The 55,974-nt window shown below is 69.2% G+C and carries 57 protein-coding genes and 2 pseudogenes (2 of these 59 running past the window's edge); 15 read left to right on the forward strand and 44 right to left on the reverse strand.

Going from position 1 to position 55,974, the window contains the following annotated elements; translation table 11 throughout:
• The 9 genes from ACFOSH_RS26905 to ACFOSH_RS26945 all read right to left on the reverse strand — a co-directional run.
• Positions 1–496, reverse strand: partial view of a YdcF family protein gene (locus ACFOSH_RS26905; RefSeq protein ID WP_378241847.1) — the 5' portion only. Its footprint begins 158 nt before the window's first position; 496 of the gene's 654 nt are visible here — the first part of the coding sequence; its start codon is at positions 494–496; its stop codon lies beyond the left edge, outside the window.
• A gap of 32 nt (positions 497–528) precedes the next feature.
• Positions 529–1,134, reverse strand: coding sequence for a response regulator transcription factor (locus ACFOSH_RS26910; RefSeq protein WP_378241848.1), 606 nt, complete (start codon positions 1,132–1,134; stop codon positions 529–531).
• Complete coding sequence (locus ACFOSH_RS26915; protein ID WP_378241849.1) at positions 1,131–2,327, reverse strand: sensor histidine kinase; 1,197 nt, start codon at positions 2,325–2,327, stop codon at positions 1,131–1,133. The genes ACFOSH_RS26910 and ACFOSH_RS26915 overlap by 4 nt, the downstream gene beginning before the upstream one ends.
• Positions 2,328–2,342: 15 nt before the next feature.
• Positions 2,343–3,071, reverse strand: a complete 729-nt coding sequence (locus ACFOSH_RS26920) for an ABC transporter permease (RefSeq protein ID WP_378241850.1) — start codon at positions 3,069–3,071, stop codon at positions 2,343–2,345.
• Positions 3,068–4,000 (reverse strand): ABC transporter ATP-binding protein, encoded by a 933-nt coding sequence (locus tag ACFOSH_RS26925; RefSeq protein ID WP_378241851.1) that lies wholly within the window; start codon positions 3,998–4,000, stop codon positions 3,068–3,070. Before ACFOSH_RS26925 ends, ACFOSH_RS26920 begins: the two co-directional genes overlap by 4 nt.
• Positions 4,001–4,478: 478 nt before the next feature.
• On the reverse strand, positions 4,479–5,867 hold the full coding sequence (locus tag ACFOSH_RS26930) for a glycine--tRNA ligase (protein ID WP_378241852.1): 1,389 nt from the start codon (positions 5,865–5,867) through the stop codon (positions 4,479–4,481).
• Positions 5,868–6,101: 234 nt separating this feature from the next.
• On the reverse strand, positions 6,102–6,776 hold the full coding sequence (locus ACFOSH_RS26935) for a class F sortase (RefSeq protein ID WP_378241853.1): 675 nt from the start codon (positions 6,774–6,776) through the stop codon (positions 6,102–6,104).
• A gap of 108 nt (positions 6,777–6,884) precedes the next feature.
• Positions 6,885–7,514, reverse strand: coding sequence for a class F sortase (locus ACFOSH_RS26940; RefSeq protein WP_378241854.1), 630 nt, complete (start codon positions 7,512–7,514; stop codon positions 6,885–6,887).
• Positions 7,515–7,521: 7 nt separating this feature from the next.
• Entirely contained in the window at positions 7,522–8,592 is a 1,071-nt protein-coding gene (locus ACFOSH_RS26945; protein ID WP_378241855.1) for a hypothetical protein, read from the reverse strand.
• A gap of 224 nt (positions 8,593–8,816) precedes the next feature.
• Here ACFOSH_RS26945 and ACFOSH_RS26950 point away from each other — a divergent pair, with 224 nt between their 5' ends.
• Together ACFOSH_RS26950 and ACFOSH_RS26955 are read left to right on the forward strand one after the other, a co-directional pair.
• Complete coding sequence (locus ACFOSH_RS26950; protein ID WP_378241856.1) at positions 8,817–9,200, forward strand: ArsR/SmtB family transcription factor; 384 nt, start codon at positions 8,817–8,819, stop codon at positions 9,198–9,200.
• A 2-nt stretch (positions 9,201–9,202) separates the two neighbouring features.
• On the forward strand, positions 9,203–9,616 hold the full coding sequence (locus tag ACFOSH_RS26955) for a Fur family transcriptional regulator (RefSeq protein WP_101606092.1): 414 nt from the start codon (positions 9,203–9,205) through the stop codon (positions 9,614–9,616).
• Positions 9,617–9,653: 37 nt separating this feature from the next.
• Here ACFOSH_RS26955 and ACFOSH_RS26960 read toward each other — a convergent pair whose 3' ends face one another.
• The 21 genes from ACFOSH_RS26960 to ACFOSH_RS27060 form a co-directional block, all read right to left on the reverse strand.
• A complete protein-coding gene (locus ACFOSH_RS26960) occupies positions 9,654–10,373 on the reverse strand; it encodes a TIGR03943 family putative permease subunit (RefSeq protein WP_378241857.1) in 720 nt (239 codons plus the stop codon).
• The gene (locus ACFOSH_RS26965; protein WP_378241858.1) at positions 10,370–11,386 is read right to left on the reverse strand and encodes a permease; all 1,017 of its coding nucleotides are present in this window, start codon (positions 11,384–11,386) and stop codon (positions 10,370–10,372) included. Before ACFOSH_RS26965 ends, ACFOSH_RS26960 begins: the two co-directional genes overlap by 4 nt.
• Positions 11,387–11,423: 37 nt before the next feature.
• Positions 11,424–11,846 carry a hypothetical protein gene (locus ACFOSH_RS26970; protein WP_378241859.1) on the reverse strand — a complete coding sequence of 141 codons (423 nt, stop codon included), beginning with the start codon at positions 11,844–11,846 and terminating at the stop codon, positions 11,424–11,426.
• Positions 11,843–12,664 carry an isoprenyl transferase gene (locus ACFOSH_RS26975; RefSeq protein WP_378241860.1) on the reverse strand — a complete coding sequence of 274 codons (822 nt, stop codon included), beginning with the start codon at positions 12,662–12,664 and terminating at the stop codon, positions 11,843–11,845. The genes ACFOSH_RS26970 and ACFOSH_RS26975 overlap by 4 nt, the downstream gene beginning before the upstream one ends.
• Positions 12,665–12,703: 39 nt before the next feature.
• On the reverse strand, positions 12,704–13,465 hold the full coding sequence (gene recO, locus ACFOSH_RS26980; protein WP_378241861.1) for a DNA repair protein RecO: 762 nt from the start codon (positions 13,463–13,465) through the stop codon (positions 12,704–12,706).
• Between the two features lie 49 nt (positions 13,466–13,514).
• On the reverse strand, positions 13,515–13,949 hold the full coding sequence (locus tag ACFOSH_RS26985; protein ID WP_378241862.1) for a CD225/dispanin family protein: 435 nt from the start codon (positions 13,947–13,949) through the stop codon (positions 13,515–13,517).
• A 34-nt stretch (positions 13,950–13,983) separates the two neighbouring features.
• A complete protein-coding gene (locus ACFOSH_RS26990; protein ID WP_378241863.1) occupies positions 13,984–14,490 on the reverse strand; it encodes a CD225/dispanin family protein in 507 nt (168 codons plus the stop codon).
• Between the two features lie 54 nt (positions 14,491–14,544).
• Positions 14,545–15,819 (reverse strand): RDD family protein, encoded by a 1,275-nt coding sequence (locus tag ACFOSH_RS26995; protein WP_378241864.1) that lies wholly within the window; start codon positions 15,817–15,819, stop codon positions 14,545–14,547.
• A 148-nt stretch (positions 15,820–15,967) separates the two neighbouring features.
• Complete coding sequence (locus ACFOSH_RS27000; RefSeq protein WP_378241865.1) at positions 15,968–16,420, reverse strand: DUF2752 domain-containing protein; 453 nt, start codon at positions 16,418–16,420, stop codon at positions 15,968–15,970.
• Positions 16,417–16,767 carry a CD225/dispanin family protein gene (locus ACFOSH_RS27005; RefSeq protein WP_378241866.1) on the reverse strand — a complete coding sequence of 117 codons (351 nt, stop codon included), beginning with the start codon at positions 16,765–16,767 and terminating at the stop codon, positions 16,417–16,419. The genes ACFOSH_RS27000 and ACFOSH_RS27005 overlap by 4 nt, the downstream gene beginning before the upstream one ends.
• 25 nt (positions 16,768–16,792) lie before the next feature.
• Positions 16,793–17,134, reverse strand: coding sequence for a CD225/dispanin family protein (locus ACFOSH_RS27010; protein WP_378241867.1), 342 nt, complete (start codon positions 17,132–17,134; stop codon positions 16,793–16,795).
• 156 nt (positions 17,135–17,290) lie between these two features.
• On the reverse strand, positions 17,291–18,190 hold the full coding sequence (gene era / locus ACFOSH_RS27015) for a GTPase Era (protein ID WP_378241868.1): 900 nt from the start codon (positions 18,188–18,190) through the stop codon (positions 17,291–17,293).
• The gene (locus tag ACFOSH_RS27020; RefSeq protein WP_378241869.1) at positions 18,190–18,516 is read right to left on the reverse strand and encodes a cytidine deaminase; all 327 of its coding nucleotides are present in this window, start codon (positions 18,514–18,516) and stop codon (positions 18,190–18,192) included. Before ACFOSH_RS27020 ends, era begins: the two co-directional genes overlap by 1 nt.
• A complete protein-coding gene (locus ACFOSH_RS27025) occupies positions 18,509–19,861 on the reverse strand; it encodes a hemolysin family protein (RefSeq protein WP_378241870.1) in 1,353 nt (450 codons plus the stop codon). Before ACFOSH_RS27025 ends, ACFOSH_RS27020 begins: the two co-directional genes overlap by 8 nt.
• Before the next feature lie 2 nt (positions 19,862–19,863).
• Complete coding sequence (gene ybeY, locus ACFOSH_RS27030) at positions 19,864–20,418, reverse strand: rRNA maturation RNase YbeY (RefSeq protein ID WP_378241871.1); 555 nt, start codon at positions 20,416–20,418, stop codon at positions 19,864–19,866.
• 127 nt (positions 20,419–20,545) lie between these two features.
• Entirely contained in the window at positions 20,546–21,643 is a 1,098-nt protein-coding gene (locus ACFOSH_RS27035; RefSeq protein ID WP_378241872.1) for a PhoH family protein, read from the reverse strand.
• A gap of 114 nt (positions 21,644–21,757) precedes the next feature.
• Positions 21,758–22,108, reverse strand: coding sequence for a histidine triad nucleotide-binding protein (locus tag ACFOSH_RS27040; RefSeq protein WP_378241873.1), 351 nt, complete (start codon positions 22,106–22,108; stop codon positions 21,758–21,760).
• A gap of 487 nt (positions 22,109–22,595) precedes the next feature.
• On the reverse strand, positions 22,596–23,348 hold the full coding sequence (locus tag ACFOSH_RS27045; protein ID WP_378241874.1) for a 16S rRNA (uracil(1498)-N(3))-methyltransferase: 753 nt from the start codon (positions 23,346–23,348) through the stop codon (positions 22,596–22,598).
• A gap of 3 nt (positions 23,349–23,351) precedes the next feature.
• Positions 23,352–24,518: a molecular chaperone DnaJ gene (gene dnaJ, locus ACFOSH_RS27050; protein WP_378241875.1), complete on the reverse strand. Its 1,167-nt coding sequence runs from the start codon at positions 24,516–24,518 to the stop codon at positions 23,352–23,354.
• A gap of 42 nt (positions 24,519–24,560) precedes the next feature.
• On the reverse strand, positions 24,561–25,586 hold the full coding sequence (hrcA, locus tag ACFOSH_RS27055; protein ID WP_026466623.1) for a heat-inducible transcriptional repressor HrcA: 1,026 nt from the start codon (positions 25,584–25,586) through the stop codon (positions 24,561–24,563).
• Positions 25,587–25,723: 137 nt separating this feature from the next.
• Positions 25,724–27,220: a CoA-acylating methylmalonate-semialdehyde dehydrogenase gene (locus ACFOSH_RS27060; RefSeq protein ID WP_378241876.1), complete on the reverse strand. Its 1,497-nt coding sequence runs from the start codon at positions 27,218–27,220 to the stop codon at positions 25,724–25,726.
• 139 nt (positions 27,221–27,359) lie between these two features.
• Here ACFOSH_RS27060 and ACFOSH_RS27065 point away from each other — a divergent pair, with 139 nt between their 5' ends.
• Both ACFOSH_RS27065 and ACFOSH_RS27070 read left to right on the forward strand, forming a co-directional pair.
• Positions 27,360–28,982 (forward strand): PucR family transcriptional regulator, encoded by a 1,623-nt coding sequence (locus tag ACFOSH_RS27065; protein WP_378241877.1) that lies wholly within the window; start codon positions 27,360–27,362, stop codon positions 28,980–28,982.
• Between the two features lie 59 nt (positions 28,983–29,041).
• Entirely contained in the window at positions 29,042–29,407 is a 366-nt protein-coding gene (locus tag ACFOSH_RS27070; protein WP_378241878.1) for an SSI family serine proteinase inhibitor, read from the forward strand.
• Positions 29,408–29,473: 66 nt separating this feature from the next.
• Here the strand turns inward: ACFOSH_RS27070 and ACFOSH_RS27075 are convergent, their stop codons facing one another.
• From ACFOSH_RS27075 to ACFOSH_RS27085, 3 genes are all read right to left on the reverse strand, one after another.
• Positions 29,474–31,027, reverse strand: a complete 1,554-nt coding sequence (locus ACFOSH_RS27075; RefSeq protein WP_378241879.1) for a DUF4153 domain-containing protein — start codon at positions 31,025–31,027, stop codon at positions 29,474–29,476.
• A gap of 70 nt (positions 31,028–31,097) precedes the next feature.
• Positions 31,098–32,135: a HAMP domain-containing sensor histidine kinase gene (locus ACFOSH_RS27080; RefSeq protein WP_378241880.1), complete on the reverse strand. Its 1,038-nt coding sequence runs from the start codon at positions 32,133–32,135 to the stop codon at positions 31,098–31,100.
• Positions 32,132–32,815, reverse strand: a complete 684-nt coding sequence (locus ACFOSH_RS27085; protein ID WP_378241922.1) for a response regulator transcription factor — start codon at positions 32,813–32,815, stop codon at positions 32,132–32,134. The genes ACFOSH_RS27080 and ACFOSH_RS27085 overlap by 4 nt, the downstream gene beginning before the upstream one ends.
• Before the next feature lie 241 nt (positions 32,816–33,056).
• On the opposite strand from ACFOSH_RS27085, the gene ACFOSH_RS27090 reads away from it, so the two are divergent.
• The 4 genes from ACFOSH_RS27090 to ACFOSH_RS27105 are packed head-to-tail and all read left to right on the forward strand — an operon-like array spanning position 33,057 to position 37,821.
• Positions 33,057–34,643, forward strand: a complete 1,587-nt coding sequence (locus tag ACFOSH_RS27090) for an NCS1 family nucleobase:cation symporter-1 (RefSeq protein ID WP_378241881.1) — start codon at positions 33,057–33,059, stop codon at positions 34,641–34,643.
• A complete protein-coding gene (locus ACFOSH_RS27095) occupies positions 34,594–35,436 on the forward strand; it encodes a nitrilase-related carbon-nitrogen hydrolase (RefSeq protein ID WP_378241882.1) in 843 nt (280 codons plus the stop codon). The genes ACFOSH_RS27090 and ACFOSH_RS27095 overlap by 50 nt, the downstream gene beginning before the upstream one ends.
• A complete protein-coding gene (gene hydA / locus ACFOSH_RS27100; RefSeq protein ID WP_378241883.1) occupies positions 35,436–36,821 on the forward strand; it encodes a dihydropyrimidinase in 1,386 nt (461 codons plus the stop codon). Before ACFOSH_RS27095 ends, hydA begins: the two co-directional genes overlap by 1 nt.
• Positions 36,822–36,831: 10 nt before the next feature.
• Positions 36,832–37,821 (forward strand): TIGR03842 family LLM class F420-dependent oxidoreductase, encoded by a 990-nt coding sequence (locus tag ACFOSH_RS27105; RefSeq protein WP_378241884.1) that lies wholly within the window; start codon positions 36,832–36,834, stop codon positions 37,819–37,821.
• A gap of 249 nt (positions 37,822–38,070) precedes the next feature.
• Here ACFOSH_RS27105 and ACFOSH_RS27110 read toward each other — a convergent pair whose 3' ends face one another.
• Positions 38,071–39,564: an FAD-dependent monooxygenase gene (locus tag ACFOSH_RS27110; RefSeq protein WP_378241885.1), complete on the reverse strand. Its 1,494-nt coding sequence runs from the start codon at positions 39,562–39,564 to the stop codon at positions 38,071–38,073.
• 174 nt (positions 39,565–39,738) lie between these two features.
• Between ACFOSH_RS27110 and ACFOSH_RS27115 the strand changes: the two genes are divergently transcribed.
• On the forward strand, positions 39,739–41,208 hold the full coding sequence (locus ACFOSH_RS27115) for an alpha/beta hydrolase (protein ID WP_378241886.1): 1,470 nt from the start codon (positions 39,739–39,741) through the stop codon (positions 41,206–41,208).
• On the opposite strand, the gene ACFOSH_RS27120 is transcribed toward ACFOSH_RS27115, so the two are convergent.
• From ACFOSH_RS27120 to ACFOSH_RS27140, 5 genes are read right to left on the reverse strand one after another with little or no spacing between them, the layout of a single operon-like run.
• Entirely contained in the window at positions 41,184–42,413 is a 1,230-nt protein-coding gene (locus ACFOSH_RS27120) for a styrene monooxygenase/indole monooxygenase family protein (protein WP_378241887.1), read from the reverse strand. The two genes, ACFOSH_RS27115 and ACFOSH_RS27120, sit on opposite strands and share 25 nt — an antisense overlap.
• A gap of 46 nt (positions 42,414–42,459) precedes the next feature.
• Complete coding sequence (locus tag ACFOSH_RS27125) at positions 42,460–43,695, reverse strand: serine hydrolase domain-containing protein (RefSeq protein WP_378241888.1); 1,236 nt, start codon at positions 43,693–43,695, stop codon at positions 42,460–42,462.
• Positions 43,696–43,705: 10 nt separating this feature from the next.
• Positions 43,706–44,506, reverse strand: a complete 801-nt coding sequence (locus ACFOSH_RS27130) for a siderophore-interacting protein (protein WP_378241889.1) — start codon at positions 44,504–44,506, stop codon at positions 43,706–43,708.
• 29 nt (positions 44,507–44,535) lie between these two features.
• The gene (locus ACFOSH_RS27135; RefSeq protein ID WP_378241890.1) at positions 44,536–44,820 is read right to left on the reverse strand and encodes a hypothetical protein; all 285 of its coding nucleotides are present in this window, start codon (positions 44,818–44,820) and stop codon (positions 44,536–44,538) included.
• A 23-nt stretch (positions 44,821–44,843) separates the two neighbouring features.
• On the reverse strand, positions 44,844–45,260 hold the full coding sequence (locus ACFOSH_RS27140) for an SgcJ/EcaC family oxidoreductase (RefSeq protein ID WP_378241891.1): 417 nt from the start codon (positions 45,258–45,260) through the stop codon (positions 44,844–44,846).
• Positions 45,261–45,373: 113 nt separating this feature from the next.
• Here ACFOSH_RS27140 and ACFOSH_RS27145 point away from each other — a divergent pair, with 113 nt between their 5' ends.
• The gene (locus ACFOSH_RS27145) at positions 45,374–46,045 is read left to right on the forward strand and encodes a TetR/AcrR family transcriptional regulator (RefSeq protein WP_378241892.1); all 672 of its coding nucleotides are present in this window, start codon (positions 45,374–45,376) and stop codon (positions 46,043–46,045) included.
• Positions 46,046–46,276: 231 nt separating this feature from the next.
• Here the strand turns inward: ACFOSH_RS27145 and ACFOSH_RS27150 are convergent, their stop codons facing one another.
• Genes ACFOSH_RS27150 through ACFOSH_RS27170 form a run of 5 tightly spaced genes read right to left on the reverse strand, consistent with a single transcriptional unit; the run spans position 46,277 to position 51,189 of the window.
• On the reverse strand, positions 46,277–47,299 hold the full coding sequence (locus ACFOSH_RS27150) for a GNAT family N-acetyltransferase (protein ID WP_378241893.1): 1,023 nt from the start codon (positions 47,297–47,299) through the stop codon (positions 46,277–46,279).
• The gene (locus ACFOSH_RS27155; protein ID WP_378241894.1) at positions 47,293–48,336 is read right to left on the reverse strand and encodes a GNAT family N-acetyltransferase; all 1,044 of its coding nucleotides are present in this window, start codon (positions 48,334–48,336) and stop codon (positions 47,293–47,295) included. Before ACFOSH_RS27155 ends, ACFOSH_RS27150 begins: the two co-directional genes overlap by 7 nt.
• Positions 48,333–49,436 carry a hypothetical protein gene (locus ACFOSH_RS27160; RefSeq protein WP_378241895.1) on the reverse strand — a complete coding sequence of 368 codons (1,104 nt, stop codon included), beginning with the start codon at positions 49,434–49,436 and terminating at the stop codon, positions 48,333–48,335. The genes ACFOSH_RS27155 and ACFOSH_RS27160 overlap by 4 nt, the downstream gene beginning before the upstream one ends.
• Positions 49,430–50,467 (reverse strand): GNAT family N-acetyltransferase, encoded by a 1,038-nt coding sequence (locus ACFOSH_RS27165; protein WP_378241896.1) that lies wholly within the window; start codon positions 50,465–50,467, stop codon positions 49,430–49,432. The genes ACFOSH_RS27160 and ACFOSH_RS27165 overlap by 7 nt, the downstream gene beginning before the upstream one ends.
• Positions 50,464–51,189 carry a hypothetical protein gene (locus tag ACFOSH_RS27170; protein ID WP_378241897.1) on the reverse strand — a complete coding sequence of 242 codons (726 nt, stop codon included), beginning with the start codon at positions 51,187–51,189 and terminating at the stop codon, positions 50,464–50,466. The genes ACFOSH_RS27165 and ACFOSH_RS27170 overlap by 4 nt, the downstream gene beginning before the upstream one ends.
• 324 nt (positions 51,190–51,513) lie before the next feature.
• Between ACFOSH_RS27170 and ACFOSH_RS27175 the strand changes: the two are divergent.
• The 5 genes and pseudogenes from ACFOSH_RS27175 to ACFOSH_RS27195 all read left to right on the forward strand — a co-directional run.
• A pseudogene (locus ACFOSH_RS27175) lies at positions 51,514–52,467 on the forward strand (glycosyltransferase family 2 protein); the annotation flags it as partial.
• A 384-nt stretch (positions 52,468–52,851) separates the two neighbouring features.
• Positions 52,852–53,427: pseudogene (locus ACFOSH_RS27180) on the forward strand (ATP-grasp domain-containing protein); the annotation flags it as partial.
• A 54-nt stretch (positions 53,428–53,481) separates the two neighbouring features.
• A complete protein-coding gene (locus tag ACFOSH_RS27185) occupies positions 53,482–53,748 on the forward strand; it encodes a hypothetical protein (RefSeq protein ID WP_378241923.1) in 267 nt (88 codons plus the stop codon).
• The gene (locus ACFOSH_RS27190; protein WP_378241898.1) at positions 53,745–55,025 is read left to right on the forward strand and encodes a hypothetical protein; all 1,281 of its coding nucleotides are present in this window, start codon (positions 53,745–53,747) and stop codon (positions 55,023–55,025) included. The genes ACFOSH_RS27185 and ACFOSH_RS27190 overlap by 4 nt, the downstream gene beginning before the upstream one ends.
• A 21-nt stretch (positions 55,026–55,046) precedes the next feature.
• Positions 55,047–55,974: the 5' portion of a carbamoyltransferase family protein gene (locus ACFOSH_RS27195; protein ID WP_378241899.1), read on the forward strand. The gene runs 875 nt beyond the window's last position; the window shows 928 of its 1,803 coding nt (coding positions 1–928); its start codon is at positions 55,047–55,049; its stop codon lies off the right edge, out of view.

The following is a 55,974-nucleotide window of genomic DNA, read 5'->3' on the forward strand; positions in this document are numbered from 1 at the left end:
GGTCGTCGGCCATCACCCGCGCGCGGAACGAATGCCACGGGTCGCTGACCAGCACCGCGGTCTTCCAGCCCCGCTTCTGCACCTGCTCGGCGACAGCGCGCAAGCTGCGCAGGGTGTCGCTGCCTTCGCCGACCGGCAGTGTCGCCGACTCGGGCACGCCGCGTTTGCGCAGCCACTGCGCCCCGGCCTGCGCCTCGGTGTAGTTGTCGTCGGCCCGTTTGCCGCCCGCGGTGACGATGACCTTCGCGACGCCCTGTTCGTACAGCGTCTTCGCCTTGGCCAGCCGCGACTGGAAGACCTCCGACGGCCTGCCGTTGTACTGGGCCGCGCCGAGCACCACGATCACGTCGGCCTGATCGCGCACGTCTTCCCGCGCGACCTGCCAGACCCGGAACGCCGTCCCGCCGATCACCGCGACGACGATCAGCAGGAACCCCGCGAGGATCCGGCGCACCCGATTCGCGCGGGTGGGCTTGGTCCGTTCGGCGGTACTCACGGGGGTGATTCTCGCAGAGCGGCGAGACGATCTCAGAGCCAGCCGTGCTCTTCCGCGAGCCGTACCGCCTCGGCCCGGGTCCTCGCCCCGGTCTTGCCGATCGCGGCCGAAAGATGGTTGCGCACGGTGCCTTCGGAAAGGTGCAGCGCAGCGGCGATACCGGCCACCGTGCTGCCGTCCTTGGCCGCCTTGAGGACGTCGTGCTCGCGTCCGGTGAGCGGGCTCGCGCCGGTGGCGAGCGATTCGGCGGCGAGCGCGGGATCGACCACCCGCAGTCCACTGTGGACCCTGCGGACGGCGTCGACGAGCTGCTCCGGCGGGGCGTCCTTGACCACGAACCCCGCCGCGCCCGCCGCCATCGCCCGCGAGAGGTAGCCGGGTCTGCCGAAGGTGGTGCAGATGATGATCCGGCACGACGGCAGCGCGCCGTGCAGCTCGGCGGCGGCTTCGAGACCGTCCTTGCCCGGCATCTGGACGTCGAGCAGCGCGACGTCCGGGGCGGTTTCCTTCGCCCGTTGGAGCACTTCGTCGCCCGAGCCGACCTGGGCGACCACCTCGATGTCGGTTTCGAGGCCGAGTACGGTGGCCAGCGCCCCACGCACCATGGCCTGGTCGTCGGCGAGCAGGACCCGGATCACGCGCAGCCTCCAGCGGGTTCGGTGAGCGGCGCACGCGCGCCGCTCCGCACGGCGGACTCCGGTACCTCCGCGCGGACGAGCCATCCTCCCCCAGGAGGCGCGGTGGCGGTCAAGGTTCCGCCGACAGCGTCCAGTCGTTCTTTCAGCCCGCGCAGCCCGTTCCCCGCCGCGACCTCGCCGCCTTCGCCGTCGTCCTCGATCTCCAGCCAGGTCTTGCCGAGCCGGACCCTGACCCGCTTGGCCCCGGAATGCCGGAGCACGTTGGTGACCGCCTCCCGCAGCACGTAACCGAAGGTCCGCTGCAGGGCGGGTTCGACGTTGTCCACCGCGTGCGGCAGGTCCGCGTCGATCTCGGCCGCCCGCAGCGCCGCCCGCGCCCCGGCGACCTCCGCCGAAAGCGACACCTCGCGATACTCGGAGACCGTGGCGCGGATGTCCGAGAGCGCGCTGCGGGTCAGGCTCTCGACCTCGCTGATCTCCTGCAACGCGCGGGGATCGTCCTTGCCGCTCTCCAGGATCCGGCGGGCGAGCCCGGCCTTGACCGTGATGGTGGTGAGGCTGTGGCCGAGGATGTCGTGCAGGTCCCGCGCCAGCCGCTCCCGCTCGCCCGCCACCGCGAGCGTCGCGATCTCCTGGTTCGCCGCTTCCAGCCTCCGCACCGCGCGGACAAGGTTCGCCATGAAGAACATCGCCGCCGTGATCGAAGTGGCCGCCACCAGGTCGCCGAAGTCGTCCTTCCCGATGACCAGGTGGACGGCCAGAACCAGCAGCAGGGCCCCGCCGTCCAGGATCACCGCCCACGCCGGCGGCAAGGTGAACGACAGCACCGCCGTGGCGTAGATCAGGATGTACGGGTTGTTGTCGTGCAGGAAGACCAGGGCGAGGCCGACGAGCAGCATCAGCACCGAGAAGACGTAGGTCGTCTTCCGCCTGGACGGCCGGAAGGTGAGCGGGAACAGCACATAGCATGAGCCGTAGACGATCAGGAGAGCGGCGATCACCAGCTCTTTCCCGGTCGCCCCGTCGGTGGCCAGATCGACCGCCGCGGGGACGAGGGTCGGCAGGACGAAGGCGATCCCGAGGATCGCCCACCGTCCCGGCCGGGGGCCCCTGCCGGTCCGCGGTGGCATGTCCGACCACCAGTTCGCCCGGCTGTTCAAGCCCGTCTTCACCCTGCCCGGGTAGTCGTTCACCGGTTCACCCTTTTCTCAGACCCGCGCACTGTCTTTACGGTAACGCCTGCCCACCAGCGCCCCGAGGACCACGGTCCACGCCGCCAGCACACCGAGCGCGGCCGGGAGGCTCACCGTCAGATGGTCGGTGACGACCGGGCGGACCAGCTGGATCAGCCAGTACGTGGGCGTCACCTGGGCGATGTCGGCCATCCACGACGGCATCCCGTCGATCGGGATCCACAGGCCACCGAGGAAGCCCATGCCCATCGTGACGATCATGTTCATCGGCTGCATCGACTCCGGGGTGCCGAACTGGCCCAGCAGCAGGCCCAGAAGCACCAGCGGGATCGCGCCGAGCCAGATGCCGAACACCAGCCGCAGCCAGCCCGAGGCGTCGAGGTGGACGTCTTGGAAGAGGACGCCGATGAGCGGCACGAGCAGCAGCGACGGGAGGGCGACGAGCATCGCCGAGAGCGCCTTGCCGCCGAGGTAACCGGAGCCGGTCAGCGGGGTCAGCCGCAGCTGGCGCTGCCAGCCCGTGGACCGCTCGATGGCCAGTTTCGCGCCGCTCGTCATCGCGGCGGAGAAGGTGCCGAAGGCCATCATGTTGACCATGATCACCCCGGAGATGTTCACGCTGGCCGAGCTGAAAACGTTGCTCTGCAACAGGAACATCAGTACCGGGAAGGCGACGGCGAAGAGGACGAACCGCGTCGAACGGAAGGTGCGGACGATCTCGGTCTTGAGATAGGTCGGGTTCATCGGACGGCTTCCTCGGTGTCTTCGGTGCTGTCAGTGGTCAGGGACAGGAAGGCGCCTTCGAGGCCGACGGCGCTGATCTCGATGTCGTGCGCTTCGGGGACTTCGGTCATCAGAGCCCGCAGCGTGGTGTCGGAATCGGAACTGGAGATGGCGACGCGGCCGCCGCGGAGTTCGAAACCGGTGATCGCGGGCAGCCCCGCGATCACCGGCTCCGCCGCCGCGGGCACCGCCGCGCGGATCGTGCGTCCCCCTGCCAGCGCACGCACCTGCGCGACCGAACCGTCCGCGACGATCCGCCCCGACCGCATCAGCACGACACGGTCGGCGAACTCTTCGGCCTCTTCGAGATAGTGGGTCGCGAACAGGACCGTGCGACCGGAGTTCGTGTACTCGTACATCGACTTCCAGAACTCGCGGCGTGTGCCGACGTCCATCGCGGCGGTCGGCTCGTCGAGGATCAGCAGATCGGGGTCGCTCACCAGCGCGACCGCGAACCGCACACGCTGCTTCTGCCCGCCGGAAAGCCTGGTGGAGCGCCGGTTCGCGATGTCCTCGATCCCGGCGCGGCGCAGCGCCTCGCGCACCGGCATCGGCTTGCGGTGCAGCGCGGCGACCATGCCGACGGTCTCGGCGACCGTGAGATCCTCGACGAGCGCGCCGCCCTGCAGCATCGCGCCGATCATCCCGTCGCCGACGGCGTCGCCCGGCTTCCGGCCGAAGACGGCCACGGTGCCGCTGTCGGGCAAGGTGAGACCCAGGATCATGTCGACCGCGGTGGATTTGCCCGCGCCGTTGGGGCCGAGGAGGGCGACCACCTCGCCCGGCGCGATCGTGAGGTCCACGCCGTCGACGGCATGGACGTCGCCATAGTGCTTACGCAGACCGGAAAGTCGTACCGCCGCCCCCGCGGTGATGTCTTGTTCTCGCATGCCCAAAGCATGTCGCGCCGGGGCGTTCCGGCCTTGGGCCGCGCGTCACGACCTGAGGGTGACAGTTGTCAGGGGTGCGAGCCCGGGTGTGAAGCCCCATCCTTTCGCCTGGCGCAAGGAAGGGGCCTTCAAGTACTTACCGGTAGGCAGAAGTGCTCCAGCGGGTGGCTGCGACGACCCGACACTCTCCTGAATCGCCACCTTCACTCAGGTCAGGCGTAGGTAGGCAATACAGGCCGGTTCTCTTGAGGGGTAAGGCAAACGTGGCGTGAAGGGAACCTTCCCCGCATGCGTGCGACGAAAGTCCCCTTCATCCCGACCGACAAGACGCCTTCGCCTTTCGGCCCGATAACCGGCCTAGCCACTCACGAGACCCCGGAAGCGCGAGCCGCCACTGGGTCACCAACGCCATGAAAGGTCCTTTCCTTGCGAATTTCGCAAGGAAAGGACCTTTCATGGCATCAGCCGAGCGGGGTGGTCAGGCGCCGATCAGGCGGCCCGCCAGGTAAGACTCCAGCTTGTCGATCGCGACCCGCTCCTGCGCCATGCTGTCGCGCTCCCGCACGGTCACCGCGTGGTCGTTGAGGGAGTCGAAGTCGACGGTGACGCAGTACGGCGTCCCGATCTCGTCCTGGCGCCGGTAGCGGCGGCCGATCGCGCCGGCGTCGTCGAAGTCGACGTTCCAGTGCTTGCGCAGCGTCGCCGCGACGTCGCGTGCCTTCGGCGTGAGGTCGGCGTTGCGGGACAGCGGGAGGACGGCGACCTTGAACGGCGCGAGCCGGTAGTCCAGCTTGAGCACCGCGCGGGTGTCGGTGCTGCCCTTGGCGTTCGGCACCTCTTCCTCGTGGTAGGCGTCGACGAGGAACGCCATCATCGACCGGCCGACACCGGCCGCGGGCTCGATGACGAACGGGCGGAACCGCTGCTTCGTGGCCTGGTCGAAGAACGACAGGTCGACGCCGGAGTGGTTCGAGTGCGTCGTGAGGTCGTAGTCGGTGCGGTTCGCGATGCCCTCGAGCTCGCCCCACTCCTGGCCCGCGTTGAACGCGAAGCGGTACTCGATGTCGACGGTGCGCTTCGAGTAATGGGAGAGCTTTTCCTTCGGGTGCTCGTAGAGGCGGAGGTTGTCCGCCTTGATGCCGAGGTCCTTGTACCACTCGGTACGCGCGTCGATCCAGTACTGGTGCCAGGTCTCGTCCTCGCCCGGCTCGACGAAGAACTCCATCTCCATCTGCTCGAACTCGCGCGTGCGGAAGATGAAGTTGCCCGGCGTGATCTCGTTCCGGAACGACTTGCCGATCTGGCCGATGCCGAACGGCGGCTTCTTGCGCGCCGCGGTCTGCACGTTGAGGAAGTTGATGAAGATGCCCTGCGCGGTCTCCGGGCGGAGGTAGTGCACGCCTTCCTCGGACTCGACCGGGCCGAGGTAGGTCTTCAGCATCATGTTGAAGTCACGCGGCGCGGTGTACTGCCCGCGGTTGCCACAGTTCGGGCACGGGACCTCGGACAGGTCGTCCTCCGACACCTCCTTGCCCGAGCGGGCGGAGAAGTCCTCGGCCAGCTGGTCGGCGCGGAACCGCTTGTGACAGGAGAGGCATTCGATCAGCGGGTCGGTGAAGACGTCGAGGTGACCCGACGCGTTCCAGACCTGGCGCGGCAGGATCACCGAGGAGTCGAGGCCGACGACGTCGTCCCGGCTCTGCACCACGGTCTTCCACCACTGGCGCTTGATGTTGTCCTTGAGTTCGACACCGAGGGGCCCGTAGTCCCACGCCGACTTGGTACCGCCGTAGATCTCTCCACACGGGAAAACGAAGCCTCGACGCTTGCACAGGCTGACGACGGTCTCAATGGTGTTGGCGGGCACTCCACGCTCCGAAGCATGCGGGGACGGGTATCGGACTAGAACGACAAGCCTAACCGCAGGGTCGTCCATCGCGGCTGCCGGGACCGCGCTGCCAGGGCGCCGGCCATCGAGAACAACTCCCGTTGTCGTGAAAGGTCGCCCTGCCATCGCGATCCCGGAGCCTGAAGGCCGAAAGAGCCGCGACTTCAAAAGATCAAAAGACCTGGGTCGCGGTGGCTTCGGTGGTGGCCGTGGTCAGGGCCGGCTGACCAACGAGGCGGTGACGATGCGGTTGTCTTCGTAGCCGTCGGTCCCGCCGACGTACTCGCCACCACAGGTGACCAGCACCAGCCGGTGCGGCCCGTCCGGCCCGAACAGCTTTTCCGACTGCTCGGCCAGCTTCGTCTTGTGCACGGTGACGATCTCGCTGATCTTGTAGACCCACTTGCCGCCGTCGGTGTCGACGAGAGCGACCTCCTGGCCGGTCTTGAGCCGCCACAGTTCGTCGAACGGGCCCTTCTTCCCCTTCCAGTTCACGTGCCCGGAAAGCAGGGACGCGCCCTGGTCGGCGCCCAGTTTCGCGCCCCACCAGGTGGCTTCGTCGAGGCCCTCGGGGATGGGGAGGGTCCCGTCGGCGGTCAGTTCCTTGCGGATCAGTTTCGCCGTGCCACCACCGGGAAGTTTGACCGTGCCGGGGGCCTGGCCCGTCTCGACAGGGGCTTCCGCGGACGTCTGCCCCGCGGACGTGTTCGCCTGGTCCTGAGCGGCCGCGACGACCGGATCACTCTTTCCGGTGAAAACCAGGACGGCGACCACGGCCGCCACCACGAAGATCGCGGCGGAGGCGAGGATCCACCCCAGGCTGGAGCGCTTCTTCGGCTGCTCCTCGCCCGCCGCGGCGGTGTCGTCCACGTCAAACTGTCCCACCATCGGGTATTACTCCTTGCTCGCGTCAAGCCGCCGGAGCGGCCGGTGTCGCTAGACACGCGACGCGAGCCCAAGTGGGTTGCACCGACTTCTCGCGTTTCGGGCGGGTAGTCAGGCGGGCGGGCCGGAGACGGGAGTGGCGACGACGACGCGGTTGTCCCGGTAGCCGTCGGTCCCGCCGAGGTAGTCGCCACCGCAGGTGACGAGCACCAGCCGGTGCGGCCCGCTCTGCGCGAACAGCTTCGCCGCCTGCGCGGGCAGATCGTTCTTGTGCACGGTGACGACCTCGCGCACGCGGTAGACCCAGATCCCGCCCGCCGCGTCGCTGACGCCCACCTCTTGGCCTTCCCGCATCCGCCACAGCTCGTCGAACGGGCCTTTGACGCCGCCCCAGTTGACGTGCCCGGAGATCAGCGCCGTACCCGCTTCGGCACCGAGCCGCGCACCCCACCAGGCCGCGTCGCCGAGCCCGCGTGGGATCGGGAGGGTGCCGTCGGAGTTGACCTCGGAGCGGACGAGCTTCGCCGATCCGCCTTCGGGCAGGCGGATGGTGCCGGGTCGCTGACCGCGCTTCGCGGTGTCGGCGGGCAGCACCAGGGGGGCGCCGTCATCCCCCGGCATGACCGCGGGTTCCGCCACCGGGACAACGGGTTCCGGCGGGATCCAGGTCAGCACGATCACGCCCGCGGAGATGGCGAGCGCGGAGACGACGGCGGCGAGTCCCGCCGGCCAGGTCCGCACGAGGCCGCTACTTCTCCCGCACCGGAACGGGCTTGCGACGACGGAACAGCAGCATGGCCGCGACGCCGATCACGATGCCGCCGCCCAGCAGCCCGAGCCCGACGACGGTCCGCGTCGAGTCCTCGACCTGCGGCGGGATGCCGCCCGCGGGGACCGTTCCGGGCACCGCCGGCTGCTCGGGTGCCGCACCCGGTCCGGTGCCACCGGCGGGCTTCGCCACGAAGTTCTTCGGGATCGCGCAGCTCACGCCGCCGAGCACGATCGTCGTGCGGGCCTCGCGCAGATCCTTGCCCGCCTCGTCGCGGACGTGCGTGACGATGTCCAGCTTCCAGCCCGCCACCGCGGTCACGTCGCCGTTGCGCCAGCCGTTCTGCCGGATGAGCTGGTCGAAAGCGGTCACCCGGGACACGGTCAGGTCGGAGGTGGTCTTGTCCTTGCTGGGGCTCTCGTTGGCGACGAGCGACGGCGGGCCGAGCTTGAGGCCCTTGACGTCGACACCCGAAGCGCCGGACGGCTTCAGCGCGCCGTTCTCGTCCCGCACCCAGATCTTGCCGACGCTCGTCGACGACGTCGCCTTGCTCGGCGAACTGCAGTCGACGGTGCTCTTCGCGCCTTCGAGTACCAGCACGGTGTTGTCGGCGGGCTTCGCGCCGCCGCGCCCGTTGTCGATCAGGGCGTAGTTGCTCTCCGCGACCGCTGTCGGGACGGTGGTCTGCTGCAGCGCGGCGAGCACGTTGTGGTCGCGGCTGGCGATCCCGGCCGGGTACGGGCTGTCGGCACCGTAGCGGCCGAGGTTGATGTCCCATTTCTTGCCGAAGGTATTCCGCTCGCCGTCGTCACGGGGCACGACGATGCGATCCGGGGAGAGTTTCGATTGGCCGGGCGTCAGCGGTGAACGCTGGGTCTCGGTGATCAGCGATCCCGGGTTCCCGATGCGCACCGACGCGACGTTCGCGAACGACACGGGGCCGGTCTTCTCATCGACGGCCTGCGTCGTCTGCGCCGAGGCCAGCCCCGGGGCAGACGCCAAAGCGAAGGCCGCCGTCGCGGCGGCCAGCTTCGTCACGAAACGAGTCATGTCTCCCCACTGCCCTCTCCAGCCCTCGCGACAACCTTGCACCGTTGACGACCACATGCGAAGTGGAATGGTCATTTCTTCGCGAAGTCACCCGAATGGAGCAGTAACGTGGCCGCCAAGTGGTCGCCCGGTCGGCGAACAGACCCACCCGGGCGGGAACACTAAGATGGACTCGACTGTTACTGGCAATGACTTCGGAAATCATGATGGACATGGAGGCGGCGATGGCTACGGTGACCCCGGACTCTGCCGCCCCTGGCGTCACGGAAGACGCCGGACCGCACTCGACGGCCCGCCCCCTCGCCGAACCTGCCGCGTCGGCCTCGGCCGCCGCCCTCGCGGACGCCGGAGACCTGCTCAGGGCCCTCGCCGCGCCCGTGCGCATCGCCATCGTCCTGCAGCTGCGTAACGCGGACAGGTGCGTACACGAATTGGTGGACACACTCGATGTCGCGCAGCCGCTGATCAGCCAGCACCTGCGGGTGCTCAAGACGGCGGGTGTCGTACAGGGTGAGCGACGCGGCCGCGAGGTGGTGTACCGGCTGGTCGACGATCACCTTGCGCATATCGTGGTGGACGCCGTAGCCCACGTTCAGGAGGGGAAGTGAGCATGAGTCCGACGACGGCCAACAGTTCCGCGCCGGTGCCGGGCCGCCGGTCGACGAAACAGCGGGCCGCCGTGGTCGAGCTGCTCAAGGCGATCGACGACTTCCGTTCCGCCCAGGAACTGCACGACGAGCTGCGCAAACGCGGCGACGGCATCGGGCTCACCACGGTGTACCGGACGCTGCAGTCGCTCTCGGAGGCCGGCGAGATCGACGTTCTGCGCACCGACACCGGCGAGGCCATCTACCGGCGTTGCTCCTCGCACCACCACCATCACCTGGTGTGCCGCCTCTGCGGGAGCACCGTCGAGGTGGAAGGGCCCGCCGTCGAGCGCTGGGCCGAGAAGATCGCTTCGGAGCACGGGTTCTCCGACATCAGCCACACCGTGGAGATCGTCGGGACCTGCTCGAACCACTGACGCCTGGCGCGTGCCCCGTGCCGGAGACATCCAGGCCTCAGTACTCGTAAGGGTCCTTCGGCGCCGGCACCTGCCGTACCGAAGTGAGCGTCAAGTCCGGCATGTAGCTGTTCGCCCGCACCGCCGTACCCGGCACGACGGTCCCGGTCACCTCCAGCCACGTGTCGTCGCCGAAGCCCGACACGCCCTCGCCCACCAGCCGCACGGTGATCGGGTAGGCGTCGGCCGCGCAGCAGCCGATGACCATCCTGGCCAGCATCGTGTTGCCCTCGTTGTGCACGACGAACCCGGACAGCCGCACCGTGCGCCCGTTCAGGGTCCCGCTCTTGTCCCAGCCCGCCCGGCTGACGAAGTCGTTGACCTCCAGCGGCACCACGTCACCGGCCGGCAGCGGCGGAAAGGCGGCCGCGTTGCTCGCGGAGGCGCTTTGCGGCGCTCTGGCCTCGGTCCGGTTCACCGAGTCGGCGCCCAGCGCGGGCGGCGCGACCAGGAAGACGGCCAGCACCGGCACCATCAGCAGCCAGGCCGAACGCGTGTTGTGGTCGTGCGCGTGAACCTCCAAAGCGGCGGTGGCCCGCGCGGCCAGCAGGTCGCGAAGGATCGCGATCGCGCCCAGGGCGACCATGATCGCGCCGCCCGCGATGATCCACGGCTGCTGCGCGGGTTTGACGTAGCGCAGGTAGTCGCCGTTGATCGTGATCTTGAGCAGCGCGCCGCCGAGCAGGATCAGCAGGATGTTCTGGGTCTCGCGTTTCACGCGCCACCTCCCAGGATCAGCACGCCCGACACGACGGCGCAGGACAGCGCGACGACGAACGTCACCGGCGCGAACCGCAGCGCGAACGACTTGCCGAAGGTGCCGGTCTGCAGGGCGAACAGCTTCACGTCGATCGCGGGCCCGACCACGAGGAACGCCAGTTTCGGCAGCAGCGGCATCGCGGTCAGCGACGCGGCGACGAAGGCGTCGGCCTCACTGCACAGGGCCAGCACGACGGCGAGCACGGCCATCACCAGCACCCCGAGCACGATCTGCTCCCCCAGCACGCCGAACCACCTGGCGGGCACCAGCACGTTCATCGCGGCGGCGATCATCGCGCCGAGCACGAGGAACCCGCCTGCCTCGACCAGGTCCGCCCGCGCGGTCTCGGCGAAGGTCTTCCAGCGCGAACCGTGCTGGACGTCCGGCATGCGCCGCAGCGCCCGCTCCGCGATCCAGTCGAGCTTGCCCCACTTCGCCCACAGCCAGCCCATGACCATCGCCGTGGCGAGCGAACCGGCGAACCGGGCGAACACCATCTCCGGGTTCCCGGGGAACGCCACCGCCGTGGCGACCAGCACCACCGGGTTCACCGCGGGCGCGGCCAGCAGGAACGTCAGCGCGGCCGCGGGCGCGACACCCTGGCCGATCAGCCGCCGCGCGACGGGCACCGAAGCGCATTCACACCCCGGCAGGGCGACCCCGGCCAGCCCCGCGACACCGACCGCCGCGCCGGCCCGGCGAGGGAGCACCTTCTCCAGCACCCGCGCGGGCACGAACGCCGCGATCGCGCCGCTGATCAGCACTCCGAGCACCAAGAACGGCAGCGCCTGTACGCAGACGGCGACGAACACCGTCGAGCCGGTCCGCAGCGCGGGCACGTCGAACACCTGCTGAAGCCAGCTCTGCCCGAGGATCGCGATCAGCAGGATCGCGCAGAGCACCTCGATCGAGGTGATCTTGAACCGCCGGACCGGCTTCTTCTCCGGGGCGCTCTTGGAAATGGTTTCCATGCGCGAAATGATGCCAGGTGACCCAGAGTCCCGGCGGTCAGTCCCCGGTGGCGCTGCCCAGCAAGTCGGAGCGCAGCTGCGAAGCGGTCGACACGACCAGCATGAGCAGCGTCCCGAGCGGCGAGGCGTCCATGCCCTCGGCCGGGAACGCGTACCTCAGCGTGATGTCGATGCCCTTCTCCGAACGCACGACACCGAGCGTCCCGAACAGGCCCTGCCCGGCGCGTTCCGCCGCCGAGGCCGCGATCGCCGGGTCGTCCGGCAGATCCCAGGCGACGACGCAGGTCAGGCTCAGCACGGTCAGCCCTTCGGCCAGCCGGGTCGCCTGGATGACGCATGGGACGTCCGCGTGCGAGAAGGTCAGTGCGCCGTCGTCGTCGACGTGGACTTCGAGATAGCGCTCAAGGGCTTCTCGCGCCGCGGTGAGCAAAGCCGCCGTGTCCGCCGCTTCGGTCGTCATGAGGTTCCTTCCGAAGCCTGGTCGATGGCCCCGCCGAACCGGCGGTCCCGTTTCGCGAACTCGAGACACGCCCGCCACAGGTGGGTGCGGTCGAAGTCCGGGAAGAGCGTGTCCTGGTAGACCATCTCGGCGTAGGCCGACTGCCAGAGCAGGAAGTTCGACGTCCGCTGCTCCCCCGACGGCCGCAGGAACAGGTCCACGTCGGGCATGTCGGGCTGGTACAGGTACTTCCCGATGGTCTTCTCGGTGACCTTGTCCGGGTTCAGCTTCCCGTCGGCGACGTCCTTGGCGATCCTGCTCATCGCGTCGGCCAGTTCGGCACGGCCGCCGTAGTTGACGCACATGGTCATGTTCAGCGCCGTGTTGTCCTTGGTCTTCTCCTCGGCGACCTGCAGTTCCTTGATGACGCTCGCCCACAGCTTCGGGCGGCGGCCCGCCCAGCGGATGCGGACGCCGATCGAGCCGAGGTAGTCGACCTGGCGGCGGATGGTGTCGCGGTTGAAGCCCATCAGGAAGCGGACCTCTTCCGGGCTCCGCTTCCAGTTCTCGGTGGAGAACGCGTACACCGACAGCCATTTGACGCCCAGCTCCACGGCACCGCTGGCGACGTCGATCATCACGGCTTCACCGCGTTTGTGGCCCTCGATCCGCGGCAGTCCTCGCTGGTTGGCCCAGCGGCCGTTGCCGTCCATGACCAGCGCGACATGCTTCGGGAGGAGTTCCTTGGGGATCTCCGGCGGCCGGGCACCGGACTCATGCGGCTCCGGCGCGCGAAGTTCGAATTGTGACGCCTTGTTCTCGCGTCCCCTGCGCAGCACCTTCGAGCCTCCTGATCGAGTGAACCTGTGCCTGCGACCCTACTGCGCTCCGGTGGCGCTCTCCCGCGCACGCCTCTCCACCAGCGGCAGCGAGCGCAACTGACGCTCCAGATGCCACTGCAGATGCGCCGCGACCAGGCCGGACGCGTCCCGTCGCGGCACGGGCAGCGACGCTTCGGCCACCGGCCACTCGCCGTGCAGGAGCGCCGCGAGCAGGGTCAGGACCTCATGCGAAGGATGGACACAGCCGGGAACCCGGCAATCCGGGCACATCGAGCCGCCGGCCGACACGCTGAACGCCTTGTGCGGTCCCGGCAGGCCGCAGCGGGCGCATTCGGTGATCGCGGGCGCCCACCCCGCGTAGGCCATGGCCCGCAGGAAGAAGGCGTCGAGGATGAGGGAACTGTCCCGTTCGCCGCCCGCGAGCGCCCGAAGGGCTCCGACGACGAGCATGTAGAGCTTGAGCACCGGCTCGCCCTCTTCGGCGGACAACCGGTCCGCCGTCTCGGCGATGGCGCTGGCGGCGGTGTAGCGCTGATAGTCGGCCACCAGCGGTAACGCGAAGGCGTCGACCGTCTCGACCTGGGTGATCACGTCGAGGGAGCGGCCGGTGTAGAACTGGACGTCGACGTGGCCGAACGGCTCCAACCGCGCGCCGAAGCGCGATGACGTCCGACGCACGCCTTTCGCGACCGCACGGACCTTGCCGTGCCGCCGCGTGAGCAGGGTGATGATCCGATCGGCCTCACCCAGCTTGTGCGTCCGCAACACCACTCCGGTGTCGCGATAGAGGTTCACCACCCCGACATCGTCCCACCAGGGACCGACATCGGGGTGGCGCGCCCCGGAATCAGCAGTAGCGGCCGTAGCAGCTGGGCACGGACGCGGCCGCGACGATCGAGATCACGATCATCACGATGGCGAAGAGACAGCCGAGACCACCGATGATCGAAGCGATCATGCACATGGTCCTCGTCGACCTCGACGCGTCCGCGGCGGCGGCGTAGTTGCCCTGCATCTTGTAGGTGTTGACCTCGTTGGACTTCATGATCGCGAAGATCGCGATGATCCAGCAGAGGAAGATGCAGCCGATCGCCCAGCCCTTGTAGTCCTTGATGGCGTTGATGTCGCCGCCACCACCGGGCATGCCGCCCGGCGCACCGTAGGGAGACGGCGCGCCGTAGGGGGCAGGCTGGCCATAGGGAGCGGGCATGCCACCGGAAGGCGGCCCGTAGCCGGGCTGCTGCTGTCCGTAGGGCTGCTGCTGGCCATAGGGGTTGGTCATGGTGAATGGTCCTCGTTGTTCTTTAGGGTGAGAGCTAGAACGCCGTCGCGGCGGCCAGGATGATCCAGAGAATGGAGAACAGGCAGCCGACGCCGCCGATGATCGAGGCGATCAGGCACATGGTCTTCGTCGACTTCGACGCGTCCATGGCGGCGGCGTAGTTGCCCTGCATCTTGTAGGTGTTGACCTCGTTGGACTTCATGATCGCGAAGATCGCGATGATCCAGCAGAGGAAGATGCAGCCGATCGCCCAGCCCTTGTAGTCGGGGATCGAGTTGATGTCGCCGCCACCGGGCATGCCGCCCGGAGCGCCGTAGGGCGCGGGCTGACCATAGGGAGAAGGCTGGCCATAAGGCGCCGGCTGACCGTACGGCATGGGGGTCGCACCCGAAGGCTGACCGTACGGTGCGGGCGTCGCACCGGAGGGCTGGCCGTACGGCGAGGGCGTGGCACCGGACGGAGGTCCGTATCCGGGCTGAGGCTGCTGGCCATAGGGCGGCTGCTGGCCGTATCCGGGCTGCTGGCCGTACGGGTTCGTCATCGGGTTCCCCACTGTCGTCGCGCTTCCCGGCGGGTGGATCCCGCCGGTCTTTCCTTACTGCTGCGGCGTTCCAGGCCCGTTCGGCCCGTCCGCACCACCGGGCGACTGCTGCCTCAGCTGCTCCGGCGTGATCTTCTGCGTCGGCTCGGCTTCGGCGAACCCGGACGGTGCCTGCTGAGGCGGCTGACCAGGGCGGAGCACCTGGGTCGGCTCCGGCTCGCCGAAGCCCGGTCCGGGCTGGGACTCCGGGGACGGCGCCGCGGTTCCCTGCGGCTGTTGCCCGAACGGCTGCGACGGCTGACCGAACGGTGAGGGCTGCTGCGGCTGCTGACCGAACTGACCCGGCTGCTGCTGGGGCTGCTGCGCGCCGAACGGCTGCTGCGGCTGCTGCTGACCGAACGGCGAGGGCTGCGCGGGGAACGACGGCGAAGGCGAGGGCGGCGCCGGGAATCCCGGGGACTGGCCGAACGGCGCCGAAGCGGGCGCGGCGTCGGCTTCGCCCGGGACGACGACGGTGCTGAGGATCTTGTCGGCGAACGTCTGCTTCTTCGGGTCCCACAGCGGCCAGAGGTAACCGAGGCCGCAGACCCAGCCGTCCAGGTTGTGGCACAGGTCCCGGACGAAGGCCATCAGCGGGCCGATCGGCCGGCCGTCGCTCTCGCGGACGAGCTTGATCTTCATGATCTTCTTGCCGAGCGACTGGCCGGTGGTGCCCATCTGGATCCACCGGTTGTAGATGGTCCAGCCGAGTCCTGCGAGGTACCCGAGACCGGCGATGATCATGCCGACCGTGTAGGACCCCGTCGCGGAGATGATGGAGCCGATGATCGGGAGCACGACGATCGGACCGAAGTCGATCAGGGTTCCGGCCGCGCGCAGACCCCAGTGGGCGTAGTCGGTCTGCGGGCCGAACTGGGTGGCCTGGCCGAACGGCGCCTGCCGGCCCGGCTGCCCGAACGGCGAAGGCTGGCCCGGCTGCTGGCCGAACGGCGACGCCTGCTGGGGATGCTGCCCGAACGGTGACTGTTGCTGTTGCTGCGCGCCGAACGGCTGCTGCGGTTGCTGGGGTTGCTGCCCGAAGGGCGACTGCTGCTGCGGCTGCTGCCCGAACGGCGATGACGGCTGCTCACCGGCGGCCTGCTGGCCGAAGGGCGAGGGCTGATCACCCGGTGAAGGCTGCTGCCCGAACGGCGAGGGCTGCTCTCCCGATGGCGGCTGTCCGAACGGCTGCTGCGGCTGCGGTGACTGCTGCTGCCCGCCCCCCGGCGGGGGCCCGGATCCGGGTGACGGCTGCTGTCCCGGCGGCTGCTGGCCGTAGGGAGTGGTCATCGAAATCCCCTCGCTGGTTCCTCTGCCCCTGGCGCACGGGGCCTCGTGCGGCGAACCGGGCTGAATGTACGGCATGGGTGCACGCCGAGCAGACCGGTGCGCGGGAGCGTACTCGGTGCCACCGACGATCCGGGGCTCGGCCCGGCACTCAGACGTACAGCGAGGTGAACGGGGCGAAGGGCAGGTTACGGATGGCGAACCACACGACGAACACGACGCCGAACGCGAGCGGTGTCCAGCGCCAGTGCAGCCAGCTGTCCACCGAACGGCCGCGGAGCCTGCCGACAGCCCAGGCGACGGTGCTCCAGACGAGCAGCAGAAGGACCACAAAGGACACCGCGTTGTAGTGCAGCGCGGCGGGGATGTCCCCGTGCAGCGCGCTGTAGACCATGCGCATGCCACCGCAGCCGGGGCACGCGATGCCCAGCAGGGCTTTGGTGGGGCAGACCGGAAGCGGCCCGCCCGGGGTGGTGGGATCGCCCAGCCAGAGGACGACGCAGCCCGCCGCGGCGCCGGCGGCGACGGCGAGGGGCGGTCCCAGCGCGCGGGTCCGTGCTTTGAACCCGCGCGCCGGGAATCCCGTGTAGACGGACGTCGTCACGGCGTGAAGCTTCCCGCCGACGCGCCGATGATGACCATCACGACGATGAAGATGATGTACAGCAGGAAAAGACCGCCGGTGGCGATCGCTCCCCACATGGACCACTTCTTCGCGTCGTCGGCGGCCTTCTGCGCTTCGGCGTGGAAACCCTGCGCCCACAACGTCTGCACCTGGCTCGACTTCACGATCGCCACGATACCCAGCGGCAAGCAGCACAACACCGTGCAGAGAATGGCCCACACCAGGTTGTTGTCCGGCGGCGGACCGTAGTTCGGCATGCCGCCGTAGTACGGCTGCTGCGGCGGTGGCCCGCCCGGAGGCGGGTAGTTCGGGTACTGGTCGGTCATGAGGTCTCCCCCTCGATCACCGCTGTCAGCGGTAGTTGTTCACGTCCACAGAAGCCGCGAAGACGCCCAGGACGACGACGAGGACGACGTACAGGATGGCGAGCACGACACCGACGATCGCGGCGATGATCGACCACTTCTTGGCGGCGTCGGCCGCTTCCTGCGCGGCGGCGGGCTGGCCCTGCGCCCAGAGGGTGTTCACCTGGTTCGACTTGACGATCGCGACGATGCCGAAGGGCAGGCAGCACAGGATCGTGGTGAGGATCGCCCACACCAGGTTGTTGTTGGGCGGCGGGCCGGGGTTGTTGAAGCCGCCACCGCCCTGAGGGTCGCCGGAGTAGTTGGGCAGGCCCTGGTTGTCGGTCATTTACCGCTTTCCCTTCACGAATGAGATGTGGAAATCGCCCCGCGCGCCGCCGCCCGATCAGCGATCACCGGAGTCGAGGAATGAGACTCTAAGGTCACCCGTCCGGTTCCACACCATCAACCGGTCTCCGCGACCGAATCGAGACATTCCGTTAAGTCAGAAGCCCAGCCGTCGCAACTGACGGGGGTCGCGCTGCCACTCTTTGGCTACCTTGATGTGGAGATCGAGGTAGACCTTCGTGCCGAGCAGGCCTTCGATCTGCTGCCGGGCGCGGGCGCCGACGTCCTTCAGGCGCTCACCCTTGTGCCCGAGGATGATGCCCTTCTGACTCGGTCTTTCCACATAAAGGAACGCGTGCACGTCGATCATGTCGTCCCTGCCCTCGTGGGGCAGCATTTCCTCGACGGTGACGGCGATCGAGTGCGGGAGTTCGTCCCGGACACCCTCCAGCGCGGCCTCGCGGATCAGCTCGGCGACCAGCGTCTGCTCGGGCTCGTCGGTGAGTTCACCGCCCGGATACAGCTGGGGACCTTCGGGAAGGTGACGCACCAGCAGGTCCGCGAGCGCGCCGACCTGGAAACCGTCCACAGCGGACACCGGGATGAGCTCGGCGAACTCCATGACCTCCTGCAGGGCGAGCAGCTGCTCGGCGACCTGTTCGGGTTTCACGAGATCCGTCTTGGTCACGATGCCGATCACGGGAGTGCGCTTGGCGATCTTCTTCAGTTCGGCGGCGATGAACCGGTCACCGGGACCGACCTTTTCGTTGGCGGGCACGCAAAGCCCGACAACGTCCACTTCGGACCATGTCGAGTGGACGATGTCGTTGAGCCGCTCGCCGAGCAGCGTCCTCGGCCGGTGCAGGCCCGGCGTGTCGATGATCACCAGCTGGGCGTCGTCGCGGTGGACGATGCCGCGGATGGCGTGCCGGGTGGTCTGCGGTTTGCTGGAGGTGATCGCCACCTTGCTGCCGACGAGCGCGTTGGTCAGCGTCGATTTGCCCGCGTTGGGCCGCCCGACGAAGCAGGCGAAACCGGAACGGTGCGGCTCGGTCATCAGTTCAGCACCTTGCCACTGGGGTCGGCGAGATAGATGGGCGCCTCTTCGGCGATGTCGCGCACCGCGTGCACGGACGCCTCCTTGAGCAGACCTTCGGCGCTGACCACGACGGCGGCTTCGATTCCTTCGGCTCCGCTCGAAACGGCGGCGGCGACGGCGGCCTGCAGCGCGGTGAGCTTGAACGACGGCTGGTCGACCGTGCTCGCCGCGTAGGTGCGGCCGTCGGTGTCGCGGAGCGCGGCGCCTTCCGCGGCCTGGGTGCGGGCTCGCGCGGACCTGGCCAGGGTCACCAGCTTCTCGTCCTCGGCGTCCAGCTCAGGCATGTTCGACACTCCTGTCACTTTCATCGGGCTGCGGGACCCGGGTGCGGCGCCTGCCCTGGGCTGCGTCGGTCACCGCGTCCGCGTCGGCGGGGTGGACGACCACCGTGGTGATCCGCATCCGCCCGCGCCGGTCCTTACCGCCTTCGGCGAACAGCCGAAGTCCGGCGACCTCGGCTTCGGCCCCCGGCAGCGGGACCCTACCCAGTCGCTCGGCGAGCAGCCCGCCCACGGTCTCCACGTCGTGGTCTTCGAGGTCGATCCCGAACAGTTCGCCCAGGTCGTCGATCGAGAGCCGGGACGAGACGCGGACCGCGCCGTTCTCGAGTTCCTCGACCTCGGGGCGCTCGTCGGTGTCGGACTCGTCGGTGATCTCGCCGACGATCTCCTCGAGGATGTCCTCGATGGTGAGCAGGCCCGCGGTGCCGCCGTACTCGTCGACGGCGATGGCCATGTGGTTGTGCGAGACCTGCATCTCCTTGAGCAGGTCGTCGAGCCGCTTCGAGTCCGGCACGAAGCTCGCCGGGTTCATCAGCTCCTCGACCAGCCGCCGCGAACCGCCCTCGGCCATGTAGGCGGGCATGAGGTCCTTGATGTTGACGACGCCCACGACGTCGTCGACGGAGTCGCCGATCACCGGCAGCCGGGTGAACCCGGTGCGCAGGGCCAGCGCGAGCGCCTGGCGCACGGTCTTGTCGTGCTCGATCCAGACGATCTCCGTGCGCGGCACCATGACCTCGCGCGCGACGGTGTCGCCGAGTTCGAACACCGAGTGGATCATCTCGCGTTCGGATTCCTCGACGACGCCGCGTTCCTGGGCGAGGTCGACCAGTTCACGCAGCTCGACTTCGGAGGTGAACGGGCCTTCGCGGAAGCCCTGGCCGGGGGTGATGGCGTTACCGAGGACGATCAGCAGCCTGCTGAGCGGGCCGAGGATGGACCCGAGGACGCGGACCGGGCCCGCGACGACGAGGCCGATCCGGTACGGGTGCTGGCGGCCGAGGGTGCGCGGGCCGACTCCGATGAGCACGTAGCTCACCACGACCATCACTCCCGCGGCGACGACGATGGCGAGCCACAGCGGCCGGATCCAGCCGAGGATGTCGACGGTGACCAGCACGGTGGCGGTCAGCTCGCAGGTCATCCGCAGCAGCAGGATCAGGTTGATGTGACGGCGGCGTTCGGCGATGACCAGCGCGAGCTGGCGCGCGCCGGGGCGCCCGAGCCGGACGAGACCGTCGGCCCGGGCCTTGGAGACCGTGCTGACCGCCGCGTCGGCGGCGGCGAACACCCCGGCGAGCAGGATCAACGCGATCGCGATGAGCAGCAGGGCCGTGGGACTACCCATGACTAGGCGGGGGGTTCTTCGGCGGGCGCGGTGTCCAGACCGGCGGTGCCGAGGAGCCTGTCGTCCGCGGTGCGCTGCGCGTCGCGGCGATTGTGCGCGGAGACGGCCGCCTGGAACTCGCCGAGGATCCGCTTCTGCAGACCGAACATCTCGCGTTCTTCGGCGGGTTCGGCGTGGTCGTAGCCGAGCAGGTGCAGCACGCCGTGCGTGGTGAGCAGGTGCAGCTCGTCGATCAGCCCGTGCCCGGCCGTCTTGGCCTGGTCCTTCGCGAACGCCGGGCAGAGCACGATGTCGCCGAGCAGCGCGGGTGAGGCGTCGGGCGCGTCGGGGCGGCGCGACGAGTCGAGCTCGTCCATCGGGAAGGCCATCACGTCGGTGGGACCGGGCAGGTCCATCCACCGTTCGTGCAGGTCCTCCATCACCTCGAGGGTGACGAGCAGGATGGACAGCTCGGCGAGCGGGCTGACCTCCATCTTGTCGAGCGCGAACCGCGCGGCCGACACGATCGAGGTCTCGTCGACGTTCACGCCCGATTCATTGGCGATCTCGATGCTCATTTTTCATCCCCGATGCTGCGCGCGACCGCTAATCCGTAGACAGACCTTCGGCCTGCCTCCGCATTAGCGAGGCCTTCGGCCGGAAACGCGCGCGCCTTGGTCAACTCGGGCAACGGGCGCTCAGTCCTCATCTCCGCTGCCCTTTCCAGCCACTGCCTTGGTTCTGACGGCCCTGGTCCTGGCTGTCCTGCACGGCCTGCCACTTCTCGTACGCGTCGACGATGTCGCCGACGAGCTTGTGGCGCACCACGTCCTGGCTGGTGAGCTGGGCGAAGTGGAGGTCCTCGACGCCTTCGAGGATGTCCCGGACCACCCGGAGGCCGCTCTTCTGGCCGTTGGGGAGGTCGACCTGGGTGACGTCGCCGGTGACGACGATCTTGGCGCCGAACCCGAGCCGGGTGAGGAACATCTTCATCTGTTCCGGCGTGGTGTTCTGCGCTTCGTCGAGGATGATGAAGGCGTCGTTGAGGGTGCGGCCGCGCATGTACGCGAGCGGCGCGATCTCGATGGTGCCCGCCTGCATCAGCCGCGGGATCGACTCGGGCTCGACCATGTCGTGCAGCGCGTCGTAGAGCGGGCGCAGGTACGGGTCGATTTTCTCGTTGAGCGTGCCCGGCAGGTAGCCGAGGCGCTCGCCTGCTTCGACCGCGGGCCGGGTCAGCACGATGCGGCTGACCTGCTTGGCCTGCAGCGCCTGGACGGCCTTGGCCATGGCGAGGTACGTCTTGCCGGTACCGGCGGGGCCGATGCCGAACACGATCGTGTGCTTGTCGATGGCGTCGACGTAGCGCTTCTGGTTGAGCGTCTTGGGCCGGATGGTCTTGCCGCGCCGGGAGATGATGTTCATGCTCAGCACTTCGGCCGGTGATTCGGAGTCACCGGTGGTGAGCATGCCGACGGTGCGGCGGACGGTGGCCGGGTCGACCTGCTGGCCGCGGCCGGCGAGCGTCACGAGTTCGGCGAAGACACGTTCGGCGAAGGCGACGTCGGCGGGGGCGCCGGTCAGGGTGACCTCGTTGCCGCGGACGTGGACGTCGGCGGCGAGGAGTTCTTCGGCGACGCGGAGATTTTCGTCCCTCGAGCCGAGCAGGCTGAGCGCGGCGGCGTCGGGGATGGGGAATCGGGACTGGGCCGCTTCGGTGACGGCGGCCTCGTCGGCCTTCGTCGGGGTGACGTCCGCGGGAACGTCGGGTCGGGCGGCTTCACCCGGTACGGTTCCGGCCACGTGGCCTCTGGCCTACTTCCTGCGCTTACGCTGCGATTTTCAACGACACTGACAAGGTCGATGCTACTGGTTGCGGGTGGCGGCACGCAGTCCGGTTTCTCCGGCTCGTGACCTTCAGCGGCCGAAATGCCCCAGCTGCTCGCCACCAAGCACATGCGCGTGCACGTGAAACACCGTCTGCCCAGCGTCACCGTCGGTGTTGAACACCACCCGATACCCGGACTCCGAGATCCCCTCGGCGACCGCCACCTCACGAGCCGCCAGGGCCATGTCGGCAAGGAGTTGCGGATCACCGGCGGCCAACTCGGCCAAATTCCGGTACCGCTTCTTCGGCACCACGAGCACATGGACCCGCGCCTGCGGCGCTATGTCCCGAAACGCATACGTCGTCGCGTCCTCATAAACCTTGTCGGACGGGATCTCGCCCGCGATGATCCGCTCGAACAACGTCTCCGCGTCACTCATCCCCCCACCCTATCCCCCACCCGCACCCGCACGATCAGCCCCAGATCTCGCGAGTCACGCCTTCCCCTCACCAGGCGAGGGCCGCCAGGCCCTACGCCGATACCGAAGACCAACCGCCACCGGACGCTTCACTTAGTCTCCCGGCCGCCAACCGCCGCCGACCGCACCGTGGGGGTCCGGGGGGCTCGGCCCCCCGGGTACTACGCGGAACCGCGCCGCGGCGCGGAATTTGGGGCGCAGCAATGAGCGAAGCGAACTTGCGAAGCCCCAAATGAAGACGCCGCGGCGCGGTGGGCCCTGGGGGTCGGCCCACCGCCGCCGCGGCTCCGCCGGACCGAGGGGGGAGGTGCCCGGCGGGGATTCACGCGCGCGACTGGGTTTCATCCCCAGTGGCGCGCCGAAACCGTGTGTTGCGCGTCAGTTAACGAGAGTAACGGCTGTTTGCGTGATCGCGCCATAACCGGCCGCAAATTAGTGGGGTGTTTTTTCACTTCCAGCGGTCGGTGAGAACTCCGAGTGCGCCGAGGGCGACGGCGGCGGCGGTGGAGGTGCGCAAAACGGTGGGGCCCAACCGGATGGCGGTCGCGCCGGCGTCGGTGAGGGTGGTGAGTTCCTCGTCGGTGATGCCGCCTTCGGGGCCGACGATGAGGAGGATGTCGCCTTGTGCGGGGAGTTCGATCTCGGTGAGGCGGGTGGTGATGCCGGATTCGAGGACGAGGGCGCGGGAAACGGTCTGGGCGAGTTCGGCGAGTTCGCGGGTGGTGGCGGGTTCGGTGACTTCGGGGAGGTGGGCGCGGCGGGCTTGTTTGGCGGCGGCGCGGGCGGTGGTGCGCCAGCGGGTGAGGGCTTTGTCGCCGCGGGTTCCTTCTTCCCAGCGGGCGACGCTGCGGGCGGCGCGCCAGGGGACGATCGCGTCGGCGCCTGCCTCGGTGGCGAGTTCGACGGCGAGTTCGCCGCGGTCGCCTTTGGCGAGCGCCTGGGCGACGAGGACGCGCAGTGCGGGTGGTTCCTCGGTCCAGTGTTCTTCGATGGCGAGGGTGAGTGCCGCGTCCCGGCCTGCCTGGACGGCTTCGACGACGCAGCGCGCCATGCCGCCTTCGCCGTCGGAAAGCACGAGACGTTCGCCGACGCGCAGCCGCCGGACGGTGGCGGCGTGCCGGGCTTCCTCGCCGTCGAGCGTGGTGCGCCCGGAGGCGGGCAGCGTGTCGGCGAGGAAGACCGGCAGTGTCGTCTCGGGCACGGGTTACCGGTGGTTCTTGGTGCGCAGCTTGGAGAACAGCCCGCCGGGCTTGGAACCGTTCGAAGAAAGCGAAGGTACGTCTTCGCCGCGCTGCTGGGCCAGTTCGACGAGGAGGTCGCGCTGGGCGTCGTCGAGTTTGGTCGGTACGACGACGTCGATGTGGACGTGCAGGTCGCCGCGGCCGTCGACGCGGCCGGAGGACCGCAGTCGCGGCATGCCCTTGGCGGTGAGCACGAGTTCGGTGGCGGGCTGGGTGCCCGGCTCGATGTCGAGTTCGTAGTCGCCGTCGATGAGCGTCTCGATGGGCACCGTGGCGCCGAGGGCGGCGGTGGTCATCGGGATGCGGAAGTTGCAGTGCAGGTCGTTGCCCTGCCGGACGAACACCTCGTGCGGTGCCTCGTCGATCTCGACGTACAGGTCGCCGGCCGGGCCGCCGCCGGGGCCGACCTCGCCCTGGCCGGAGAGCCGGATGCGCATGCCGTCGCCGACGCCGGGCGGGATCTTGGCGGTGACGTTGCGGCGGGAGCGGACACGGCCGTCGCCGCCGCACTGGCGGCAGGGGTCGGTGATGACCTCGCCGAAGCCGCGGCAGACCGGGCAGGGGCGGGCTGTGACGACCTGGCCGAGGAAGGACCGCTGCACGGACTGGACCTCGCCGGCGCCACCGCAGGTGTCGCAGGTCTTGGTGCCGGTGCCTTCGGCCGCGCCGGCGCCGCGGCACAGGTCGCAGACGATGGCGGTGTCGACGGTGATCTCGCGGTCGACGCCGGTGGCGCAGTCCTCCAGCGTCAGGCCGAGGCGGATGAGCGCGTCGGAGCCGGGCTGCACGCGGCTGCGCGGGCCACGGCCGCGGCCGCCGCCACCTCCGGCCGCGCCGAAGAAGGCGTCCATGATGTCGCCGAGGCCGCCGAAGCCCGAGAACGGGTCTCCGCCGCCGCCACCGCGCGCACCGCCGTCCATCGGGTCCCCGCCGAGGTCGACGACCTTGCGCTTCTGCGGGTCCGACAGCACCTCGTAGGCGGTGGTCACCTCGCCGAAGCGATGCTGGGCGTCTTCCGACGGGTTGACGTCGGGGTGCAGTTCCCGGGCCATCTTGCGGTACGCGCGCTTGATCTCCTGATCCGTCGCGTTCTTCGCAACCCCGAGAATGCCGTAATAGTCCCTCGCCACCGTCTTCGCCTTCTCCTTCTGCTTTGGCCCTCACCACCGCGTTCAGCGGCCGGAGAGGATCTGCCCCACGTAGTTCGCCACCGCACGCACCGCGGCGATGGTGTTCGGGTAGTCCATCCTGGTGGGCCCGACGACGCCCATCCCGCCCAGCAGCAGGTCGTCCATGCCGTAGCCGATGGACACCACCGAGGTGCTGCGCATCTGCTCGTCTTCATTTTCCTCACCGATGCGCACGGTGATCGCACCGGGGTTGCGGGCGGCCGCGAGAAGCTTGAGGACGATGACCTGCTCCTCGAGCGCCTCCAGCACCTGCCGCAGTGATCCGGGGAAGTCCGAGACGTTGCGGGTGAGGTTCGCCGTGCCGCCGAGCACCAGCCGCTCTTCGGGGTGCTCGACCAGCGATTCCACCAGCACCGTGCAGACGCGGGTGAGGTTGTCGCGCAGCTCGCCCGGCGACTTCTCGGGCAGCTCGGCGACCGCCGCCGCGGCCTCGGAGAGGCGACGGCCGGCCAGTGCCCCGTTGAGCACCGTGCGCAGCCTGCCGACGTTCTCCTCGGTGATGACGTCCCCGAGGTCGACCGTGCGCTGGTCGACGCGGCCGGAATCGGTGATCAGCACCAGCATCAGCCGGGCGGGGGTGAGCGGCACCACTTCCAGGTGACGGACGGCGGAGTTGGTCATCATCGGGTACTGGATGACCGCGACCTGCCTGGTCAGCTGGGCGAGCAGCCGCACGGACCGGCGCAGGACGTCGTCGACGTCGGTGCCGCTGTCGAGGAAGGCCGTGATGGCCCGGCGTTCGGCCGAGCTGAGCGGTTTGACCTCGGCGATCCGGTCGACGAAGAGCCGGTACCCCTTGTCGGTGGGGATGCGGCCGGCGCTGGTGTGGGGCTGTGTGATGTAGCCCTCTTCTTCCAGCGCGGCCATGTCGTTGCGCACGGTGGCGCTGGACACGCCGAGGTTGTGCCGGTCGACGATCGCCTTGGATCCGACGGGCTCCTGGTTGGACACGTAGTCGGCGACGATCGCGCGCAGCACTTCGAAGCGGCGCTCTTCCGCGTTGGCCACCTGCACCTCCTTCGGCTCGTCCTCACAACGAGTTTACGGAAGGCATAGTGCCCGGGGAGCCGAAGGACGCTTTCACCGCATGCGATGAGGTGAAAGCGCCCTTCGCCGCGTCCTCTGCGGGGATGGTCCCCTTCGGCTCAGCTGTTGCGCGGGAATCCGAGGTTCACCCCGCCCTGCGACGGATCCGGCCACCGCGAAGTGACGACCTTCGTCCGTGTGAAGAAGTGGAACCCCTCCGGCCCGTAGGCGTGGCTGTCCCCGAACAGCGAGTCCTTCCAGCCGCCGAACGAGTAGTAGCCGACCGGCACCGGGATCGGCACGTTCACGCCGACCATCCCGACCTCGACCTCGTTCTGGAACCGCCGCGCGGCCCGCCCGTCGTTGGTGAAGATCGCGGTGCCGTTGCCGTAGGCGTTGGCGTTGATCAGCTCCAGCGCGGCGTCGTAACCCTCGGCCCGCGCGACAGCCAGCACCGGTCCGAAGATCTCGTCGGTGTAGATCGACATCTCCGGGTCGACGTGGTCGAACAGGGTCGGGCCGAGCCAGAACCCGCCGTCCTCGCCGTCGACCTCGATGCCGCGGCCGTCGACGACGAGCCGGGCACCCGCTTCGACCCCCGCTTCCACATAGGACTCGACGCGTTCGTGGTGGGCGGCGGTGACGAGCGGCCCCATCTCCGAAGTGGGCCGCCTGCCGTCGCCGACGCGCAGCCGCGTGATCCGCTCGGCGATCTTCGCGACCAGTTCGTCGCCGACCGGGTCGACCGCGACGACGACCGAAACCGCCATGCACCGCTCCCCCGCCGAGCCGAAGCCCGCCGAGACGGCCGCGTCGGCGGCGAGGTCGAGGTCGGCGTCCGGGAGGACGACCATGTGGTTCTTCGCGCCGCCGAGCGCCTGCACGCGTTTCCCGTGCCTGGTCCCGGTTTCGTAGACGTACTTCGCGATCGGCGTCGACCCGACGAACGAGATCGCCTTGACGTCGCGGTGTTCCAGCAGCCCGTCGACGGCGGCCTTGTCGCCGTGCAAGACGTTGAGGACGCCGTCGGGCAGGCCCGCCTCCGCGAACAGTTCCGCGATGAACATCGCCGCGGACGGGTCCTTCTCGCTCGGCTTGAGCACGACGGTGTTGCCGCAGGCGAGCGCGTTCGGCACGAACCACAGCGGGACCATCGCCGGGAAGTTGAACGGCGAGATCACGCCGACCACGCCCAGCGGCTGCGAGATCGAGTAGACGTCGACACCGGTGGAGGCGTTCTCGCTGAACCCGCCCTTGAGCAGCTGCGCGGCACCGCAGGCGAACTCGACGTTCTCGATGGCCCGCGCGACTTCGCCCGCCGCGTCGGATTCGACCTTGCCGTGCTCGCTGGTGACGATCTTCGCCAGCTCGTGACGTCGCGCCGAAAGCAGCTCACGGAAGGCGAACAGCACCCGCGTCCGCCCGGCCAGTGACGTCCCGCGCCAGCCCGGCAGCGCCCGGGACGCGGCCGCGACGGCGGCGTCGACGTCGTCCTGCGCCGCGAAGGGGACCTTCGCCCGCACTTGACCGGTGGCCGGATCGAACACGTCACCGGATCGTTCGCTCACGCCTTCGCACGGTTTGCCGTCTATCCAGTGGTTGATCCGGTCGGTCACGGTTCCGCCTTCCCGCTCGGGTGCCTGCTCCCGGTCGAGTCTGGGTGCGCGCGCCACACCGACGCCATCGGCAACGTGTACGGACTCCCGGTCCCGGCCGTACAGTCTGTCTCCTGCGTTCCGACCAGGTGGGAGGCCGATGTACCCGACCGTCGCCGAGGTGCTCGCGCTGCCGGTGCTGCGTCAGGGCAGGCCCCATGTGGTGGCGGGGGCGGCGGGGCTGGACGCGCCGGTCCGCTGGGCGCACGTCGCCGAGGTCGCGGACATCGCCCCGCTGCTGCGCGGCGGGGAACTCGTGCTCACCACCGGGGTCGCGCTGCCCGACGACGGCGCCGCGCTCGCCCGGTACGTCGCCGACCTGGCGGGGGTCGGAGTGGCCGGGGTCGTCGTCGAACTGGTCCGTCACTGGAGCGAGAAGCTGCCGCCCTCGCTGGTCGAGGCCGCGGACCGGCACGGCGTCCCGCTGATCACCCTCTCGCGGGAGACGCGTTTCGTGTCGGTCACCGAGGCGGTGAACGGGCTGATCGTCGACGCCCAGGTCGCCGAACTCCGCGCGGCGGAACGGGTCCACGAGACCTTCACCGCGCTGACGGTCGCCGGCGCCGAACCGGGCGACATCCTGCGCGAGGTCGCGAGGCTCACCGAACATCCCGTCGTGCTGGAGACGCTGTCGCACGAGGTCCTCGCCTACGACTCGGCGGGGGCCGACCCCGGCGAACTGCTGCCCGGCTGGCCGTCGCGGTCGCGGCCGGTGCAGGTCGGCGAGCGCACCGGCTTCCATCCGGGCGCGGGCTGGCTGATCACCGTGGTCGGCGCGCGCGGGCACGACTGGGGACGGCTGGTCGTCGTCTGCGGGGATCCGCCGCCGCACCGGCACGTCGTGGTCGCCGAACGCGCCGCGTCCGCGCTCGCGGTCCACCGGCTGGTCGCCAAGGACACCGACAGCCTCGAACGCCAGGCGCACCGCGCGATCCTGACCGAACTGCTGGCGAATCCGGTGCCGCCCGCCGAACTGGCCGCGCGGGCCTCCGCGCTGGGTGTCCCGCTGACCGGGCGGCTGCTGGTCGGGGTCGCCGTGCGGCCCCGGATCACCGCGACCGCCAAGACCGCGCAGTCGACTCCGGTGCTGCTGAGGGAACTCGCCGAGGCGACCGCGCTCGCCGCCCGGCGCGCCAAGGTGTCCGCGCTGGTGGCCACCGACGACACGCAGGTGCGCGCGCTGATCGCGCTCTCGCCGGAGGCGGGGGTCGACGCGGTCCTGCGGCGGCTGGCGACCGACGTCCACGAGGCCCGCTCCGGCGCGCCCGCCGTGGTCGCGGTCGGGACCACGGGCAGCGGGCCCGCCGAGGCGCGCCGCACCCTCGTCGAAGCCGCCCAGGTCGCCGCCGCGGCGCTCGCGGAGAACGCCGACAGGGTGGTCCACCGCCTCGACGACGTCCGGTTGCGCGGGCTGCTGCACCTGCTGGCGGGCGACGAACGGCTCACCGCGTTCGCCGCGCGGGAGCTCGGCCCGCTGCTGAGCCGCGACGCCGCACAGGGCAGCAGACTCGTTCAGGCGTTGAGGCATTACTGCGAGCACGGGGGCAACAAGTCGGCGGCGGCCGCGGCCGCGCACACCTCCCGCACCGCCTACTACCAGCAGCTGGCCCGGATAGAGCAGGTCCTAGGGGTGCGGCTGGAAGATCCGGAGTCGATGCTCTCCCTTTATGTCGCCTTGCTGGCGCACGACATCCGAGAAGCGGACGCCCACCCGACCGGGTGAGCAAATCTCACCCAGGCGTGGAACACAGTGATCGGGTCACCTCGGCCGATAGGGTAGATATGGCTTTCTTCGAACCGATCGGCGCCTGCGTACTCGCGTTGGCCTGTATGGCCCCGGCGCAACCCGCCGAATCCACGTTCCAGCTGACCAGCCACGACGCACGAGGCCGGGTCGGCACCGTCTCGCTCACCTGCGAGCCCACCGGGGGTTCCCACCCGAAACGCGGTGGCGCCTGCGCCAAACTGTCCGAAGTGGACGGAAAGTTCGACAGGCTACGCGCGGAACCGCGGGCCTGCACCTTGGAGTACAACCCGGTGGACGTGTCCGCGGTCGGCAAGTGGCGCGGTGAACCGGTCACCTACCGCACCTCGTACGCCAACCGCTGCGTCGCCGACACCGAGTCCGCGGGCGTCTTCACCTTCTGACCCGGTTCACCACCACCTTGATCGCCCTCACCCCCACGAGGGCGATCAAGGCCGTGGTGTCGCGGCTCAAGGACGGGTCAGGTAGCGACATCCCGGCCTGTCCTGCGCGGCAACGGGGGTCTGACGCGCGAGGGACCGGCTCAGGTTCCATTCGCGCCAATCATCTTCCGAGATTCCTCTCACGACCGGTCCGAGCACGCAGGACCGCAGCGGTTCCGGGAGCCTGTCCGCCGAAGGCACGACGTCGGCGGAAAACGTGGCCAGGTAACCGGTGTCGAGTGTCTTGCCGTGCGCGAGCCGGTCGATGTTGCGGTCGGCGATGAACCGCTCCGGGTCCAGGACGGCCAGCCCCAGCAGCGCCGCGACCGCGGCACCGATGGCCGCACGCGGCAGCCAGGCCGACCGCAGCGGGATCAGGGATGCCAGTACCAGCAGGAAGATCAGGCCGATCCAGAGTTCGCAGACCTCCACCAGCAGCCGCAGCGTGGTGAACCCGTACGCCTGCTGGTATGTCCACATGCGACTCAACGCCGACGCGACCAGCACCAGGCTGAGCACGCTCAGCGCCCCGAGCAGCCCGCGCTGCCAGGCACGATCGGCCATTGAGGACTTCGGCGCCCATCGCAGTGCGGCGGCGACCAGCAGCAGGGTCAGCACGGTGATCGCGGAGAGCTGCCAGAACCCGCTCCTGGCGTATTCGGCAGCCGTCAGGCCGCTCGTGACCAGGACGTATTCACTGCCGCCGAACAACACGACCAGCCGGACCACGACGAAGCTCGTGAAGAGCAGCACCAGCACGCCCAGCGGCAATGTCCATTCGAGCCGGTGCGCCAGCCGTTTGCGCGGCGCGTCGTCGTCGGCGGGCAGTGGCGGCGCGGCCAGCAGGTAACACGCGCCGGTGACGGCGAACGCGGCCACCACGAACAGGAAACCCCAGCGTACGAAGGTTCCCGGATTCAACTCGGGGATCACCGCGTCGACGACGTTCGCGAACGCGGCGTCCGCGCCACGCAACAGCGGGACGAACACGAGCAGCAGCAAGGCGCTCACCAGGACGGGCACCAGGAACTTCGGCCTGCCGCGGCCATCCGACTTCTTGCCGAGCTTCACGAGCCCGCGCCCGATCCACGGGACCGAGAGCAGCGCTTCGATCGGGACCGCGAAGACGTCGTAGATGATCGTGTTCACGGTGCGCCTCCCGACCACCGCGAGGGAGCCCGCGACACAGGCTGCCAGCACGCAGAGCACGTTCAGCCAGATCGACGCGCGGAACATGCCTACCGCGAGCAGTCCGAGCGCGGCCACCGCCCACAACGCACTGACCAGGCCGAAATGCGGTTCGGCGTCCCCGCGGGCTCGCTTGTCGGCGAAGTAGACGGACACCGTGAAGGCTAGCCCTGCCACGAACCAGCCGACTCCGGGGTCGTCCGGCATGACCACGGCGGCGAGCAGCCCTGCGGCGACAGCGGCGGGCAGTACCGAACCGGGCAACGGGACAATCGAGGACTTCGGCGGCGGAACGGGCCGGTGCAGCACCGGGACCGGCGGCGCGGGCGGCAAGGTGGCCGTCACCGACGGCGGGGACGCGTGCGCCTGCCGGTCCTCTTGTTCTTCGCTCATCAGACCCTCCAGTTCGCGAAAGCACATATCGTTGAAGATGAGGAGCCGCCGAAGGAAACGCGGCAAGTAGTCAGGGAACGGGGATCACGACGCGGATGACGCAGCCCGGCCGCCGTTCGGGCGTGACGACGGCGATGCTGCCGTCGTGGAGGTCGACCACCCAGCGGGCGATCGCGAGGCCGAGGCCGGTACCCCCGCCGCCCGCCCGCTCGCCGCGGGTGAACCGTTCGAACACGCTGTCCCGCTCCCCCGGCGGGATCCCGGGTCCTTCGTCTTCGACCTCGATGACGACGTCGGCTTCGCGGGTCTCGGCCCGCACGCGGACCTCTCCCCCGGCCGGTCCGTGCCGGACGGCGTTGTCGAGCAGGTTGACCACGACCTGGTAGAGCCGGCCGCGGTCGGCGACGGCCGTCGCGCCGGGTGGCTGGACGTCGACGGCGAACCGCACGCCACGGCCGGTCGCGGCGGCGGTCACCCCCGCTTCGGCGGCGACCTCCTCCAGCAGCAGTTCGAGGTCGAACTCCTCCAGCTGCAACGGGAACGCGCCGGCGTCGATCCGCGACAGGTCGAGCAGTTCCGACACCAGCCTGCCGAGCCGTTCGGTCTGCTGCAGCGCGGTCTTCAGTGTCGCCGGATCGGGTTTCGCGACCCCGTCGACCAGGTTCTCCAGTACCCCGTTCAGCGCGGTGATCGGGGTGCGGAGTTCGTGGGAGACGTTCGCGATCAGCTCACGGCGGCGCTGATCGGAGGCGTCGAGGTCGGCGGCCATCTGGTTGAAGGCGTGCGACAGCTCCCCGACCTCGTCGCGGGCGGTCGCCCGGACCCGGCGGGTGTAGTCGCCCTTGGCCATCGCGCGGGCGGCGGCGGTCATCTCGCGCAGCGGCCGCGTCATCCCGTGCGCCAGGATCTGCGAGGTGACCACGGCGAGCACCATGGCGGCGATCGTGGTCCGCGGCGGCAGCCAGCCGATCTGCCAGTTGAAGAAGGCGAACGCGATACCGCCCGAGGACACCAGCAGGATCGCGAGCTTGAGTTTGATGGAGCGGACCGGGTCGAGCGGTCTCGGGAGGGCGTCGACGATCCGGCCGAACAGCGGGCGGAGCTTCACGATCCCACCTCCAGGGCGTAGCCGACGCCGTGCACGGTGCGGATGAGGTCCGCGCCCAGTTTGCGGCGCAACGCCTTGATGTGACTGTCGACAGCGCGAGTGCCCGAACCGGTGCCCGCGACGTCCCAATCCCAGACTTCGCTCAGCAGGCGTTCCCTCGGCTGAACCGCCCTCGGGCGCTTCGCGAAGTGGACGAGGAGGTCGAACTCGATCGGCGTCAGCTGGGCCGGGGTGCCCGCCCGCGTGACCCGCCGCTGTTCGACGTCGATTTCGAGGTCGCCGAGCACGATCTTCGTGCCCGCTTCGCTCACGTCGGCCCTGGCCGATCGTTCGACGCGGCGCAGCAGCGCGTGCACCCTGGCCGAGAGCACCCGCATCGAGAACGGTTTGGTGAGGTAGTCGTCCGCGCCGACACCGAGGCCGATCAGCATGTCCGTCTCATCCGAACGGGCGGTCAGCATCAGCACCGGGACCGGGCGGCGGGCCTGGATCCGGCGGCAGACCTCAAGCCCGTCGAACCCCGGCAACATCACGTCGAGCACTACCAGGTCCGGCTCCCGCTCGACGTCCGTTTCGACGCCGGAAGGGCCGTCGTGTGCCAGATCCACGGTGAAACCCTCGGCCCGCAGCCGCGCGGCGATGGCTTCGGCGATGGTCACGTCGTCCTCGACGACCAGCACCCGGCGTCCTCCCAGTTCCATGGGGATGACTGTAAGCACCGGCCGTGGAGACCATCCGGGTGAGCTGTGGAGATCCTGTGGAGATGTTTCAGCCGGTTTGCCGGATTGCTACGCGCCTGTGTGTGACGCAGGTCATGCACCGTGATCCTTCGAAAGCAATCGACAGTCTGCGCTCCGACGCCATCAACAGTGAACAGTCTGCCAGTCCCACCCGCGCGGGGCGGGCGAGCACGATTCCGCAATGGAGCCGACGGCACGCGGAACGCAGCACGTGCACCCTGATGGCCGGGTAGAACTCGGCGAGGTCGAGTCCTTGAAGGACAGCCGCTTCTACAACGACGAACTCGCCCCGGTACCGGTCGAAAAGCGGACCTGGACCACCTACACCTATTTCGCGCTGTGGATGGGCATGGCGCACAACATCCCGTCCTACGCGCTCGCGGCGTCGCTGATCGCGCTCGGGATGAACTGGGTCCAGGCGCTGCTCACGATCACCATCGGCAACCTGATCGTGCTGGGCCCGATGTTGCTCAACAGCCACGCCGGGACGAAGTACGGCATCCCGTTCCCGGTGTTCGCCCGCGCCTTCTTCGGCATGCGCGGCGCGAATCTGGCGGCGTTGCTGCGGGCGTTCATCGCCTGCGGCTGGTTCGGCATCCAGACCTGGGTCGGCGGTGAGGCGATCTACATCATCGTCGGGCGGCTGGCGGGCTCCGCCTGGAAGGACTCCGCGGTCGTCCTCGGCCAGCACTGGACGCTCTGGCTCTCCTTCGGACTGTTCTGGCTGCTCCAGATGCTCATCATCTGGCGTGGCATGGAGGCGGTCCGCCGGTTCGAGAACTGGACGGCTCCGCTGGTCTCGGTCGGCTTCCTGATCCTGCTGGGCTACGTGCTGGTCAAGGCGGGCGGGCTCGGCCCGATCCTGTCCCAGCCGGGGGAACTCGGCTGGGGGCCGGACTTCTGGAAGGTGTTCGCGCCGTCCCTGATGGCGATGATCGCGTTCTGGTCGACGCTTTCGCTCAACATGCCGGACTTCACCCGCTTCGGCGGCAGCCAGGGCAAGCAGGTCCGCGGTCAGATCCTCGGCCTGCCGACCACGATGACCTTCATCGCCGTCGTGGCCATCCTGACCACGTCGGGCGGCAGCGTCCTCTACGGCGAGCAGATCTGGGATCCGGCGAAACTGGCCGACCGGTTCGACTCCCCGGTCGTCGTCGTGGTCGCGCTGATCGCGCTGGTGCTGGCGACCGTGTCGGCGAACCTCGCGGCCAACGTGGTCAGCCCGTCCTACGACTTCTCCAACGCGTTCCCGAAGAAGATCACGTTCGCCGTCGGCGGGCTGATCACCGGGATCATCGGCATCCTCATCCAGCCGTGGCGGCTCTACTCGGACCCGAACATCTACATCTTCGCGTGGCTCGGTTTCTACGGCGGCCTGCTCGGCGCCGTCGCCGGGGTGCTCGTCGCCGGCTACTGGGTGGTCAACCGCACCGAACTGAAACTGCGGGACCTTTACTCCGAACGCGGCGTCTACTGGTTCAACGGCGGCTGGAACTGGCGCGCGCTGGTCGCGACACTGGTCGGTGCCGTGCTTTCGGTCGGTGGCGCGTACGGCGGGCCGTTCCCCGCCGACGGGCTGATCCCGGTCCTGAAGCCGCTCTACGACTACAACTGGGTCGTCGGCCTGGCGGGCGCTTTCGTCGTCTACCTGCTGCTGTCCCTGCCCGAACGCAACCGCACCACCGATATCAGTGCCGTCGAATCAGAGGAGGACGCAAGTGAGCGACGTGGTCCGAGCCGGATTGATCCAGCAGCGGTGGACCGGTGACAAGGAGTCGATGATCGCAGGAGCGGTCGAAGCCATCGGCAAGGCCGCTTCGCAGGGCGCACAGGTCATCTGCCTGCAGGAACTGTTCTACGGCCCGTATTTCTGCCAGGTGCAGGACACCGACTACTACTCCTACACCGAAGGCATCCCCGACGGGCCGACGACGAAGCTGATGCAGGAGGTCGCCGAACGCCACGGCGTCGTGCTGGTCGTCCCGATGTACGAGGTCGAGCAGCCCGGCGTCTACTACAACACCGCCGCGGTGATCGACGCCGACGGCACCTATCTCGGCAAGCACCGCAAGAACCACATCCCGCAGGTGAAGGGCTTCTGGGAGAAGTTCTACTTCCGGCCCGGGAACATGGGCTACCCGGTGTTCGACACCGCCGTCGGCCGCATCGGCGTCTACATCTGTTACGAGCGGCACTTCCCGGAGGGCTGGCGCGCGCTGGGCCTCGCCGGGGCGAAGATCGTGTTCAATCCGTCGGCGACCAGTCGTGGCTTGTCGGAGTACCTGTGGCGACTGGAGCAGCCCGCGGCCGCCGTCGCGAACGAGTACTTCGTCGGCACGATCAACCGTGTCGGCGTGGAACCCTTGGGCGACAACGACTTCTACGGTCAGTCGTATTTCGCGGATCCGCGTGGCCAGCTCATCGGCGAAGCCGCGTCCGACACCGAAGAGGAGATCGTCATCCGCGATCTCGACATGGGCAAGCTCGCCGAGGTGCGGGACTTGTGGGCCTTCTACCGAGACCGCCGCCCTGACAGCTACGGACCCCTCGCGGAGGCGTGATGACCACCCTCATCAGCGGCGGGCAGGTGCTGTCCACGATGGGCGCGTCCGCCGCGGACGTCCTCGTCGACGGCGAGATCATCGTGGCCGTCGGCGCTCCGGGAACCCTGGGACCGGCCGACGAGACCATCGACGCCACCGGGAAGTACGTGCTGCCCGGCGGGATCGACGCGCACACCCATATGGAGATGCCGTTCGGCGGGACGCATTCCGTCGACTCCTTCGGTACCGGGACGACGGCGGCGGCGTGGGGCGGGACGACCACGATCATCGACTTCGCCGTCCAGGCCAAGGGCACCTCGCTGCTGTCCACCATGGACAAGTGGCACGAGAAGGCCGACGGCAACTGCGCCATCGACTACGGCTTCCACATGATCGTCTCCGACGTCAACGACTCGTCACTGAAGGAGATGCAGGCCTGCGTCGACGGCGGGGTCGGCAGCTTCAAGATGTTCATGGCGTATCCGGGGGTCTTCTACTCCACGGACGGCGAGATCCTGCTGGCCATGCAGAAGGCGCGCGAGATCGGCGCCACGATCATGATGCACGCGGAAAACGGCATCGCGATCGACCAGCTGGCCGCGCAGGCTTTCGCCGCCGGGAAGATCGACCCGGTGCAGCACGGGCTCACCCGGCCACCGGAGCTGGAAGGCGAAGCGACGTCGCGCGCGATCCAGCTGGCCAAGGTGACCGGGGCGCCGCTGTACATCGTGCACCTCTCGGCGTCGCAAGCACTGGCGGCGGTCGCGGAAGCGCGCAACGACGGGCAGAACGTCTTCGCGGAGACGTGTCCTCAGTATCTCTATCTGTCCATCGAGGACTTGGCGAAGCCGGACTTCGAGGGCTCCAAGTACGTCGCTTCTCCCCCGCTGCGCGAGAAGTCGCATCAGGCGGACCTGTGGCGAGGGCTGCGGACCAACGATCTGTCGGTGGTGTCGACGGATCACTGTCCCTTCTGTTTCAAGGACCAGAAGGAACTCGGTCGCGGCGACTTCCGCGCGATCCCCAACGGGATCCCCGGCGTCGAGCACCGGATGGACCTGCTGCACCAGGGTGTCGTGGCGGGCGAGCTCACCCTCGGCCGCTGGGTCGAGACCTGTTCGACCACCCCGGCGCGGATGTTCGGGCTGTACCCGCGCAAGGGTGTCATCGCGGCGGGTTCGGACGCGGACATCGTCATCTACGACCCCGCGGCGAAGCAGACCCTCTCGGTCGAGACGCACCACATGAACGTGGACTACTCGGCCTACGAAGGGATGGAGATCACCGGCAAGGTCGAGACGGTGCTCTCGCGCGGCCGTGTGGTGGTGTCGCCGTCCGGGTTCTCGGGCAGTACGACGCACGGGAAATTCCTCTCGCGCGACCTGAACCAGTACCTGAACTGAGGCGGTGACCGTGGATTTCGGGATTGTCCTCCAGACCGACCCGCCCGCGCGCGACCTCGTACGGCTGATGAAGGCCGCCGAGGACCAGGGTTTCCGCTACGGCTGGACGTTCGACTCGTGCGTCCTGTGGCAGGAACCGTTCGTCATCTACTCGCAGATCCTCGCGGCGACGTCGTCGATGATCGTGGGCCCGATGGTGACCAGCCCGGCCACCCGGGACTGGTCGGTGATGGCGTCGACTTTCGCCACGCTCAACGACATGTACGGCAACCGGACGGTGTGCGGGATCGGCCGCGGCGACTCGGCGCACCGGGTGGTCGGCATGCCACCGTCCACTTTGGCCACCGTGCGCGAGTGCATGCACGTGGTCAAGGAACTCGCGGAAGGCCGCGAAGTCCTGTTGCGGGACAAGCCTGTCCAGATCCCCTGGATCCGCAACGGGCGGCTTGAGATGTGGATGGCGGGCTACGGGCCGAAGGCGCTGAAGACGGTCGGCGAACACGCGGACGGCTTCATCCTCCAGTGTGCCGATCCCGCGATCGCCCGGTGGACCATCGGTTCCGTCCGCGAGGCGGCCCGCGCGGCGGGGCGGGATCCGGGCGGGATCACGATCTGCCTCGCGGCCCCGGCTTACGTCGGGGACGATCTGGCGCACCAGCGGGAACAGTTGCGCTGGTTCGGCGGGATGGTCGGCAACCACGTCGCGGATCTCGTGGCACGCTACGGCGATTCCGGGCCGGTGCCGCACGAGCTGACCGACTACATCCGTGAGCGTCAGGGTTACGACTACTCGCACCACGGGCGGGCGGGGAACCCCTCGACCGACTTCGTGCCGGACGAGATCGTCGACCGGTTCTGCCTGATGGGTCCCTCTTCGGCGCATGTGGACCGGCTGGAGGAGCTGGCTTCGCTGGGCGTGGACCAGTTCGCGCTGTACCTCATGCACGATCAGCGCGAAGAGACACTGAAGCGGTACGGGTCGGATGTCATCACCCGCTGAAGCTCGTGAGCGGTAAGGACGGTTCCCTTGCCAGAACGCGACTTACCACTCACGACCATGGCGAGGGGGCGCTGTCTGGAGGCGGCCCGTCCGTGAAGGCCTCCTTCCCTACCCTGACGGCAGTAAAGGGGGCCTTCACGGCGTCCCGGCATCGCCACTTCTGGCGCTGGTCGCCGCGGAGGCACAGCGAGCAGGCCTTGGGCCAGGGTGGTCGTGAGTGGTAAGTGCCGTTCTAACGGCACTTACCACTCACGAGGCCTTGAACCAGGCCGCGAGCGCCTCGCGAAGGCCGCCGCCGTCGCCCGCCCAGGCGATGTAGCCGTCCGGCCGGATCAGCAGGACGTCGGCGGGCCGGTCCTCGGCCTTCGCGAGATGGACGTCGACGCCCGCCGCTTCGGCGAGTTCGCGGAGTTCGGGATGCCCCGCGAGGTCGAGCATGACCGGTCGTGCCGACCGCAGCAACTCCCCGATGCTGGTCGCGCCCTCGTCGGTCTCCAGCGCGAGATCCGGGACGAACGTGCCGGCGAGCGCGTGCCCGGAGCCGGGCATCGGGTAGCGCAGGTCGGTCCCGGCGACGTGGGCGGACAGTCGTCGCGCGGCCCGCTCGTCGTCCAGCAGTTCCTGGAAGACCGCCCGGAGCGCCTCGGCGGCTTCGTCGTGCCCGCGCCGCAGCGCGACCTGGGCCTGGGACTGCAGCAGCGCGCGGGCGCCGGCGGCGTACCGTTCCGCGTGGTAGCTGTCCAGCAGTCCTTCCGGGGCGCGGCCCTGGATCTCGGCGGCCAGCTTCCAGGCGAGGTTGACCGAGTCGGACATGCCGACGTTGATCGCCGTGCCGGTCGACGGCAGCAGGTGGGCCGCGTCGCCCGCCAGGAAGACCCTGCCCTCGCGGTAGCGCTCGGCCTGGCGGGCGGAGAACTGGTAGCGAGAGAGCCGGACAGGGTCGCCCAGCGGGACGTTCTTGCCGAGGACCCGGCGGATGCTCTCCCCGAACTCGGCGAGGGTCAACGGCACATCGTCGTCGACCTCGCCGGGATCGTCCTCCGTGGTCTGGATGAACACGATCCCCGGCGTCAGCGAGCCGAGCGCGAACACACCGGTGTCGGTGCGGGTGAAGCCCGCCTCGACGCGGCCCAGTTCCGGCGTCTCGATGTCGCCGTTGTCGTGCACGGTCAGCCCCTCGGGGATGGTGACCTGCCCGATCCGGTTGACCTCGGGATAGGTGGTGCCGGGGAACCCGATCCCGGCCATCGACCGGACCGGGCTACGGCCGCCGTCGCAGCCCACCAGGTACGGGGCGGTCACCTCGTACTCCCCTTCCGGCCCGCGGACCTGAGCGGTCACGGAGGTGTCGTCCTGGCGCACCCCGACGACCTCGTGCCCGCGGCGGACTTCCGCGCCGAGTTCGAGGGCGTGATCCTCCAGCAGCCCCTCCAGCAGCGGCTGGCGCACCGACAGCGCCTTCAGCGGGGGCTCCTCGAACCGGGTGAGGTCGACGTGCACCCCGCCGAACGGGAACCGATGGGCCGGGACGGGGTCCGTGACGAGTCCCCGCACCCGGTCCAGCAGGCCGCGATAGTGCAGCAGGTCCAGGATCTGCCCGCTGAGGCCGTGGGCCTTCGGTGTCTTCCCCTGTTCCGGCCGCCGTTCCAGGACCAGCGGGCGCGCACCGGCGAGCCGCAGTTCGGCGGCCAGCATCAGACCGGTCGGCCCGGCCCCCACGATGATCACGTCGACGTCGGTCAAATCTTCACTCCTGTTCGGCCTGTTTCAGCTACGGCCGAGGATTCTGCGGTACCACCGGGGTCTTGCCGCAAGCCCCCCGGTGCGCTATATGTTGAACATGGAGGGGCGCACCCCACCCTGTTTCCGGGTACGCGCACCAGGGATCGCGCGCCCGCGAGGCGGGACGCTGAGCCGGTGACCATCATCGGAGTCCGCACCGCAACTCTGCTCACTCTCACCGCACTCGCCGCCGTCACGATCGCGCCCGCGGCCTCGGCCACGCCGAAAAGCATCGACTGGGGTCCTTGTCCGGCCGGGTCGCCACCGGGCTACGACTGCGCCGAAGTCGAGGTCCCGATGTCCTATCAGGACCCGGGCGGTCCTCGGATCACGCTCGCGCTCGGCCGTCTTCCCGCGACGGACCAAAAGCACAAACGCGGCACGCTCTTCACCAATCCCGGCGGCCCCGGGAACCCTGGCCGCTTCAGCAAGTTCAAGACCGCGTCGCTGCACCGGCAGTTCGACATCGTCGGTTTCGACCCGCGCGGCGTCGGCGCCAGCACACCGGTGCGTTGTTTCGCGAACGACGCGGAAACCGAGCCGCTCAAACGGGTTCTGGGCACCTTCCCGATCACCGCCGAGCAGGAGACCCGGCACACCGCCGACGTCCGCGAGGTCGCCGCCTCGTGCGGCCGCAACGCCGGACCACTGCTGGAGCACCTGTCGACCGCGAACATCGCCCGGGACCTCGACAAGCTGCGCGAAGCCGTCGGCGAGCCCCGCCTGCGGTACTACGGCCTCTCGTACGGCACGTATCTCGGCGAGGTGTACGCCAACCTGTTCCCGCACCGTGTCGGCGCCCTGGCCCTGGACGCCGTCGACGATCCGATCGCCTGGTCCACCGGGCACCGGCCGGAGGACGCGAACGTCCCGTTCAGCACCAGGCTCGGCGGTTTCCGTGACGCGGACCGCGCGCTGCAGGCGTTCCTCGACACGTGCGCGGCCGACGTCCGGTGCGCGTTCCGCGAACCCGGGACGGACCTGCGGGCCAAGTACGACGGCATCCTCGACCGGCTCGAAGCCACGCCGGGCGCGATCTCCTACCAGGAGGTCATCCGGCGCACCCACAACGCGCTGACCGACGAGGCCAACTCTCCCGCGCTGGCGGAATTCCTTCAGTCCGCGACGAAGTCAGTGTCGGCGAAGGCCATCGCGACGCCGTTCGACTCCGTGCTGGGCGGCGGCGGGACGATCTGCGCGGACACCACGAACCCGCGTGACCCGGCCGCGTGGCCGAAGGCGGCCCGCGACGCCGACCGTGAGAGCCGCGGTTTCGGTTCCTACGACGCGTATCTCTCGATGCCGTGCGCCTTCTGGCCCGCCTCCGACCAGGCGCGCCACACAGGACCGTGGAACCGCCCGACCGCGCCGATCCTGTTGCTGGCCAACGGCAAGGGTGACCCGGAAACGCCGTACGCCGGGGCGAAGCGGACCGAACGCATCCTCGGGAACGCCCGGCTCCTGACGCTGGACGCCTGGGGGCACGGCGCCGCGAACCGCAGCGAATGTGTCGACGCGGCTCTCGACGCCTATCTGACCTACGGCCGTCTCCCGGCTCGCGGCACCGTCTGCGCTCCGGATCACGCGCCGTTCGACGCCAGGTAAGCCCGGGCGATCCCCTCGTCGGTGAGCCAACCGGCGTAGTCGGCGGGGTCGGAGAAGATGTTCGCGAACCGGCGCGCCACCTCGGGCGCCGTCCGCGCGGCCGCCAAAGTGGCCAGCACGTGATCCGGCGGCGGAGCGAGCAGATCGTTGCTCAGCCGGGTCGCGTGCTGCGCCTTTTCCCAGTATGCGGCGAAAGTACCGCGCAGGAACGCCTCGTCGAACGGGCGGTCACCGTGGTCGAGGATCCGCCGTTCGTAGACCGCGGCCGCGTGCGCCGCCATGTTCGCGCCCTGTCCGGCGATCGGGTCGTTCGTCACCGCGGTGTCGCCCATCGCCAGCACCTTCGCCCCCGACGGGAGCGTCCCGACCGCGTCGCGCACGATCGGCAGGACCCTGCCGCGCAGGGCGTCCAGCGGCCCGCTCGGGCGGGCATCGGCGAGTGACTCCTCGACCCACGGGAACCGCTTGTGCAGCACCGTCATCGCGAGTTCGAAGTGCTCGTCGGAATCGGTGACGTCGTCCCAGACGTCCATCGGACCGCCGGGCACCCCGAAGAACCCGAGACCGAAGACAGGCCCGCGCAGCGACTGGATCGGCAGCCCGAACAGTTCACCGGCCGGGGAGAGCCCGAAAGTCAGGCCCGGATACACCGGGAGCGGCTCCTCGCTTCCGGAGACGAGGTACAGGATCCCGATGGTCCGCTGCGGTTCGCGGTACGGGGAACGGGCGTCGTCACGCGGGAAGAGCGCGTCGAACTGCGGCCCGCGCCCGGCCGCGACGAGGACGAGGTCGAACTCGCGGGCGTACTCCTCCAGCCCGTCCGGCGTCACCGTGCCGATCCGCACCTCGCCGCCGCGTTCGGTGAAGGCGGTCAGCCAGGCGGACACCTTGACCCGCTGGTCGACCGACTGCGCGGGATGGTCGAACCGGGCCTGCCACGCGACGGCCGGTTCCGCGGAGTCCCCGGCGAGCCCGAACGACGCGCCGAGCATCTCCGGGGCCGTCCCGTCCCAGAAGTTGATTCCCAGCGCGCGTTCCCGGGTCAGGGCGGGGTGGAACACGCACTGGTTCGAGATGAGCCTGCCCGCGCGGATCGTTTCGGCGTCGCGGTCGGTGACCACGGTGACGGCGTATCCGTGCTTCTGCAGACCCAAGGCCAGGACCAGCCCGGCTTGACCGGCCCCGACCACCACGATCCGGCGCATGAAGACCCCTCCCCCTCGGCTGAGTCCCAGTGTGGCCGGGTTTCCGTCAGCCGACCAGGGCCTGGTACACCAGGTTGCGCAGTTCGACGCGGATCGGATAGGTCGTGGACGGCAGCAGCTGGGTGAAGAACAGCACCGTGACGTCTTCGTCCGGATCGACCCAGAACGCGGTGCTCGCCGCGCCGCCCCAGGCGAATTCCCCGGCGCTGGAGAGGGTCTTCGCCTTCACCGGGTCTTCGAGGACGGAAAAGCCCAGTCCGAAGCCGAAACCGTCGTAAGGCGCCTCGGAGAACGCGCCGCGCCCGTAGGTCTCCAGATCCACGCCGCCCGGCAGGTGGTTGCTGGCCATGAGCTGCACCGTGCGCGGGCCGAGCAGCCGGACGCCGTCGAGTTCGCCGCCACGCAGCAACATCTGCGTGAAGCGGTGGTAGTCGCCCGCCGTCGCGACCAGGCCACCGCCACCCGAGAGACACGAAGGCGCGACGCGGCCGACGTTGCCCATTTCGTCGTGGCGGAACGGCGCCTTCGTCGCAGGGTGGGGCACGTAGAGCGCGGCCAGCCTGTCGAGGGCGCCGGGGTCCGCCTGGAATCCCGTCTCGGTCATGCCGAGCGGCGTGAAGATCCGCTCGGTGAAGAAGGCGTCGAGTGATTGACCGGAGACGACCTCGACGAGCCTGCCGAGGATGTCCGTCGCGACCGAATAGTTCCATTCCGAGCCGGGCTGGAACAGCAACGGCTGTCGCGCTATCGCCTCGGAGAAACCGGCCAGGTCGAGCCCCGGCGGGGTGCCCCAGTCGAATCCGGCGTCGCGGTAGGCCGAGTCGACCGGATGCGTGCGGTGGAACCCGTAGGTCAGCCCCGCGGTGTGAGTGAGCAGATGCCAGAGGCGGATCGGCTCCGTCGCGGGCTCTGTCACCATCTTGACCGACGAGCCCACCGTGAAGACCTTCGGTTCCGCGAACTCCGGGAGCCAGCGGGAGATCGGGTCCTTGAGGTCGATGAGTCCCGCTTCGACGAGCATCATCGCGGCGACCGACGTGACCGGCTTCGTCATCGAGAAGACGCGCCAGATCGTGTCGGTCTCGACCGGAAGCGCGGCCTCGATGTCGCGCATCCCGTTCGACGCGAGATGCGCGACCTTCCCGTTCCTGGTCACCACGGCCAGATACCCGGGAAGCAGATTCCGCTCCAGGTATCCGTCGAAGTGCTTGTCGATCCGTCGCAGCCGCTCCGCGTCGAAACCTACCTCGGCCGGGTCGACGTCCACCTTCAGCTCGATCATGGGATCGAGGCTACGCGTTCCGTTCGGCCTGTTTCTCCAGTCGCCACGCCTCGTCGGTCTTCCCGACGCGCCAGTATCCGGAGATGGACAGCAGGTCGCGCCGCATCCCTCGGTCGTCCAGCAGGTGACGGCGCAGGTCCTTGACGAACGCGGCTTCGCCGTGGACGAAGGCCTGCACGACGCCTTCGCGCCACTCGATCGCGCGGACGGCGGCCGCGAGGTCGTCGCCCCGGCTCCGGTGCAGCCAGGTGATCCGAGCGTCGCCCTTGGTGGTCAGCGACTGCTCTTCGGCCGCGTCCTCCACGAGGATGACGGCGTGCACGGGAACGCCCGCCGGCATCGCTTCGAGGGACGCGGCGATCGCCGGGAGGGCGCTCTCGTCACCGGCGAGCAGATGCCAGTCGGCCTCCTCGCCCGGCGCGTACGCCCCGCCGGGCCCGGAGATCAGCAGCTCGTCGCCGGGTTTCGCGGCGGCGGCCCACGGCCCGGCGACCCCCTCGTCACCGTGGTGGACGAAGTCGAGCACCAGTTCGCCGAGATCCCGGTCGAAGGCCCGGACGGTGTAGGAGCGCATCCGCGGCCACTGCTCACGCGGCAGTTCTTCGCGAACCCGCGCCAGGTCGAACGGCTCGGGATAGTCGACGCCGGGCACCCGGAAGTGCACCTTGACGTAGGCGTCGGTGAATTCGTTGGGCTGGAACGAGGCGAGCCCTTCGCCCCCGGCGACGATCCGGACCATGTGCGGGGTGATCCGCTCGGTGCGCAGCACCCGCAACCGGGTCGACGACACCCCTCTCCGCGCCTCGGCCATCCACGATTCCTTTCCTGGGTTAGGTGAACCTAACCGAGCGTACGCCTCTCCCTGTCCGGCCGGGCCAGGTCTCCCAGCATCCGCTCGAAGCCCTCCCCGGCCCGCCCGGCGAACCCGACGAAGAACCGGTTGGCCAGCGGGACCGCCCATCGGCTCCAGGACGCGACGTTGTACACCCGGTGGGTGATCAGGGCGCCGGCCGGATCCTCCTCGACGGTGTACTCGCCGCGATACCACCAGCCACCCCGCCGGGCGAGGAAACCGCGCTCGGCGTCCACCTCGAAGCCGGGGTTGTACGGTTGCGCGGGAACCACGTCGGACACCTCGACCAGGAGTTTCACGAAGCCCTCGCGGACGGATCACTCACCCGGGTGTTCTGGAACGACGCGACGCGCCACCCGTCGGACTCCTCCACCAGCACGTAGGTCAGCGTCGATTCCCTGCCCGGCTCGGGCTTGCCGCCACCCGACAGCGACGACCCGCCGCCGGACACGACGATCGCGACGTCCGGACGGATGAACCGGACCTTGGGCTCACCGCTCCCAGGCACCAGTTTCGACCCCTTCATCGGCCCCTCGAACAGGGACTTGTGCGCGCTTTCGATGATCGCGCGGCCCGGCATGTTCATCCCGAAGAAGGTCACGTAGTCGGCGTCCTCGGTGAACAACCTCCCGTACGCGGCCGCGTCGCCCGCGTTCCACGCGTCGGTGAGCCGGCTCAGCACGGCCAGGACTTCGTTCTGTCGTTCGGTCATGATGTCCTCCAGTTAGACGAACAGCGTTCGTGTTACGAACACTGTTCTACAGACGAACGGCGTTCGCGTCAAGTAGAGTTCCCGGCGGAACCCAGGACCAGGAGGCGAACGAAGTGAGCAGGCCCCGGCGTCGCGCCGAGAAACCCGTGCTGTCCCAGGAGCTCGTGGTGAAGACGGCACTGGACCTCCTCGCCGCGGAAGGGCTGGAGGCGGTGAGCATGCGGCGCGTGGCCCAGGCGCTGGAAACCGGTCCCGCGTCGCTCTACGCCCATGTCGCGAACAAGGAAGAGCTCCACGAGCTGATGGTCGACCACGTCCTCGCCTTCGGCCCGTTCCCCGAGCCCGATCCGGAACGGTGGGTGGAGCAGGCGAAAGACCTGCTGCGGGGGAACGTGCGCGCGCTGACGTCGGTCCCGGGAATCGCCAAGATCGCGTGGGCCATCCCGGTCCCGGTCGGCGCGAACGCTCTCCAGCAGGCCGAAGTCATGCTCGCGGTGCTGCGCGCGGGCGGCCTCGACCTCAAGCGGGCGTTGTACGCGGCCGACGCGTTATGGCTCTACGCCAAGGCTTTCGCCTACGAAGGCGCCGGCTGGCAGCACGGCGACATCGACCTGGCCGAGCAGGAAGAGCGCGGCAGGCGGATGGTCGAGTACATGACGTCGTTCCCGCCAGGCGCGTTCCCGAACCTGCTGGGCGCGGGCGAGCACTTCACCGCGGAGACCGCGCGAGAGCGGTTCGAGTTCGCGATCGACCTGTTCCTCGCCGGTCTGGCTTCCCGCGTCTGAGGTTCGGAGCAGCGCGACGGCGGCCGCCTACCGCAGTCCCAGTCGCGCTCCCGGCTCTGCTTTGGTCGGGGTGGTCGTGAGTGGCAAGTCGTGTTCTAACCCCACTTGCCACTCACGACCACCCCGGCTGAGGTGCGGCCTGGCGGAGAGCGCACGTCCCGAAAGTGGCTTTCGTGGACACCCGACCCGACGCCTTCGCACCCCGACAGGACCGCAATAACCACTCACGACTCAGAGCAACGCGACAGCGGCCGCGTACTGCGGCACCAGATCCGCCCCCAGCGACGCCTTCGTCTCGGACATCTTCTTGCCGAACATCACCTGAGGCCGCCCGGTCTCCAAAGCCCACCGCACCACTTCGCCGTAGAAGTGGAAATACAGGTTGCTCCGTCCGCCCAGCTCCGGCGGGAGCGCCGCGAAGTTGCGGACGACCGGCAGAGCCGGGTGATCGAAAAGGGTCGCGATGGCGACCACCCGGCCGTTGGCGGTCTCGCGGTAGGTGAGGACGTGCACGTCCGGCTGCCGCAGCAGGGCGCTCCAGTAGCCCACGAACGCCGGAAGCGGCACGATCGGCACATCATGGTGTTTGGATTCGTTGTGCCGCAACAATTCCGCGATCTCGACCGGATCGGCGTCGCTACCGGGCACGACCCGCGCCTCGATCGAAGGATCGGCCTCGAAGGTGCGGAAGATCTTGCGCAGGTTGTACTTGCGTTTCTTGGCCAGCGAGTTCACCCAGTCGTCCCGGTTCGAGAACGGCGTGACGTCGAGGACGGCGACGTCCTCGGTCCGGCGCACCATCTTCAGCTTGCCCCGCACACTGTCCACTCCGGACTCGCCGACCTGGCGCACCAGCAGTCCGCGCAGACCGAAGCCGAGTTCCCCGCGCATGGCCGGGACGAAGGTGTCCAGCAGCCTGCCGACGCCGCCGTCGCCGTCCTCGTCGTCGAACCACCAGCCCGGCATCGCGGACGAACCGGGTGAACGGACGTCGAGCCCGCCGAACCGGCCACGCCCCGCCGGGCGGGCGAACCGGTGCCGCCGTGTGAGTCCGGTGACCCACGCGGAACTGACCACGCCACGTGGCTCCCCGTCTTCGAGCAGCACGGTGACCGGCTGCTCGGTGCGGGCCGCCCACGCCTGCGCGGTGAGCACCTCCCAGCTCCAGTCCGCGCGCAGACCGGCCTTGGCCCGCAACGGTTTCCAGTACGCGGGTTCCGGATCGCGCCGGGGGTCCAGCACCTCGATCACCATCGGGTCACCGGCCTCGGCACGATGACCCCGAGCAGCAGGACAGGCTGGAAACCGAGCGTCGCCTTCAGTTCGGTCATCCCCCGCCCCATCGACAGGGACTTCCGGTTGCCCTCGATCATGTACCGCACGTTCCGGACGACAGCCTCGAAGTAGAGATGCTTCGGCCGCCCCTCCTCCGGCGCCACCGCGGCCCAATGCTGGTGCATCGGCGCCGCAGGGTGATCGAGCACGGTGGCGAACGCGAGCAGCCTGCCGTCGGCGTCGTGGTAGGTCGAGGTGATCACGTCCGGGCGGCGCACGAGTTCGGCGAGGTATTCGGCGGTGACCGGACCACGCCGGTCGAACTTCACCGGCCCCATCCGCTCGCGGTGCTGCCGCAGCAGCGTGGCCAGTTCCAGCGCGTCGAGGTCCGTGCGGGCGGCTTCGGTGCGAACGACCACTCCCGGGTCCGCGGCGACCTTCTTCACCTGCCCGCGCAGGCTCAGTCGCCTGCTGCGACGCAAGGACGCCAGCCATCCTTCGACGTCGACGAAGCTGTTCTCCAGCACCGACGTCGGTTTCGTGTCGCGCACGGGCCTGCCCCGTCCGGACAGCATGTCGAGCGTTTCCGGCTCTACGGTGCGGTAGACGACGCCGAGGCAGCCGGGCCCGGTGAAGCGGCAGACGGCCCGCTCGAATCGGCGCATGATCTCCCGCCTGTCGCCGGCGTCGACGCCGTCCGCGAACAACCACGGCGGATATCCGGAAAGCCACGCGTGCTGCACTTCGACCCAGCGCGGTCCCAGTCGCGCCACGCCGCGCACCGCGCCGGGCCCTTCCGGGGAGACCGGGGCGCACAGCATCGCCAGCACCGCGGCGACGATCTCGCCGCCGTCGCTGATCACGGTGAGAGCGTTGGGGCTGCGCGAAAAGCGTGACTCCACGCGGAGCAGGTGGTAGTCCCAGGGAACCGGCGCCTGCTGGGCGGCGAGGAACGCGGCCCAGCCCTCGGGCTCGGCATCGGTTCGCGGGTCGAGCACCCGCACTTCCCAGCTCATCTGCCCAGCACCGGTCTCGGTACGGCGACCGAGACCAGGGACCTGGTGCCGAAGCCGAGCGCGGTCTTGTTCTCCAGCATCGCCCGGCCCGCGGTCAGTTCGCGGCGCCCGTGCGTGATCATGTGCTCCACGCCCCTGGCGTAGAAGTCGACATAGAGTCCCTTCCGTCCACCGCCCGCACTCGGCAGCGCGGCCCACTGGTGCAGCACGCACGCGCCGAAGGTGTCGAACAGCGTGCCGAATCCCAGCAGCCGTCCGGATCCGTCACGGTAGGTACGGGTGACGACGTCCGGGCGCCGCACGAGCGCGTCCAGACAGGACGGTGCGATCGGACTCCGGGTGTCCATGTGCAGCCCACCGAACCGCGACCGCTGCCCTCCGGCCCAGGCCCGTTCGTCCTGCCTGGCGCGGTGGGCGTTGAGCAGGACGGCGAGTTCGTGGCAGTCCAGGTCCTGGCGGGCGGTGGCCGCCTCGGTGCGCAGATCCCCGTCCTCGCGCAGGTCGTGCAGCGTCTTCCGGCTCTCGTCGCCGAGTGCCCGTTCCCATTCGTCCACAGTGGAGTAGTCGTTGGACAGTACGGCGGCCGGGTCGATCTCGCGGGAGATCCGGCCCCGGCCGTCCAGCGCCGGGAGGAGTTCCGGGTTCATCGCACGGTAGATCACGCCCAGCAGCCCGGGGCCGAGGTGAGCGCACAGTGCCCGTTCGAACCGGCGGACCACTTCCCGCCGCTCGGCGTCGTCCAGCCGCTCGTCGAGCACCACGGCGGGATAGCCGCTGAGCTGCCAGAGATAGGCCTCGGCCCAGCGAGGGCGGAACCGTCCACCGAGGACGGACAGCGGCGCGAAGTCACCGGCCTTCCAACTCCGGCACACCATGACGGTGAACGCGCCGACGACCTGCTCGCCTCTGCGGAGTACAGCGAGGACCGCCGGATTCTTCGCCAGCCAGGCTTCCCGCCGCAGGACCTCGTACTCCCAGACCGGCGACAACCTCGCCCGGTGCAGGAACTCCCGCCATCCCCCGGGTTCGGCCGCCGTCCTCGGATCGAGCACCTCGGCCTCGAACGCGGTGCTCCGCGCCGCCACCTTCATCGTCACCATCCCAGTACCGGTCTCGGCACGGCGGCGGAATACACGGGTCGCGCCCGGAATCCCAGCGTGGCCTTGAGTTCGGGCAGTCCGCGCCCGGCGGTGAGTTCCTTGACCCCGCGCCGCGTGGCGTAGCGCATGGCGTGGATGTAGGAGTCGAACAGCAGTCCCTGCCGCCCGCCCTCGTCCACCGGCAGGGTGCCCCAATGCTGTTTCGCCGGACTGTCCGGATGGTCGAGCAGCGTGTTCACCGCGAGCAGCCTGCCGTCGGCGCCGGTGTAGGTCAGCGTGTGCACGTCCGGGCGCCGGAGGAACCGGTGCAGGAACGCGGCGGACGGCATGGTCCTGGCGTCGAGCGCGAACTTGCCGTGTCGTTCGCGATGCGCCTGGATGAGCGCGGCGACCTCGGCGCTGTCCAGGTCGTCGCGGCCGGGGCCGCCCTTGACCACCAGACCGGGGTCGGCCGCGAACCGGCGCCGCTGCCGCCTGAGCCCGCCACGGCGTGACTTCGCCAGCGACGCGATCCACTCGTCTTCCGAGTCGAAGCGATTGTCCAGTACCGCGACCGAGTCCACGTGTTTCACCAGCCTGCCCCACCCTTGGAGATCCTTCGCGAAGTCCTCCCCGAGCGCCCGGTACAGCACGCCGAGCAGCCCCGGTCCGAGCCGCGTGCGCAGGGCCCGTTCGAATACCCGGATCAGCGGACGTCGTTCGACGGCCGGGACCCGCGGCGCGAACGCCAATCCGGGGTAGCCACTCAGCCAGGGTTGGCACACCTCGGCCCAGAACGGGCGCAGCAACCGGTGTCCCGGTATCGGCGCGAAGCGGTACCGCAGCCGGGGACGGCAGACGAGCACGGAAAACGCCGCGACGATCCCGGCGTCGTCGGCGACGGTGGCCAGCACCGGCGGGTTTCGCGCGGTCCAGCCGTCGAGCCCCATCACTTCGTAGTCCCACACCGGATGCAGGCGCGCCGCGTCGAAGAACCCCGGCCAGCCCGCGGGAACGGGGTCGGTGCGGGGATCGTGGAAACCGATCTTCACGTGAGCACGACCGGCGTGCCGTGTCGCGGGCACGGCGCGATCTCACCGCGGACCCCGCCCGCCGGGAGCACGTCCACGAAACGCGGGGAATCCTGCCGCAGCAGGGTGAACGCGAGCCCGCCGGAAGTGGGGCGCGCGTAGACGCGGGGCCAGTCGAGGTGCCAGCGACCGCACGCCTCGATCGCGCCCAGGTAACCCAGCGCCGGATCGTGGAGCACTCCGTACGGGCCGGTGTCCAAAGTGTCCAGCTCTCGTCGCGGTACGGATTCGACCCGGTACGCACGGTCTTCGGGCAGTGCCGCGGCGAAGATGGCCAGCTGCTTGTCGTCACCGACCGCGACCACGCGATGACCACCGCGAAGCGCCGAGGCCAGTTCCGCGAGGACGCCCGGCGCCGGCGCGTCGGGATCCACCACACAGCACCGGACCCCGCGCGGCAGGTCCGACGGCGGCCGCGTCCTCTCGTCGCCGAGCACGACGACCAGCGCGTCCCCGGTCACCGAACGTGCCTTGCGCAGCACGGGACCCAGCCCCCGGTTCGACTCGATCCGTTGCGTGCCACCGGCCAGCGGTACGAGATCGACGATCTTGTGCACCGCCTCGGCCAGCGGCGCCGCGCCGGAATCCGTCCCGGTGCGACCGGGCACCAGCACGGGATCCGTCCTGCCGTCGAGTGCCCAGCGCTCGCGATAGAACGGCACCGTCGCGAAGGCCGACCTCACGGATCGCCGATAGGCGGCCCGCCAGGCAGCACTCACCCCCACTTTCCACATGGCGCGCAAGCCTGCGTCATCGACGCCGGTTTGAAAACACCCCATGTCTGGTTCATCCGGTTTTCTGCGAACTTCCCACCTTTTCGACTGAGCTGAAAGGACCAACTTTCGGCAGGTACTGGCGAGAGCAAAGCGAACCTGCCTATAACACCGGGACCTTTCGAGCCGGCACGATCTGCCGGCCCGGTCCGCGCCGAGGGGAAATATGAACCATGAAATCAGCACAGGTGACGCTACGAACACAGTAGCGCACTCACCGCAGGGATTCGGCGGATGAACTTGTCGACCCCCGGCCCTGTGCGCGGTGGCCTCACCGTGGTCGTCCCGTGCTTCAACGAAGTCGACAACGTGGAGCCCTCCTACCAGGAGATCATCGCCGAGTTGGGCAATCACCCACTCGAACTGCTCTATGTGGACGATGGGAGTACGGACGGGACGCTCGACGTCATCCGCGCGCTCGCGCATACGGACCCTCGGGTACGTTATCTGTCCTTCACCCGCAACTTCGGGTTCGAAGCCGCTTTCTCCGCGGGCTATCGTTACGCGGGGAAACCGTGGATCTTGCACATCGACGCCGACCAGCAGTTCCCCGCTTCCGAAGCGAAGAAATTGATCACCGCGGCCGAGGAAGGGTACGACGCCGTTTTCGGCGTCCGGACCAATAGGCAAGATCCTTTACTACGGCGCTGGGGCACCGCGGCCTTCCATTTCCTCGGCCGCCGGGTGCTGCGCATCGAAATCCCGCCCGGCGCGACGGCCTTCCGGCTGGTGCGCACCGAACTCGCCCGCGAGATCGTCGACCTCCGGCTGGGCACCCCGTACTTCCTCGCCACCGTGCCGAGGCTGACCAGCCGCTACACCACGGTCCCGGTGGCGCACCGGGCCAGGGAACGCGGTGAGTCCAAAGTGGGCTTCGGTTTTCTGTCTTCGCACGCCATCGAACTGTTCGTCGGCTTCACCCGGCGATTGACGACGGTGGCTTCGGTCACGGCGGTACTGACAGCCGGGATCTCGGTGCTCGCCGGGATCGCGGCCGCGTCCGGGCTTCTCGGCCTGAATGCCGTGTCGGCGCTGGAATTCGTCATGTTCGCCGTGCTGCTGACCGTGCTCGCGCTGACCGTCCGCTATCTGGTCGTGGTCGGCGCGGGACAGGCGCGCCCGCGGCAGTTCTACATCAGGGAAGCCAACTTCGCGGTCGACGAGGACGACCGGCTCTACGCCTCGGCCCTTGCCGAGGTCCATCCTGGGGAAAGGCAAGCGGGAGTGAAGAACACCGAAGACACGGCGGCACCTCGAAGCCTGGTGATCCTGGGCGGCGCCGACGGTTCGGTCAGCACGTATCACCGGGCGCGGGAACTCGGTTTCCGCACCATCTGCGTCGACGTCCGCGCGAGCGCGCCGGCGGTGGCGCTGGCCGACGAGTTCGTGCAGGTCAGTGTCCGCGCGCCGGAACAGATCGCGGCCGCGCTGGACGGGCGGGACGACATCGCCGGGGTGCTTTGCCCCGCCAGCGACGTCGGCTTGCCCGCGCTCGCCTGGCTCACCCGGCACTGGAACCTGCCGGACCCGCTGCCCGAAGCCGCCGTCGCCGCTTCCGTCGACAAGTCCGTCTTCCGTGAACTCTGCGATCGGCTGCGCCTGCCGACCTATCGCAGTGTCGGCGGGAAACCCGGGCCGGACCTCGTCCTCGCCGCGCAGCAGCTGCGGTTCCCCACACTGGTGAAACCCGTCGACTCCTCCGGGAGCCGCGGCGTCGTCTCGTGCGCGAGCCCCGGCGGCCTGGACACCGCTTTCAGCGAGTCGCTCGCGTTCTCGCCGTCCGGACGGCTCGTCGTCGAAGAGCACCTCGACGGCTCGCACTACACGATCGAAGCGCTCGTGGTCGACGGGCGGATCGTGTTCCACGCGGTCACCCGGCGCACGCTCACCCCGCCGCCGTTCTTCGTTACGTCGTCCCACCTCCTGCCCGCCGGGTTGCCGCCGGTGGTCGATCGCGCGTTACCGCTGACGCTGACCGCGTTGTGCGCCGAACTCGGCTACCGCACCGGTCCGCTCACGCTCGACGCCGTCCTCGGCCGCGACGGCAAGTTCTACCTGATCGAAATGGGCGCACGGATGGGCGGGAACGGCCTGGCCGAAGCGATCGCGCTCAGCACCGGCGTCGACCTGATCGCCGCGGGGATCGCCGCCGCGACCGGCGGCGAGGTCGTGCTCTCGCCGCGTGACCCGCGACCGACGCTGGTGCACATCCTCGCCTCCGACCGCGGCGGCCGGATCGTCCGGATCGAAGGAGCCGACGAGGTCCGCGCGATGTCCGCGGTGAGCAGCCTGGAACTGTTCGCGGAACAGGATTCCTTCGTCAAACCGTATGAGCAGGCCGGTTACAAGATGGGCTACGCCGTGCTCTCGGCGTCGACCGTCCCCGGAGTGCTGGCGGCGGAGGACGAGTTGCGCGGCACCCTGAAGTTCCTGCTCGACGAGCAGGGTCTGGCGGTACCGCTCCCTTGACCGGAACCTCGCTCGCCGACGGCACCGGCGCCGCGTCGATCGAAGCGCCGAAGACCTCGACGGTGCTCCGGCTGCTCGCGGGCCGGGGCGTCTTCCGGTTGGCGATCCAGGCCATGGGGCTGGTCCTGGTCACGGCCTGGGGAGCGCCCGACTACGGCCGGTTCGCCACCGCGCTCGGGCTGATGACGTGGCTGAACTTCGTCCCGTCCGCGGCCGAGAAGTCGGCGCTGAAATGCCTGCCCCGGCTGAACCTGACCCGGAACGCGGTGGCGGCACTGGCGGTCCGGACGGCCGTGGCGCCGGTGCTGGTGGTCCTGGCGGCGATGGCCGTCACGCTCGTGCTCGCGCCGCATTCGGACGCGGCGTTGTACCTGACGGCCGCGGGGTGGTCGATCTCCGGCGGGCTGCTGATGACCGTCTCCGGACTGCACCGCCTGCGCGGTAAGTCCACTTTGGACGCACTGGCCTTCACCGCCGGGGCGCTGGTGGTCGGCGCGGTGACCGCGGGCACCTGGTTCGCGCACTGGTCGCCGTTGACCCACCTCGCGTCGCTGCTCGGCGGGATCCTGCTCATCCTGGCCTGCTCCGCGGCGTTGCTGCCGAAGGAGTGGCTCCGCGCGGAAAGGATCGACGGTCACCGGCTCTGGCCCGCGTTCGGCCGCAGCACCGTGCTGCTCGGGCTGACCGAGGTGCTGGACGTCCTGGCGACGTCGACGGTGTTCGGGATCCTCGCGTTGGCGGGGCGGACCGTCGACAGTGGACCGTTCTACGTCGCTTTGCTGGCCGGCAGCGCGTTCTGTTCGCTGTTGTTCTATCAGCTGCGGGTGCACCAGCCCGCGATCTCGGCACGGATGCGCGGCAGCGGGGCGGCGGCGGGCCGGGCCCGCGCGGCGGATCTGCTCAAGCTGGTCGAACGGGGCTCGCTGATCTTCCTGGCACTGGCGGGTATCGCGCTCGCGATCCCGGCGACCCGCGCGGTGCTGACCGCCGAGGGAACCGTCGGCGCGTACGTGGTGCTCGGCGTCTTCGTCCTGGCCGAAACGGTGCTGTTCGCTGTCCGGCTCTACGCGGGCTTCCTGATCGAGAACACCAACAGCAAGGTCTTGACTTTGACCGCGTCGGCCTCGATCGCCGGACTGGTCGCCACTCCGCTGGCCGCCGCCGCGCTCGTCCCGGCGATGGGTCCGGTCGGCGGGTTCGCCGCCCTCGTCTTCGCCATCGGCACCCGGGCGGCCGTGCTCCGGCGGCTGCTGCGCCGCCACCATCCCGAACTCTGAACGTCGCACTGGAGAAGGAACATGTACGTACTGGGTATCAGCAGGGTCCACGATTCGGCGGCGGCGCTCGTGCGCGACGGCGAGATCATCGCGTTCGCCGAAGAAGAACGCTTCACCCGCGTGAAGCACGACGGGGGCTTCCCCGCGGAGGCGATCAAGTTCTGCCTGGAGCGCGGTGGGATCACGCTCGCCGACGTCGACCACGTCGCCTACTACTGGCAACGCTGGCGCGAGGGCATCCACGCGGCGAAGGTGTTCGCGAAGTACTTCCCGGCGACGCTGGAGGTGTTCCGCAACCAGAACGGCGACGAAGACGGCTCCTCGGCCGGACTGGTGGAGACGCTCAAAACCGGTGGCGGCAAAGGGGTCGACGACTACCACGTCGGCGGCGCGGTGCTCGCGCACCTCAAGCGGTCCTTCACTCTCGAACGCGACGTGAAGGAGGCCGTGGGCTGGACCGGTCCGACGAAGTTCAAGACGCATCTGGTCGACCACCACAAGGCGCACGCCGCCAGCGGATACTTCATCTCGCCGTGGGAAGAGTCCGCGGTGCTCACCTTCGACGGCATCGGCAGCGACGGGACAGCGACCTATCTGGGACACGGCAAGGGAAGCCGGATCATCGACCTCCGGCGGATCAAGTTCCCGCACTCGCTCGGCGCGATGTACGCCGGCGTCACCGGCTACCTCGGCTTCTACCCGACCCGCGACGAAGGCAAGATCATGGGCCTGGCGCCGCTGGGCAACGACACCTACGTCGACGCGTTCAAACAATTGATCCATCTCGACGACGACGGCGGGTACGAGCTCGACCTGAGCTTCTTCGGTCACCATCGCACCGGCAAGCACGTGATGTCGACGAAGTTCACCGACCTGTTCGGCGCGGCGCGGCCCAAAACCCGGGTCACCGCGGAGAACCCGGTGCCGCAGCACTACTGCGACATCGCGT

Origin of the sequence: Amycolatopsis speibonae (genome assembly GCF_042647925.1) — a bacterium.
GTDB lineage: Bacteria > Actinomycetota > Actinomycetes > Mycobacteriales > Pseudonocardiaceae > Amycolatopsis > Amycolatopsis speibonae.

Bases quoted from the DNA above. Each gene is read 5' to 3' on its own strand.
- ACFOSH_RS26935 (WP_378241853.1), bottom strand. From the start codon at position 6,776: ATGGTGGGACAGTTTGACGTGGACGACACCGCCGCGGCGGGCGAGGAG.
- ACFOSH_RS27010 (WP_378241867.1), bottom strand. From the start codon at position 17,134: ATGACCGACAACCAGGGCCTGCCCAACTACTCCGGCGACCCTCAGGGC.
- ACFOSH_RS26990 (WP_378241863.1), bottom strand. From the start codon at position 14,490: ATGACGAACCCGTACGGCCAGCAGCCCGGATACGGCCAGCAGCCGCCC.
- ACFOSH_RS26950 (WP_378241856.1), top strand. From the start codon at position 8,817: ATGGCTACGGTGACCCCGGACTCTGCCGCCCCTGGCGTCACGGAAGAC.
- ACFOSH_RS27125 (WP_378241888.1), bottom strand. From the start codon at position 43,695: ATGATCGAGCTGAAGGTGGACGTCGACCCGGCCGAGGTAGGTTTCGAC.
- ACFOSH_RS26965 (WP_378241858.1), bottom strand. From the start codon at position 11,386: ATGGAAACCATTTCCAAGAGCGCCCCGGAGAAGAAGCCGGTCCGGCGG.
- ACFOSH_RS26955 (WP_101606092.1), top strand. From the start codon at position 9,203: ATGAGTCCGACGACGGCCAACAGTTCCGCGCCGGTGCCGGGCCGCCGG.
- ACFOSH_RS27150 (WP_378241893.1), bottom strand. From the start codon at position 47,299: ATGGTGATCGAGGTGCTGGACCCCCGGCGCGATCCGGAACCCGCGTAC.
- hydA (WP_378241883.1), top strand. From the start codon at position 35,436: ATGACCACCCTCATCAGCGGCGGGCAGGTGCTGTCCACGATGGGCGCG.
- ybeY (WP_378241871.1), bottom strand. From the start codon at position 20,418: ATGAGCATCGAGATCGCCAATGAATCGGGCGTGAACGTCGACGAGACC.
- ACFOSH_RS27005 (WP_378241866.1), bottom strand. From the start codon at position 16,767: ATGACCGACCAGTACCCGAACTACCCGCCTCCGGGCGGGCCACCGCCG.
- ACFOSH_RS27065 (WP_378241877.1), top strand. From the start codon at position 27,360: ATGTACCCGACCGTCGCCGAGGTGCTCGCGCTGCCGGTGCTGCGTCAG.
- era (WP_378241868.1), bottom strand. From the start codon at position 18,190: ATGACCGAGCCGCACCGTTCCGGTTTCGCCTGCTTCGTCGGGCGGCCC.
- ACFOSH_RS26995 (WP_378241864.1), bottom strand. From the start codon at position 15,819: ATGACCACTCCCTACGGCCAGCAGCCGCCGGGACAGCAGCCGTCACCC.
- ACFOSH_RS26970 (WP_378241859.1), bottom strand. From the start codon at position 11,846: ATGACGACCGAAGCGGCGGACACGGCGGCTTTGCTCACCGCGGCGCGA.
- ACFOSH_RS27070 (WP_378241878.1), top strand. From the start codon at position 29,042: ATGGCTTTCTTCGAACCGATCGGCGCCTGCGTACTCGCGTTGGCCTGT.
- ACFOSH_RS27025 (WP_378241870.1), bottom strand. From the start codon at position 19,861: ATGGGTAGTCCCACGGCCCTGCTGCTCATCGCGATCGCGTTGATCCTG.
- ACFOSH_RS27075 (WP_378241879.1), bottom strand. From the start codon at position 31,027: ATGAGCGAAGAACAAGAGGACCGGCAGGCGCACGCGTCCCCGCCGTCG.
- ACFOSH_RS26920 (WP_378241850.1), bottom strand. From the start codon at position 3,071: ATGAACCCGACCTATCTCAAGACCGAGATCGTCCGCACCTTCCGTTCG.
- ACFOSH_RS26925 (WP_378241851.1), bottom strand. From the start codon at position 4,000: ATGCGAGAACAAGACATCACCGCGGGGGCGGCGGTACGACTTTCCGGT.
- ACFOSH_RS27040 (WP_378241873.1), bottom strand. From the start codon at position 22,108: ATGAGTGACGCGGAGACGTTGTTCGAGCGGATCATCGCGGGCGAGATC.
- ACFOSH_RS27130 (WP_378241889.1), bottom strand. From the start codon at position 44,506: ATGGCCGAGGCGCGGAGAGGGGTGTCGTCGACCCGGTTGCGGGTGCTG.
- ACFOSH_RS27155 (WP_378241894.1), bottom strand. From the start codon at position 48,336: ATGAGCTGGGAAGTGCGGGTGCTCGACCCGCGAACCGATGCCGAGCCC.
- ACFOSH_RS27090 (WP_378241881.1), top strand. From the start codon at position 33,057: ATGGAGCCGACGGCACGCGGAACGCAGCACGTGCACCCTGATGGCCGG.
- ACFOSH_RS27020 (WP_378241869.1), bottom strand. From the start codon at position 18,516: ATGCCTGAGCTGGACGCCGAGGACGAGAAGCTGGTGACCCTGGCCAGG.
- ACFOSH_RS27140 (WP_378241891.1), bottom strand. From the start codon at position 45,260: ATGACCGAACGACAGAACGAAGTCCTGGCCGTGCTGAGCCGGCTCACC.
- ACFOSH_RS26945 (WP_378241855.1), bottom strand. From the start codon at position 8,592: ATGACTCGTTTCGTGACGAAGCTGGCCGCCGCGACGGCGGCCTTCGCT.
- ACFOSH_RS26985 (WP_378241862.1), bottom strand. From the start codon at position 13,949: ATGACCAACCCCTATGGCCAGCAGCAGCCCTACGGACAGCAGCAGCCC.
- ACFOSH_RS27160 (WP_378241895.1), bottom strand. From the start codon at position 49,436: ATGGTGACGATGAAGGTGGCGGCGCGGAGCACCGCGTTCGAGGCCGAG.
- ACFOSH_RS27120 (WP_378241887.1), bottom strand. From the start codon at position 42,413: ATGCGCCGGATCGTGGTGGTCGGGGCCGGTCAAGCCGGGCTGGTCCTG.